Origin of the sequence: Burkholderia sp. 8Y (genome assembly GCF_902506145.1) — a bacterium.
Classification (GTDB): domain Bacteria; phylum Pseudomonadota; class Gammaproteobacteria; order Burkholderiales; family Burkholderiaceae; genus Caballeronia.
In genome coordinates, this window is sequence record NZ_LR733519.1 from 1,437,527 (window position 1) to 1,495,197 (window position 57,671).

Genomic DNA, 57,671 nt, shown 5'->3' on the forward strand with positions numbered 1-57,671 from the left:
TGGCGAGGCTTGACGCCGCGCACGCTCACTACATCGCCCAGCGCGACATGCCGCGCGAGTTGCTTCGACAAATGCGGAGGAAAGTGAACCTGACGTGAGACGATGACGAGGCCGTCGATTTCACCGTAAGAATTCAATAGAAAGCGCGTGACTTGGCCGCGTGTTTCGGGAAGGCTTGCAGGGTCGATCCAATGCATGTTCGTTATCCTTACTAAGTGCGAGTGATAGATGATTGCGACAGCCCGCGTTAAGGCGTGCGCGACGAGCGGTCGTAAAGCGGCGTCAGATTGCCCGGCGTGCCGAATGCCGTCGCCTGAAGCGCGGTGCCGTATTGATTGCGCGTGCCGTAGCCTTGCGCGGATACCCTCGCGCCGGCGCGGACCAGCGCCGGGAACCGTTGAGCCACGGGTGGCGTGAGCTTGATGACCGTGCCATCGGACAGGATCACGCCATCGGGTTCGCCGCGGGGCGCACTCGTGACGCGCGCGACCTGTCCTTGCGCGCTTAGGCGCGAGAGTCCTTCCGCGCGTGCGTCGCGGGGCCACGCCGGTGCGCCGCGCATCGGCGGCTCGTCGATCACTTGCCGACCGCTCGGTGTATCGACGATGCGTTGCGCCGCGAAGCTGCCGTCTCCGTCGCGCCGGCCAATCACTTGTACGCGATCGCCTCGGCGAACGACCGAAGTCAGTTGTGCGCTCATATGCGGAGGAAAGCGCACAAGTGTCCCGTCGTCGGTCATGAAGCCGTCGACATCGCCGTCCGGATTAGTGAGGAAGCGCGCGACGGTGCCCTGCGTGGTCGCCGTCGAAGCGGCGTCGGCAAGCGGTGTCGGCGCTGCGCCCGGACGTGGCGGCGCAGGCGGAGGCATCGGCGCGCCCGCGACGGCAGGCGGCGGAGCGTCGGACGCTACAGGTCGCGGTGGCGGCGTTCCAGCAGACGGCGGTGGAACTTGCGCTGCGCAGCCGGCGCTCGCCGCGAGCAGGACCGCAAGCACGGCGCTTCTCGGGCTGGGATATCGAGTTGATTGCATGATTCACTCCTTACGCTTGACGAGGAGTGATCTGCAAGGGCTATGCCATTCGAAAAACGCCGATAAATCAATACGCCACGCGCGACAAGCAGCTCGATGTGTCAAGGAACCCGACAGCGCATGTCCGGTTCCTTGACGACTTCAAGCGCCTGCCGAAGCCTCTGACATGCCGAGCGCCGAGATGCGCGTATAAAGCGACTGCCGGCTGATGCCGAGCCGCCTTGCCGCCTCGGCGCGATTGCCGCCGGACGCCGATAGCGCGTGGACGATCAGCGCACGCTCCAGTTGCGCGACCGCTTGCGGCAGCGGAAGCTCGAGGAATGCCTGCGGAATCGCGTCGTCCGCGTTGTTTCGCGTCGCGGTCGCGGTCAGAAACGCGAAGTCGTCGCGCGTGAGGACCTGTCCGGCGCCAAGCGCGCTGGCCCGCTCGATCGCATTGGCAAGCTCGCGCACATTGCCCGGCCACGCGAAGGTGGCGAGCAGGCGTTGAGCGTCGGCTGACAGATGCTTGCGCGCCACATCGGTCGATGCCGCCGCGAGGAAGTGTTCAGCCAGCGGCAGGATATCGGCCACGCGCTCGCGCAGCGGCGGCATGTGCAACGGAATCACGTTGAGACGAAACAGCAAGTCCTGCCGGAACGTGCCTGCCTCGACCATCGAAGCGAGGTCGCGATGCGTGGCGGCGACCACGCGTACATCGACCGTGATGACCCGGTTCGTGCCGAGCGGCGTGACCTGCCTTTCCTGCAGCACGCGCAACAGCTTGGCCTGCATGGGCAGCGGCATGTCGCCGACTTCGTCGAGAAAGAGCGTGCCGCCATGCGCCTCCTCGACTCGCCCGCGCCTGTCGCGCTGCGCGCCCGTGAAAGCGCCCTTCCCGTGTCCGAACAGTTCGCTTTCGAGCAGATCTTCGGGAATGGCCGCGCAGTTCACGGCGACGAACAGACCGCTCGCCCGAGCCGACGCGCGATGCAGCACGCGAGCGGCGATTTCCTTTCCGGTTCCTGTTTCGCCGGTGATCAGCACGGTCGAGTTCGTGCCGGCGGCGCGGCCGAGGCGCTTCTGCACCTCATGCATGGCCTCGCTCACGCCGAGCAATTGCGGCTCGTCGGACGTGACTTCGTCCGCGAACGTGCGCGTGGCCGGCGTGTTCATCTGCGCCGACAGAACGCGATCGAGCAGCGCGGCGATCTCTTCGCGTCCGACCGGCTTGGCGAGATGCTCGAACGCGCCGAGGCGCATGGCGCTGATGGTGTTGTCGCTCGTCGCGTGCGCGGTGAGCATCACCACCGGCACGGTCTGCAAGCCTGGCGTCGCGCGCAGCGTCTCCAGCACGGCCACGCCGTCCGCGCCGGGCAAGCGGAAGTCGAGAAAGATGCAGGCAGGCGCCGCGCGCCCGCGCAACAGCTCCAGCGCTTCTTCGCCGGAACGGGCCTCGGCCGTCGAGTGGCCGAGGTCTTGCACGGTTTCCGCGAGGCCTTCGCGAAACGCGTCGTCGTCGTCGATGATCAGGATGGTCGCCATGGCAAGTCGATTACAAAGCGCGTCACGTTGGAATCGTCGGCAAGGTAAGCGCGGCCGCCATGCGCCGACGCTATCTCACGCACGACAGCGAGACCGAGACCCGACCCTTCGGGCCGGCCGGTCACGAACGGCTCGAAGATCCGCTCCCGCTCGGCCAGGGCCACGCCGGCTCCATTATCGATGACTTCCAGCCTGAGCCTTTCGCCCTCTTGCGCTTCGACACCATATGCGCGAACCGTCACATTGCCGCCTGACGGCGCGTGCCTGAGCGCATTCACGAGGAAATTGTCGAGCGCGCGCGCGAGTTGCGCCGGATCGAAGACAGGCTGCGTCTTGCTATCTGCGACTTCCACACTCAGCGCGACATGCCTGGTCTCAGCGCGCGATTCATGCGTATGAACGATATCGTCGAGCCAGGCGCGCAGATCGACTTCGCGCGCGTGCACCGTCACGGATTGCGTCAGCGCGAGCAGGCTCGTCACCTGCGACTCGATGCGTCCCACTTGCTGGATGATCGTCCTCAACGCGGCTTCGCGGCGCGCGCCGTCGCCGGCCAGCGCGTTCTCCGCTTTGAGACGCATCGCGCCCGCCGGGTTGCGGATCTCATGCGCGAACTGCGCGGCCATCTTTCCCAGCATGCTGAACCGTTCCTCCAGTGCGAGCTTCCGGTTCAGCGCGTCGGCGTCGCGCTTGAGCCGCTGGGCGCGGTCGGCGTAACGGTTGAGAGCATCGACGATCTGATCGAGATCGCGCTCGCCGATGCGCTCGAGCCGTTTGCCGCGTTCGAATTCGCCGCCGGGCGCGAGCGCCTGTTCCAGCAGCGTGAGGTTCTGTCGCCAGCGCTTGAGGGTCAAGGCGAGAAACAACGCGAGAACGACGATGACGGCCAGCACACTCACAAGAATGGCGGTGGCGCGCTCGCCGTACGGTCCGAGCGGGGGGCGTGCACGCGTGAGCGTCCATGCGAACAGCGCCGCGTGACGCGGCACGGGGCAGGCCACCGCGAGCACCGCGTCCGTTCCGCTCGACACGGTTTCCGCGTGCAGCGCTCCGGCGCTCGATGCGCTCTTGAGCGTACGAAGAATGAGCGGCGTCTCCGCCTCGGGAATGTCGCGCTTGACGCCGCTGCCTCCATAGGTAGGAAATGCGTATGCGATGAAGCCGTTGGACGCGTTCGACGGCGGCTGGCTGGTCCAGAAGCCGCCTTCGACGCCATCGGTCTGGACGAGTACGAGATCGAGCACCGCGTGCATCAGGTCGAGATTCGTTTCGCCGGAACGCTGCATCGACAGGTCATAGCGCGACGCCACTGCCGTGCACGCAGCCTCCGCTTGCTGCCTCGCGGCCACGACACGCTCGCTGAGCGCCGATGACAACATGAGCCATACCGCGACGCTCAACAGACCGCACAGCACGGCGATCAAAGTCCAGAGCGTGAGAAGCTGCGTGGAAAACGACGGTCTCGGCATGAGAGGATCATGGGGCAAACGGGGGTGGCGGCCTGTGAAGCAAGTCCTTTGCCAAGCGGACCGTGCATGGGCCTAGTGTCCCGAGTTAAAAATTCATTGAATGATGCCGACCACGTACCAAAGTGTTCTGTGTGGCACTTGATGCGAGGAGGCAGGGATGAGCGGACGGCCCAAAGGGGAACTGGTGCTGAGCGAATCGGAGCGCAAAGAACTGCAAGCACTGACATTGCGACGCAAGACCGCACAGGCCCTCGCATTGCGGGCCCGCATCGTGTTGGCCTGTGCCGATGGACTGGACAACAGGAGTGTCGCGGCGAAACAGCGGGTCACTCAGCAAACGGTGTCGAAGTGGCGGGCGCGGTTCGTCATGAATCGTCTGGACGGACTGCTCGATGCGCCTCGGCCCGGCGCGCCGAGAACGATTGATGATGCGCGCGTCGATGCGGTTATTGCAAAGACGCTTGAGTCCGTGCCTGTCGGCGCAACTCACTGGAGCACGCGCACGATGGCTCGTGAGATGAAACTGTCGCAAACGGCGGTCACGCGGATCTGGCGTGCTTTTGGTTTGCAGCCGCATCGGCAGGAAACGTTCAAACTCTCCAGTGATCCGATGTTCGTCGACAAGGTTCGAGATATCGTCGGGCTTTATCCGGATCCGCCGCTTAAGGCCATGGTGTTGTGCGTGGACGAAAAGAGCCAGATTCAGGCGCTCGATCGCACGCAACCCATGTTGCCGTTGGCACCCGGCATCGCTGAACGACGCACGCACGATTACATGCGTCACGGCACGACCACGCTGTTCGCGGCGCTGGACATCGCGACTGGCGAGGTGATCGGCGAGGTACATCGGCGCCATCGCAGCAGCGAATTCGTGCGTTTTCTGCGCACCATCGAAGCCAGCGTGCCGTCGCACCTGGATGTGCATCTGGTGATGGACAACTATGGCACGCACAAAACGCCCTCGATCAAAGCCTGGTTCGCCCGTCATCCCCGCTTCCATGTTCACTTCACGCCCACCTCGGCGTCGTGGCTTAATCAGGTCGAACGATGGTTCGCCTCGCTCACTGAAAAATACCTTCGACGCGGTACGCATCGCTCGACACGTCAACTCGAAGACGCGATCCGTCAATACCTGGAGATCTATAACGCCAATCCACAGCCGTTCTCTTGGAGCAAGTCGGCTGATGAGATTCTGGCCAGTCTCGAACGGTTCTGTATGCGGGTCACGAAGGCCGCGGGCGAAGCATCATGAACATCAACACCGACGCAATTGATGAAGTCGCCTTGGCACTTCTCTACCTGACCCTGCATGCCCGATACCGTGCATGGAAGGGTTTCGACCGGGATGTACTGAACCGGCTCTACGAACGAGGTTTCATCGAAGACCCGGTCAACAAGACGAAGTCCGTGATCTTTACCGAAGAAGGATTGCGCGAGTCCGAGCGGCTCTTTAATCAACATTTCGTCATTCCAGAAAGACCGGGAAATTGATTCAACGAACTTCTAACTCACGACACTAGTTTCGCACAGGGGATCGCGCGCCGAGAAGCTGCAGCCCGAGTTACTCGTCCACGCGATTCGCTGCGGTCAATCACTCGCTATTGAGTCTAGGCGCTCGCCGACTGGTGTTCTTTTCGTCTCGTACATTCGGCGGCAGCAATACACATTGACATCGCGATCTCGACGCACTACACATTGGGCGTCTCGTGCTGTCATCGTCTTTTCGACCAAAGGAGCTGGCCATGCTGCAGATGAGACCGCTTGACCCTTCCTTCCCTATCGAGCGTCAACTTTCCATCGACGCTGCCCCTGTCGTCCTGGTGAATGTCTTCATGCTGGAACCGGCCGACGAGCAGACGTTTCTAAAAGCCTGGCAGGACGACGCGGCATTCATGAAGCAACAGCCGGGCTTCATTTCGACGCAACTTCACCGCGCAGTCGGGGAGAGTCCCACCTATTTGAACTACGCCGTCTGGGAGTCGAATGCCCACTTTCGAGCGGCATTCGGTCATCCGGATTTCAGAGCGAGCCTCGCCGCTTACCCCTCGTCTGCGATGACTTCACCGCATCTCTTTCAGAAGGTCGCAGTGCCGGGCATCTGCGTCGGATAGGATCGATTGGTGGCCTTGGTGAATCTCGACGTGATCGAGATCCACACGGTCAGTGCGCGAATCGGGTTTTGCAGACTGATGCGTGCGTAAGCGGCCGTTGGCGAGCTCAATCAATCGGCCAGTTTCATCCATTGGGTCGCTATAGCTCTTCAACGCGACGTTAGCAGCGTCAGCACGGGCGGAAGGACTGTCAGTCGGCCATTGCTGACGTTTAGATGTAGGCTTGGGTATGTCGGTTCTACAACGCTCTCCGGCCGTTCCCACCAAATCGGCCGTGAGCGACGCGTTTCGCCACCGCCAATGCGTACTTGCGACCCTGAGTTGCCATTCAGGCTCACGCAACGAGGACGGCGGCTTCCGATGGTACAACCGACACTCGCAGACAGATTTAGTGCGGCCAAGTACGCGCCATCGCAGAGCGGCTGGTGGCGCGCTATCGTGAGCATGGACTGCCAGGCGTCGCGTCGGGCAAGCGGGGCCAACCGGGCAATCGCAAGCGCGACGATGCTTTGGCACAGCGCGCCGTGAGCATTATCCGAGAGCGCTACGCCGACTTCGGCCCGACTTTGGCGCGCGAGAAGCTTGACGAATGCCACGGCATCCGGCTTGCCAAGGAAACGGTGCGGGACATTCTGACTCGCCTCCCGGCCCACAAAGCAAGCGACATCGCAACATTGCTGCCTCATAACTGGCAGCCTCTCGCGCCTGTCGAGTAATCCATCGTTCGTCAAGACGGGTTCGCTGGCCGCTTACCGAAGCTACAAAGTCCAAAGCGACTTGCGAATCGGTGTCGTCGCTTGTGGCTACGCCGACGGCTATCCGCGGCATGCACCGACTGGCACACCTATCTCGGTGGAAGGACTTTTGACGCGCACGGTGCGCCGCGTCTCGATGGACATGCTCACCGTAGACCTGACGCCTTGTCCGCACGCGGGGGTTGGTTCCGACGTCGAACTCTGGGGTGAGAAGATAATGATTGATGACATTGCATCATCTTCCGGCACGATTGGATACGAGCTCATGTGCGGATTGGCGCTGCGCGCTCCGGTGACCGCAACGCCATAAGAAGGGATGGGCGCTCGTTCGAGAACACGGAATCCGAATGTAATTAACGCACCGTCGAGACGGTGCCAGGGCCGAGGAGCGTTCTTAGCAAGCGCCGGTGCAGTGCTCCCGGATCCGAGCGGGCGCACACGATCCCATTGTTGAAAACGCCACACGGTGTTGCTTTGAACCGGGCATATTCGATGAAGGCTCAAGAAACGGCGCCTGGCTTTGGTTATGACCGATGTACGAGTGACTGCTTCGAGTTAGCAATGCAGTTCGGCCTGTCGGCCTTGGGGACATCGGTCAGAAAACAGATAGCGGATAGCAGATGACGTTCCTCAGCGGCGACTCGGCCGTGCGGCACAGTCATTCGGCGTGATCCCGTTTACTCGTCTACTGCTCGATTCCCGCTGATTGAGTAGCATATGCGTGAATGGCATCGCCTCCCAAGTGAAACCTCAATAGATGGAAGTTCGTCGGATGACGGTGATGGTGTCACTCCGCAGGGACGAAACCGTCGTGTCCGACGCATCTTCTGCTCTGATGAAGTAGGGAGAGGCTAGCCTCGAGCGTCTCCCCTGCCCACCCGGCAACCCGTGCCCTAGTCAGAGAGTTACTCGAGACAAGGGGGATTTGTCGAAAACGCCACGGCAGTGCCAGGCGCTCCGATTTGTGACGCGCGGCTCAGAGGTCCCGGTCTTCAGTGCTCTGCCAGTGCGCCGTCTCGCGCTTGTCAGTGATGCGCACCTTCGCCAGCATCGGAACATAGCCGCGCAATTTGGCTTCTCTTATCGCCCGCGCTTCAGAGAGGAAAGTCTCATGCGAGACGCGGCTTCCATCATGAAATTCGAGCTTATAGCCATCGATAGGGCCATAACGTCCTTTCGGCACGGGCTCAACGTAGACGTCCTGCATGATTCCTCCGGGTTACAAGAAGATGAGAGAGACGGATCCGATCTCTTATTGAAGAGTATTCACTGTCACCAGCAGGTTCGCCATAGAAAGCCGCCGTATTCTCGGAGAAATATACGCCGTAAATTCAAGCGTCTAACGCGCGCGTTGCTCACTGCGAAATGGATGCGGCCGATGTGGAACGACGCTTTTTTGCGGCGCACCGGAAGTTCCGCTACGTGGCCCGGGATTTCATAAGCCGCGATATTGCGCGTCAAACGGGGGCCGCAATGAAGCACGGCATCGCTCTTTCACTAACGGTGCCTAGGAAACGACGCAAAGTGTATCGAGCTACTTGGCGTCCGCACGGCGGGCGGCGTGACTCTTGCCAACGTGTTTGTTCCTGATGGCATGCTTTGCACTTCGAGACCTACGTCGCGGAGTACTCGCCGACCGCAAGGGTGCATCTGGTCAATCGCTCGACCAGAAGCCGCTGCTGAATAACATCGCGTCTATCGGTCGAGCAGAGCTACGCACAATGTGGACCGACGACCCCGCACTCCTACCCGACGATCCTGACACAGCGTTCTGGTGTGTCAGGGCGTAGATCTTCCGGAATGCGCGCCTTTGCCGCGGTGAGTTCTTGCGGGATGAGACAAGTGGGTTCAGGCAATGTTCTACGCGACCCATCGCGTTCAATGAAAAACGCCAACCTGTAAAGGCTGGCGTTTCGCTTAGGGTACTGCTGGCTTTAGAACTGATTCATGGTGTTGTCTTTCCCCGCCGCTTTCAAAGCCGCTTCACCACTGAAATACTCCTTATGATCATCGCCGATGTCCGAGCCCGACATGTTCTGGTGCTTGACGCAGGCGATGCCCTGACGGATTTCCTTGCGCTGCACGCCAGCCACATAACCCAGCATGCCCTGATCGCCGAAGTATTCCTTGGCGAGATTGTCGGTCGACAATGCGGCGGTGTGATAGGTCGGCAGCGTAATCAGATGGTGGAAAATGCCCGCTTCGCGCGATGCATCCGCCTGGAAGGTGCGGATCTTTTCGTCGGCGAGCGCGGCCAGTTCGGTCTGGTCATATTCCACACTCATCAACTGTGCGCGGTCGTAGGCCGACACATCCTTGCCTGCGGCCTTCATCGTGTCATACGCCTGTTGGCGGAAATTCAGCGTCCAGTTGAACGACGGGCTGTTGTTGTACACCAGCTTGGCGTTCGGGATCACCTTGCGAATCTCGCTGACCATGCCGCCAATCTGCGCGATATGCGGCTTCTCGGTTTCGATCCACAGCAGGTCGGCGCCGTTTTGCAGCGCGGTCACGCAATCCAGCACGCAGCGCGCCTCGCCCGTACCGGCACGAAACTGGAACAGGTTGCTCGGCAGGCGCTTCGGACGCAGCAGCTTGCCGTCACGCTTGATGATGACGTCGCCGTTGCCCAGTTCATCCGCCGACAGTTCCTCGCAATCGAGGAAGGCGTTGTATTGGTCGCCCAGGTCGCCCGGCGTGCGGGTCACGGCGATCTGCTTGGTGAGGCCCGCGCCCAGCGAATCGGTACGCGCCACGATGATGCCGTCGTCCACGCCGAGTTCCAGGAACGCGTAGCGGATCGCGCGAATCTTCGCGAGGAAATCCTCGTGCGGCACAGTGACTTTGCCGTCCTGGTGGCCGCACTGCTTTTCGTCGGACACCTGGTTTTCGATCTGGATGCAGCACGCGCCTGCTTCGATGAACTGCTTGGCGAGCAGATAGGTGGCTTCCGCATTGCCGAAACCGGCATCGATGTCGGCGATGATCGGCACGACGTGCGTCACATGGTTATCGATTTTTTCCTGAATGGCCGACTTGGCTGCGCCTTGAGCAGCATCGAGCTGACGGAACAGGCCACCCAGCTCACGCGCGTCGGCTTGGCGCAGGAACGTATAAAGCTCGCGGATCAGCGCGCTGACCGAGGTCTTTTCGTGCATCGACTGGTCCGGCAACGGGCCGAATTCGGAGCGCAGCGCGGCGACCATCCAGCCGGACAGATAAAGGTAGCGGCGCTCGGTGCTGTTGAAGTGCTTCTTGATGGAGATCATCTTCTGTTGGCCGATAAATCCGTGCCAGCAGCCGAGGGATTGCGTGTACTTCGACGAGTCGGCGTCGTAGGCGGCCATGTCGGCGCGCATGATCTTCGCGGTGTACTTCGCGATGTCGAGCCCGGTCTTGAACTTGTTCTGCGCACGCATGCGGGCGGCATATTCGGGATTGATGGCACTCCACGCGCTGCCGTGATTCTCTTTCAAACCAGCAACTGCCTTGATGTCGTCCTGATACTGAGCCATGTGATTCTCCTGAAAGCCAATGCGGCAAATGAATGAAGTCGTTCAGCGTGTCGCTACGTATGTCGCAGCGGACTGCATGGCTAAATATTAGCGCCGTCTCGTGAGTTTTCGGCGACTCTTATATAAGACATAAGACATATTTTATTGTTATTTTTCAATGTGATAGAGAGCGTTTTCGCAATGCAAAACATAGTTTTAAAGTGTGGGAGAACGGCGCGGTGGCGTCGCAGAGCGTTTTCCGTAATGTGAAACGCGCTTTCGTTTTCAGACGCTGGTTTGTACGTCCATCGCAGTTGCTTGAGCGAGCGCGAACGCGCCCGTGCATACACCGACCAAGTCATCGGTGATTCCGCCGACCGACGAATGAATCGCAAAGCGGCATCACTCACCGTTGAGCCTGAATGCGACAGTCCAGGCGCATCGCACCCGCTTAGTAAAATCGCCGTCGTCGCGCGCGAGTCGCAGAAAAATCTATAGAACCGGAAACCGCATGAGAGTGAAGTCCGGCAACGAGACGACGCCGAACTTCACTTGCTTGCTTCTGCGTTGAAAAGCAGATAAGCGCAATGGCACACTACTTTTTCGCACTCGGAGATCATCAGATAGACCTGGCCCATCTTCCTATCCATCGACAACGTGATGACGCTCAGACTGACGTAGAACCTACCTCCGCCTGCACTCGATCGACAGACGGAGCGCCACGGAAAAGCGGATGCCGGCGCGCTAACAAGAAATACACGAGACCACCTACCAGAAGGGAGCATTCGAAGCTCATATCTCCCCATCGGAGCACATCACGCATGAGTGGACTAACGAATGTAGGCGAGTTGGAGAACGCAAGCGCCGCACCGATGCCGAGCAGCCATGCGATGATTCCCGGCCAGAACACTCCCGCCGTGTACCAGTACGCGCCGCTACCCCACTTCATCCAGTCCTCCGCACGATACCTCCCTCCGCGAAGGAAATAATCCACCACGACGATTGCGGCCCAAGGTGCCGTCCAAAACACCATGTAGTTTAGGAACACCTGATACATCCCGAAGAATTCGCCGTAAAACACAGTGACTATGCGGAATGCCAGCGTGAACAGGGCAATGACTGCGAGCGACGTCACTCGGTTGATTGGAATACGCAGCGCGAGCAGCCCAAGGCCGGCGGTATACCCGTTCGGTACGTTCGCAGCGATTCCACCGAGAATGATCGCGAACAAAAGCGGCACAATAAACCACGTCGGCAGGAAGCGCGATAGCTGACTGACGGGGTCTTCACCGAGCGTGCCACCGAGCGCCGTCGCGAACAGCACGCCAATGATCTCGCAAAACATCAGCGCGACAAACTGGCCGCCCCCTGCGGCAAGCACGATCTTCTTCCAATTGGTCTCTGCGGGGAAATAGCGGCTATAGTCGGATGCGAAGTTGGCCCAGCCGATGGGATACGAAAACACGATGCCCATTGCAATGAGCCATGTACTGAATGAGCCGCCGCCATGATTGATCTTCGACGCGATCTCAAAGCTCGTGTGCGGCAGCACGAACCACGCGAGGCCCGCAAACAGCACAGCGAGCACGAGCGCGATCCACTTCTCCGCCGCGATGATAGTCGCATGGCCGAATATGGCGAGGATGATCTCTGCGGCGAGAATGATGGCAAGCGCCACCCACACGACGACATGGCTGTGAAAGCCGCTCATCTTCAGAAGCGTTTCGAGTGCCTGAGTCGCGACGACAGAGTTAATGGAAAACCAACTGAGCGCCGATATCAGACTTACCACCTTGGGTAAGAGCGAGCCCACCTGTCCGAACGAGCTGCGCGACGTCATGATGCCCGACGTCCCGCTCTTCGGCCCCATGATCGTTGTCAGTCCGAGCACTAGACAGCCGAAGAAATTTCCCACGAGAATGGCCAATAGAGCTTGCCAGAGCGACAACCCTTGCGACAGCGCAAGTGCTCCCGTCACCACGACAACGTAATTAGTATTCGCTCCAATCCACATCTTGAAGAGCTCGCCCGGCGTGCCATGCCGGTCCTCGCGCGGAATCGGATCGATGGCGTGCTGCTCGATGCTCCACGCCTTATCGGCGCTGACTTCGTTTGCTTGCGTGCTCATAGTTGTCTCCCGTTCGATCGCGCGTCGTAGGCCACGCGCAACGCATTGGCGATTCCGTCGACACACACCTCGAATAGCAGCTTGCCTTTATCCGCTGTTGCATTCGCTGCGGACGAAAGGCATCCAGAGGCGGGTGTCCACTCTGGAACAGGCGGAAAGACGTCATAAGGTGGAAAAGTGGCGGCGTCGTGCGTGGGCACGCGCGACATGTCTACGAGGTGCGGATGAAGATGCAGCATCAGCGATGTCTCGAGTACGCCGCCGTGTTCCACGGCCCAGCCCGGGAAACCATCAGGATAGATGCGTGCGATGGTCGCCTCCGTGACGAAGTCCCAGTACGACAACATCACTACCTGGAAATCGTGCACGTTCTCCCAACGTAGCTCGCGCAAGGCGAGGTCAATGCCCTCGACCGCGAACATCGAATTCTCGAAGTGACCGTTGATAAGGCAGATCTTGCGGGCGCCGTGTCGCGCGAACTCCTTCAACACGTCTTTAACGGTCGACGACAAGGTATGTCCATCCAGACTTGTCGTTCCGCACAGGTGATTGCCGCCGCCGCTCTTTTGCTGCGACTTGTATCCGTACGAAATGGGTGGCGCAACGAGCGCACCGATCTTCTTCGCGACCGCGGCGCCGATCGCACTTGGCAGCAGCACGTCGGGGTTCATCGACATGTGCGGACCATGTTGCTCTAATGCGCCTATTGGAATCAACACCGCCTGCCCTTCGCCAATGCGGCGAGCGTACTCGGGCCAGGCAAGTTCGCCTATCATCGGGCTGTCATTCATCGCTCATCTCCCCTCCGGGTTGTATTGCTACAGGCCCTTGTAGACGGGCAAGCGTTTGCAAAGCTGCGCAACCTGGTCGCGTACATGCTGCTCGACCCGCGCATCGCCCAGGTTATCGAGCACGTCGCATACGAGTGACGCCGTGAGTTTCGCCTCGTCCTTATCGAACCCGCGCGTCGTGATTGCCGGCGTCCCGATGCGAATCCCGCTCGTCACGAACGGCGACTGCGGATCGTTCGGGACCGTATTCTTGTTGACCGTGATGTGAGCACGCCCGAGCGCCGCATCCGCGTCTTTGCCCGTGATGCCCTTATTCACGAGGTCGACGAGAAAAAGATGATTGTCCGTTCCCCCCGCCACCACCGCAAAGCCGCGCTCGATGAATACGCTGACCATTGCGCGCGCGTTGTCGATCACGCGCTTTTGATAAGCGACGAATTCATCGCCGAGCGCCTCGCGTAGCGCGACCGCTTTTGCCGCGATCGCATGCATGAGCGGACCGCCTTGCGTGCCTGGAAAGACCATCGCGCTCAATTTCTTCTCGATGGCTTCGTCGGCTCGTGCGAGAATCAAGCCGCCACGCGGACCGCGTAGCGTCTTGTGAGTCGTGGTCGTCACGACATCGGCGAAAGGCACGGGATTCGGGTAGAGCCGCGCCGCGACGAGACCCGCGACATGCGCCATATCGACGAAAAGATATGCGCCCACGCGATCCGCGATGGCGCGAAAGCGCGCGAAGTCGAGCACGCGCGAATAGGCTGAAAAGCCTGCGATAATCATCTTCGGTCGATGTTCCAGCGCCAGTTGCTCAACGACGTCGTAATCGATAAGACCGGTCTTCTCGTTCACGCCGTATTGCACCGCGTTGAACACTTTCCCCGAGAATGACACCTTAGCCCCGTGAGTCAGATGCCCGCCGTGCGCGAGACTCATACCGAGGATCGTGTCACCGGGCGTAAGCAGCGCGAGATAGACGGCGGCATTGGCCTGCGATCCGCTGTGGGGTTGCACGTTCGCATAAGCGGCTCCAAACAGCTTCTTTGCGCGTTCGATGGCCAGTGCTTCCACGACATCGACATGTTCACATCCGCCGTAGTAACGCTTGCCGGGGTAGCCCTCTGCATACTTGTTCGTCAGTACCGAACCCTGTGCTTCCAATACACGAGGGCTCGCATAGTTCTCCGATGCGATAAGCTCGATGTGATCTTCCTGGCGCTGTCGCTCTGCTTGCATGGCCGCATAGAGTTCAGGATCGAAGCCAGCAATCGTTTGTTCCTTTGAATACATGAATTCCTCGATGTCGTCGTGCATCGCGAGGTCCGCGACGTCCGCCGCGGACTGCGCTCAATCGATGAGTTATCCCGCGATGATGTTTCGCTCCGGACCGTAGGGGAAGCCCGTGATGTCCGTCGCGTCCCTTTCACCGACGACCAGAATGTCGTGTTCACGGTAGCCGCCCGCACCCGGCAAACCCTGCGGCAGCATGATCATCGGCTCCATCGAGACAACCATGTTCGGTTCCAGCACCGTGTCGATGTCCTCGCGCAGTTCGAGTCCAGCTTCGCGTCCGTAGTAATGCGAAAGGACACCGAACGAATGGCCGTAGCCGAAGGTGCGGTATTGCAGCACGCCATACTCCGCATAGATCTTGTTAAGCTCATTGGCGATGTCGCAGCAGCGCGCGCCGGGTTTAATGAGCTTCAGTCCCGCTTCATGGACTTCGACATTGATTTTCCACAGACGCAATTGCTCATCGGGGCAGTGATCGAAAAACATCGTGCGCTCGAGCGCCGTATAGTAGCCCGCAATCATCGAGAAGCAATTGAGGCTCAGGATGTCGCCCTTCTGGACTTTGCGCGTCGTGACCGGGTTGTGCGCGCCGTCCGTGTTGATACCCGACTGAGACCACGTCCAGGTGTCCATCAACTCGGAATCGGGAAAGCGATGCGCGATTTCGCGCACCATTGCCTGCGTCGATGCGAGCGCCACCTCGTGTTCGGGCACGCCTTCGCGCACCGCCGCCGCGAGCGCGGCGCCGCCGACGTCGCACACGTTCGCGCCGTGTTTAATGACCTCGATTTCCTCGGCTGATTTGATCATCCGCATGCGCATCGTCGGCGCGCCGACATCGACGAATTCGACGTCCGGCAGGGCCGCCTTGAGCTTCGACAGCATCTCGACCGGCAGTTGATCGAACTCAACGCCTACCCGGCCCCTGTTCTCGATCTCGCCCTGCACAGCACGGAAGAAATTGTCCCGTTGCCAGTCCGTATAGACGACGTTGTAGTCACCGACGGTCCGTCGCCACGGCTGACCGCCGTCGATGTTCGCGGAGATCGACACCACCTTCCTCTGCGTCACGACGAGCCCGTACTTGCGGCCGAACGAGCAATACAGGAAGTCCGCGTAGTAGTTAATGTTGTGATACGACGTGAACAGCACGGCATCGATGTTCTCACGCGCCATCAGGTCGCGCAGTTTGCCTTGGCGGTTTGCGTATTCGGCATCGGAGAACGTGTGCTTGACCTTGTCGCCATTCTCGATCCGGATGAGGTTCTCCATCTTCATTCGCTTTGCTCCTTGGAAAAAACGCCGTTGGTGTGAGCAAATCTTATGAGCCTCAGCGTTCCGAATATTTTCATATCCGACTCAAGGCTTCCTGATTTCGACATCGAGGGTTTACGATCATCAAGCTCGTGAATGCGCGTTCAGTCGCTTGCTACGGGGGGCAGCTACGATCAGAGGACCTTCTGATAGCGGCGTCTGTCAGCGATGGGCGGAAGTCTGAACTTCGCCTTATAGCGGGTCGAGAAGTGAGTAAGCGATGTAAAACCAGTACGTGCGCACACTTCCTCCAGTGGAAGCGCCGTCCGATACAACAGTTGTCGGGCGCGCAGAAGTCGGATCTCCAGATACGCCTGCGCTGGCGTTTTATTCAACCGCTCTCGAAACCATCGCTCGACCTGGCGCTGCGACACACCGACGAACTCAGCGATCTCCTCGATGCTGAGCGGTTCTTCCACGTTGCTCTCCATGACCTGAAGAACCTCATTCAGCTTCTCATGTTCATTGCCGAAGTATTGGCGCAGAGAGGTGACCTGTCGTTCTTCCCCGCGCCTGCGCTCCGCGACGAGCAATTCCAGCACGCGTGCGGCAAGCGATGGCGTACCCGGCGGCAAACCAAGCAAATGCACCATGAGATCAAGAGGTGCGACGCCGCCGCTGCATGTGTAACGGTCGCGATCTACTTCGTAGAGACGATTGGATACCGTGAGGTTGGGAAACTGCCCGAGCAACACATCCTGGTCTTCCCAGTGAATCGTGCAGCGATAACCGTTCAGCAGCCCTGCACGCGCTAGAAATTAGCTCCCGGTGTCCAAACCTCCCAAAGCGATGCCCTGACGCGCCTGCAAGCGCAGCCAATCCATGATGCCGCCGATACCTTTGCGCGGGATGGGATTGGGGCCCACGACAAACACCGCATCGAACTTACTCGCTTCAGCCATCGATTTGTCAGGGACGACGCGGATGCCGTCACTAGAGCGCACGATGTCGCCGCTCGTGCCGATCAACTCGTACTCGTACACGGTGCGCTCGACGAGCATGTTCGCGATTCGCAGCGGATCGACAGCGGTTCCCAATGCGATGAGAGAGAAGTTCTCAAGGAGGAGGAACCCGATACGAAGCACGCGCAGATCATGCAGACTCTCTGTGGCGTGTTCTTCCGCCTCACTCTTTAATTTGGATGACATCATTCCGTTATTCTGATGCGCTCTCCCGGCGGCGAGCCAAACGAAGAGGCGGTGCATTGCAGTTGGCTCTCGACCTCAGCCACGGCGAGAATTGGCGACCTTGAGCTAGTCATCGGCGTAGGCAGAATTCGCAAGCGGCAGCGCCTTCCTGATGCTGACCGCTTTCCTCTAACTAAAAGATTACGCAAAGTACTAGATCATATTTCAATCGTTGCATATTTCAACTACTGACATTCCCTGACATGGACGAATGGCCGCAGAGCTGCGCTATCATCGCGGGAAACGTTACGGCTGCCGGCATGTCTGTGTGTCGGCGAGACGCTTTATCGGACGAAGTCTCCAGACAGGACGGCAGCAGATGCGAGCAGGAAGGCCACCGGCGGTAAAGAAAGCGAGACCAAAACACGACGGCAAGGACGGAGATAAGGCAGAAGACAACATCGTCGGCACCGGCGGGGCGACTCTTTACTTGACTTTCAAGTTGGATCTCATCAAGAGCGAAATGATTAGCCGTGCGAATGCGGGGTATCGGCCGACGTTCGGCCTGGATGTGCGTTCGCTACGTGTGCTGCGGGCGATTTGTGACAGGCCCGGCATCACCGCGAGCGCGCTCAAAGAGCAGACGCTGATCGAGAAGACGCTACTGTCCAAGCTGCTTGCAGACCTTATCGACCGTAAGCTGGTGCGACGCTCGATCCATCCCGACGACGCGCGCCACTTCCAGTTGTGGCCGACTGCGGCTGGCAAGCGAATGCGCGAGTCCAGCGACGAGCTCGGGCAGTCGATGGAGGCGGAGATGCTGTCGATCCTGACCGCCGACGAGCGTCGGCAGTTGAACAGCATCGTTGACAAGCTGGTCGACGGATTTCGCAGAGCAGCCAAGGGGCCGCCAGCCGCCCGCTTTGCGCGTCACCGGCCATCGTAGCCGGTTGGCCTCCTCGCAGGTTAGTTTCCCTACGACGACCTCATGTGTTACCGCGATCGCCGTAACGACGAAGACGATTGCGCAACGCGCCGATCTGATCGAGTAGCTCAAGCGCGAGCGCCACACCGGGCGCGTTGATCTCCAGATCGTTCGTCAGTCTCTGCGCGGTAACGGCGCGGCGCAGGCATGTACCGCTGAATCGCCATCCTTCGATTCGTGCGCCTTTCGGTTCGAAGGCGCCTTCTTCCACCCATCGGACCAGATCGTCCCTCGACGCCCCTGTGATACGGCACAGCTCGACCAGCGTGAACTCAACCTTTTCCTCAACAATTTCGCCTTGTAGACAAGCAGGATCATTCGGACTCATGATGGATCACCCGTAATAATGCGCGCGTGCATCGAAGTGGGACGCCTCGCGCAGCGCAACGTAGGCGGCCTTATTGGCGTCGGTATCCGCTGGCGGCAGCACGATCTCCAGCGTCACGTAAAAGTCGCCGGGTGGATTGCCAGGTATCCCGCGACCCTTGAGCCTCAGGCGTCGGCCGGCTGACGACTGAGCCGGAACGGTCACGGTGACGTCTCCCGATGGCGTCGGCACGAGGACATCAGCGCCGAGCGCCGCTTCCCACGGCGCAAGCGGAAGGTCCGTCGTCACGTCGCGGCCCTCGACCCGGTAACGCCCGTGCTCCTCAAGCTCGATCTCCAGATAGAGATCGCCACGCGGAGCGTTGCCGATGCCCGTTCCGCCCTGCCCCGCGAGCCGCAGCCCCTGGCCATCGAGGATGCCTTTCGGTATTGCAACGTCGAGCGTGCGCGTTTGATATGTCATGCGGCCCTGATCGTCGATCACGGGCATCTGCAGCGAAACAGTACGCTGCGCGCCGTTGTACAGGTCTTCGAGGCTGACGGAAACCCTCGCGTGGAGGTCCTCGCCCGGCCAGTCGGTCGAATATGAACGCGATGCATGTCTTGCGCGTCTGCCGAACAGGTCGCTGAAGAAGTCGTCGTTCACATCGTGCGACTCGTTCCCACCGCCATAGGCGAACTCTTCGCTCATGTCTGGACGCGGGCGTATCTCGTCTCCGTTCTTGTAACCTGTGCCGAGCGCATCGAACGCCGCTCGCTTCTCCGGATCCTTGAGCACGTCCCAGGCTTCGCCGACCTCCTTGAATCTCTCTTCGGCGTTCGGGTCTTTGTTAAGGTCCGGATGAAACTTGCGCGCGAGCTTACGATGAGCAGTCTTGATCTCCGCTTCAGTCGCCGTTCGCGGTACGCCCATGACAGCGTAATAGTCCTTGTATCTCATCGTTTCGCGTATCGTCCAAACAATCGACTCCTGGCGGAGGCGGGCAGTGGCCGGTGCACCAATATCAGTGACTACTATACAAGCTTGTGGCGCAAGCCGTGCGAGGCACAACAAGCTTCGCTTGGCGCGTATGTGTTTCGAATGGCGCTGAGTTTCCTCTTAACGACCGACTCCATTCTCAGACTTCGTATCTTGCGAACGATGTCGAAAGCCTCGTCGTAGCCAGCCCTTCTCATGCACTGCTTCAAAGCAATCGGCAACCGACGGCGATGGGGCGCGATTGCATCGCGCGGATATGTCATTCGCTCGGAATGACATCGTCCTTGCCCTCTTTCGTCCTTTGGCGTTTCGATGCGCCTAACCCACCTCGTTCCCAGTCAACGCGCCGGCTCGATCACGATCTACTATCAGGCGACGTTGTGCTAGCGTCCGCATCGCCCTTCGCGCCTCCGTAGCTGACAACGACGGTGTTGGCGATGCGGTCGTGCAGCGTTTGGTTCCGAGACGTGAAAAGCACCCATAGAAATCCCGCTCCACATGTCGCGAACGTCAGGAAGTAGCCGAACGTCCGCAACGCTGCTTGCCGCGCAGTCATCGGCTGTGCCGTGTCTGCGTCGACTATGCGTAATTTCAGCGCCCGTTTGCCCGGAGATGTTCCCCAAACCGCCCACAACACACCCGTCATGGCTATGGGAGCGCATTGAGCCAATAGCAGCCACATCGCGGTGAACGCCGCCAAGCCCTCGGGCGAAAGAGGCATGTTCTCGGGCGATGGTCCCAACGGAACGAAAAGGACAATAGCAGTCCACCATAGCGAATCCAGGAACAAGGCGCGGGCGCGCTGCGTATAAGTAGCGTAGTGCAATGTGAGCGTCCATCTCGAAGCGTTGGGCTCGCTACGGCGCCGGCGAACATCTGCAATCACTCACAACGGCCTGCGCAGGAAGTTCGTCGACGCCCGTCATTCCATCTTGCAAAGCGTCATCTACATGGACAGACTTCGCTGCTTTAAGCCGAGTAGCTTATCGAACGAGTCGCGAGCGTGTTCAAGCTCAGACGGGCCAGCAGCAGCGCGAACGGAGCGCCTTCTTTCACTTCGTGAAAGTACCCTTTAACAGCGACGAACGCGGCGAGCCGCTTCGGCTACCCGTGCAACGTCGCATCCTCGCCGCCGGTGACGGGCCAACGGGGAATAAGCGGTGACGTTCACGACACATCATCTACTATGCTACAAGATACGGAAAAGGCCGTCTTCGTGGTCGGAAACCGTAGCTCAAGTCCGGCGAATATTAACGGTTGAGCGGTCGATCATCGCAGTTGGGAATGCAGCCGGCCCTTCGAAACTAACACGCCCTGAGGTCAACGTGAGACAAGACAACGAAGCATCGAAACTCGACCGGGGGCAAAGCCCGAAAGAATCGCTGCAAACGCTCGCCAGTTACCTCGAGCGCGCACTCGACAAGGCGACCAGCGTAGTGATGATGCGCCACACTCCCGCTGTCTGCACCGTGTATCTCGGTGATCCATCGGGGCCGCGAGAGGAGTTGCGCCGGGTCGGAACGATTGAGTCTTCGCTAGCCGATGAGATGCTGGAACTGACATCGTCCGGAATGAACCACCTGGCAATCGATGGTCAACCCTATCGGTTCATTCGCAGCTTCACGCAGATTGAGGACACGGCCGCCGTCGTTTTCTCGACGTAGCTATCGATACAGCAGCTCGGGGTGCTTCATTCGGCATTCACCGTTTGACTGCTCGGCTTAACCGTTTCCTGTCAGTCACCTGCGCTGTCTGCCACGTCGGAGCGGGCGTCGAAGGGCGCTCCGTGGCAAGGTCAGAACGCTGCATCGTCCGCGTCGCTCAATAAGAGCGATGAACATCTCAATGAAAAAAGGCCCGCGCGGGGGGCCGGGCGGGCCGAGGTCCACGTCCGAGAGAGAGGGGAAGGACGCGGCGGAGACGACTCCCAATTGCAATCGTCATACCTGAGGCATCGACTGCGTGCTGCGACGCAACGGCGCCTGCTGTCGGCATCGAAAATTGTGTCGGCAGGAGCTCCCTGGATTCAGTGCCGCGCTAATTGAAAAGATTACATCGACGACTGCGGGCCAAAAACGCGTGCGCAAGATCATGTGCAGGCAAGCGACGACTGTTAGAAGCGGCGCTTGACGGGTCGGCGCACACAAAGCAATCCGCTAATAGCGCGCCTAATACTCGCCTACCGCGATGCATTGCTCGAAAGGTATTTGAACACCGCAATGAAACACCGTTGCGCGCAGATCGCGATGGACGGAAGATGCCGCCCCGCATCGTCCCACCCATCAAGCCGCGGCTCGCTGCCGAACGGTTCAAAGCACCTCGCAAGCCGCCGCATGCAGCCCCGCGCAACAAGATCGTCCTATCACTCTCCCGCGTGCGATGCCAAAGTCACGAACAACATCAACGCCGAAGGAGTCCCCGTGTCCTCCGCCCAGCTCGCCTCAACGCTCACCTATCGACCGTTCTCCGCCGGCGACATCCCCGCCGCGCACGGCTTGTCGCTCGAAGTCAAATGGCCGCATCGCGCGGAGGACTGGCGCTTCGGCCTCGACACGGGCGCAGGCTTCGCTGCCGAAGAAAACGGGCGCCTCGTCGGCACGGCGTTGTACTGGGAGTACGGCGAGAACGGCGGTTCGCTCGGCCTCGTGATCGTCGCGCCCGACTGGCAGGGGCGCGGGATCGGCCGCAAGCTCATGGAGCTGCTGCTCGACGCCCTCGGCGAACGCGTGACGGTGCTGCACGCGACGCCCGCCGGCGAGCCGCTCTACGCGAAGCTCGGCTTTGAGCGCATCGGTGAGCTTCTACAGCATCAGTCGGCGGATTTCGTCGTACCCGGCGTGACGTTGCCGCCCGGCGAACGCATTCGCGCGATGCAGGCTGCCGATGCCGTGACCATCGCAGACCTCGCGTCGCGTGCAAGCGGGCTGGACCGGGCGGCGTTGATGTCTTCGCTATCCAGGCTCGCGCGGGGCGTCGTGATCGAACGTGGCGGCGACGTGCTTGGTTTTTCGTTGATGCGCCCGTTCGGGCGCGGGCATGCCATTGGTCCGGTCGTATCGCTAACCGCGGATGGAGCACATATCCAGCGCGCGCAGGCGCTCATCGCGCATTGGCTGGCTGTCAACGATGGCAAGTTCACGCGCATCGACGTACCCGGCGAATGCGGCCTCTCCGCATGGCTCGACGGACTCGGGCTCAAACGCGTCGATACGGTGGTGAGGATGTCGCGCAACGGCACCCCAAAGAGCGATGAGTCCGTCATGCAGTTCGCGATCATCAATCAGGCGCAGGGCTGAGGGCCGCATCATGACCTTCCTCTACAAGGCGGACCCCGAGCGCGGCAAGCAATGGGCGCAGCTCTTCGCGCAAAAGGCGCCGCATATCCCGTTCCGCTTGTGGCCCGATACGGGCGATGCCGCGAGCGTCCGCTATCTCGCCGCATGGCAGCCGCCCGCCGATATCATGCAGGCGCTGCCGAATCTCGAAGTGATCTTCTCGGTGGGCGCGGGCATCGATCAATTCGATCTGTCGAGCGTGCCGCCGGACGTCGCGGTCGTGCGGATGACGGAGCCGGGCATTGTCGAAGGCATGGTCGAATATGTGACGCAGGCCGTGCTCACGCTTCACCGCGATCTCTTCGATTACGCCATTCAGCAGCGCGAGCGCATATGGCGCGACATGCCCGTGCGCCCGGCGGCGACGCGGCGTATCGGCGTGCTGGGACTCGGCATGCTCGGCACGGCCGTGCTGCAACGGCTGCAGCTTTTCGGCTTTGCGTGCGCAGGCTGGAGCCGCTCGCCGCACGAGATCGAAGGCGTCGAATGTCATGCGGGCATGGCTTCGCTCGATGCGTTTCTCGCGCGCAGCGACATCCTCGTTTGCCTGCTTCCACTCACCGACGCGACGCGCGGCCTGCTGGATGCGCACCTCTTTGCGACGCTGCCGCGCGGCGCATCCGTCATCAACGTCGGGCGCGGGCCGCATGTGATCCAGCAGGATTTGCTCAACGCGCTCGACAGCGGGCATCTTCACGCGGCCATTCTCGACGTGACCGATCCCGAGCCGCTGCCGCCGACGCATCCGCTGTGGACGCATCCGCGCGTTCGCATCACGCCGCATATCGCGAGCGCGACGCGGCCCGAAAGCGCCGTCGATGTGGTGCTCGACAATCTGCGCCGGCATCGGAATGGCGAGCCGATGATCGGCGCCATCGACCGCGCGCGCGGCTACTGACCCGCGAAGCGTGCGCCAGCACAAAATGCTGCGCGGCACCCGCAAAACGCCTCATTCGCGCTTTTCCGCGATTTATTTGGCGATGCGGATAGCACGGCCCAACCGATAGTATTGAACGGTCCGCAGCCCATTTTCGAAAAAGAGAGAGCCGCATCATGCCGATCCAGTCGCTAGTCGAAGCCGACCGTGAACACCTGATTCATCCCGTCGTCAGCTATCGCGCGCATGAGGCGCGCGGCGTCACCGTGCTGGATTCCGCGCATGGCGTCTTTCTGCGCGACAGCGAAGGGCACGAGCTGCTCGATGCATTCTCCGGCCTCTGGTGCGTGAACACGGGCTACGGGCACGCGAGCATCGTCGAGGCCGCCGCGAAGCAGATGGCGCGCTTGCCGTACGCGACCGGCTATTTCCACTTCGGCTCGGAGCCCGCCATCGAACTGGCCGCGAAGCTCGTCGAGCTGGCGCCGGCATCGCTGCAACACGTGTACTTCACGCTCGGCGGCTCAGACGCGGTCGATTCCGCGCTGCGCTTCATCACGCACTACTACAACGCGACGGGCCGGCCGTCGAAGAAGCATTTCATCGCGCAGGAACGCGGCTATCACGGGTCGTCGTCCATCGGCGCCGGCCTGACCGCGCTGCCCGCATTCCACCGCAACTTCGATCTGCCGCTCGCGACCCAGCATCACATTCCGTCGCCCTATGCGTACCGCAACGATTACGCCGATGACGCCGCATTGATCGCGGCGTCGGTCGCGGCGCTGCACGCGAAGGTCGACGCGTTGGGCGCGGACAACGTGGCCGCGTTTTTCTGCGAGCCGATTCAGGGATCGGGCGGCGTGATCGTGCCGCCTGTCGGCTGGTTGAAGGCCATGCGCGAAGCGTGCCGCAAGCTCGACATTCTCTTCGTGGCCGATGAAGTGATCACCGGCTTCGGCCGCACCGGTCCGCTTTTCGCGTGCGAGGGCGAAGGCGTCGAGCCGGATTTGATGACGGTCGCGAAGGGACTCACCGCGGGCTATGCGCCGATGGGCGCGGTGCTGATGTCCGACGCGGTGTATCAGGGCATTGCCGACGGCGGCGATATCGGCGCGCCCATCGGTCACGGCCACACGTATTCGGCGCATCCGGTGAGCGCGGCGATCGGCCTCGAAGTGATGCGGCTTTATCATGAAGGCGGGCTGCTTGCGAACGGCCAGGCGCGCGCGCCTCGCTTCGCGGCGGGGCTCGACGCACTGCTTGCGCATCCGCTCGTGGGCGATTCGCGTCATCGCGGGCTGCTCGGCGCGCTGGAACTCGTCTCGGACAAGACGACGAAGCGGGGCTTCGAGACATCGCTGAAACTCCCGGACCGGATTGCGGCTGCGGCGTATCGAAACGGCCTCGTGTTCCGCGCGTTCGGCGACAACATTCTGGGTTTTGCGCCGGCGCTTTGTTATACGGAGAGCGACTTCGACTTGATGTTCGAGCGGCTTGGTAAAACGCTCGACGATGTGCTTGCCGACGACGATGTTCGGGCGGCGCTTAAGGGCACGTCCGAATTTAGTCGCCGCGTGGCTGCGTGATAACATCGATCGACGCCGACATGCGAGACCGAATCACCCACGATGAGCAACGACTGCAAGCTGGACCGAATCGATCTGCGCATTCTCACTCAGTTGCAGAAGCGCGGGCGCATCACGAACGTCGAGCTTGCCGATGCAGTCGGTTTATCGCCCAGCCCTTGCCTGATTCGCGTGAAGCGGCTGGAAAAGGCGGGGTACATCGTGGGGTACGGCGCGCAGATTCAGCTCGAAAAGCTGGGCGACGTGCAGGTGGTTTTCACGGAAGTGACGCTGGCGGATCATCGGCGGGAGGACTTCATCAAGTTCGTCAATGCGGTGAAGGATGTCGACGAGATCGTCGAGTGTCATCTTGCCAGCGGCGGGTATGACTATCTGCTCAAGTTCGTCACGCGTAGCGTGAGTCATTATCAACATATCGTGGAAGGGTTGCTCGAGCGGGATATTGGCATCGAGAAGTACTTCAGTTATGTGATTATCAAGACTTCTTTTGTTAAGACGCATTATCCGTTGGAGGTTTTGTTTTCTAGCGGACATTGAGGACCTTTTGCGCCGGTTCTGGGCGCTTTTGTGTGTTGCACTGCGGTTTCGGGTTTCTTCGTTTCGTGTCGGTCTATTAGCGTTGCCCCTCCCCGGGGCGGGGCAACACTAATAGACCGACACGAAACATAAGAACCGCAAAGAACAGCAAAGAACAGCAAAGAACAGCAAAGAACCGAGTACGATAAAACAAAGCGCAGCAGACAACCCCACGCGCCGCGAGCAAAAAACGCCCACCAGGAGCCAACCCAAAATGCCAGAAAACAAATTCCGCATAGCCGTAATCCCCGGCGATGGAATCGGCAAAGAAGTGATGCCCGAAGCCCTGCGCACGCTGGATGCAGTGAGCAAACGCTTCGACATCGCGCTCGAATACCAGCACATCGAATGGGCAAGCTGCGACTACTACGCCGCCCACGGCCAGATGATGCCCGACGACTGGAAGGCGCAGCTCGAAACCGCCGACGCCATCCTGTTCGGCGCCGTGGGCTGGCCGCAAACCGTGCCCGATCACGTCTCGCTGTGGGGATCGCTCCTCAAGTTCCGCCGCGAGTTCGATCAATACATCAACCTGCGCCCCGCGCGTCTCTTCGACGGCGTGCCGTCGCCGCTCGCGAACCGCAAGGCCGGCGACATCGATTTCATGATCGTGCGCGAGAACACCGAAGGCGAATACTCGTCCGTCGGCGGCGTCAGTTTCGAAGGCACCGACCGCGAGTTCGTATCGCAAACATCTATCTTCACGCGCCAGGGCGCGGAGCGCGTGCTCAAGTTCGCGTTCGATCTCGCGCAGCAACGCGCGAAGAAAATCACGGTCGCGACCAAGAGCAACGGCATCTCCATCAGCATGCCGTGGTGGGACGCCCGCGCCGCCGAAATCGCCACGCAATACCCGGACGTCGCGTGGGACAAGCAGCATATCGACATCCTCTGCGCGCGCTTCGTGCTCAATCCCGATCGCTTCGATGTGGTCGTCGCAACCAATCTCTTCGGCGACATTCTGTCGGACCTCGGCCCGGCGTGCACCGGCACCATCGGGATTGCGCCGTCCGCGAACATGAATCCTGAGCGCACGTTCCCGTCGCTCTTCGAGCCCGTGCACGGGTCCGCGCCGGATATCGCGGGCAAAGGCATCGCCAATCCCATCGCGATGATCTGGTCCGCCGCGATGATGCTCGACTTCCTCGGCCAGCGCGCCGCGCACGATGCGATTCTCTCCGCCATCGAGTCCGTGCTCAAGGAAGGGCCGCACACGGGCGACCTCGGCGGCAAAGCCAACACGAAGGAAGTCGGAGAAGCCATCGCACAGCGGCTCGGCTGACCATCCATCGTTCATTGATACGGACGCCTAAATGAATCAACGATACTCCATCGACCAGCTGATTCGCGCGGACAACTTCATCGCTGGCGAATGGGTTGCGGCCGCGAGCGTCAAACGCTTCGACGTGACGAATCCCGCGACAGGCGAAGTCATCGCGCAAGTCGCCGACAGCGATGCCGCCGACGCCCGCGCCGCCACCGATGCCGCCGCGCGCGCGTTTCCCGCGTGGCGCGACACGCTGCCGAAAGATCGCGCGGCAGTGCTGCATCGCTGGCATGCGCTGATCGTCGATAACGCGGACGCGCTGGGCCAGCTGATCTCGCTCGAACAAGGCAAGCCGCTCGCGGAAGGCCGCGGCGAAGTCATGTACGGCGCGTCGTACGTCGCGTGGTTCGCCGACGAAGCCACGCGCATCTACGGCGACATCATTCCGCAGCAGCAGCGCGGCAAGCGCATGAGCGCGGTGAAGGAACCGGTCGGCGTCGTCGCGGCCATCACGCCGTGGAATTTTCCGCTTGCGATGATCGCGCGCAAGATCGCGCCCGCGCTCGCGGCGGGCTGCACGGTCGTCGGCAAGCCCGCCGAAGATACGCCGCTCACCGCGCTCGCGCTCGTCATGCTCGCGCATGAGGCGGGCGTGCCGGCGGGCGTGCTGAATCTGATCAGCGCGTCGCGCGAACGCGCGGTCCCCGCCGTCGCCGAATGGTTGCAGGACAGCCGCGTGCGCAAGATCACGTTCACGGGCTCCACGCCCGTCGGCAAATATCTCGCGCGTGAATCGGCGGGCACGTTGAAGAAGCTGTCGCTCGAACTGGGTGGCAATGCGCCCTTCATCGTATTCGACGACGCCGACCTCGACGCCGCCGTCACCGGACTCATGGCCGCGAAGTTTCGCAACGGCGGGCAGACGTGCGTGTGCCCGAATCGCGTGTATGTGCAATCGTCGGTGTACGAGCGATTCGCCGACAAGCTCGCCTCGCGCGTCGCGGCATTGAAGGTCGCGCCAGCGACTGATCCCGACGCGCAGATCGGCCCGATGATCAACGCCCGCGCGGTCGAAAAGATCGAGCGTCATGTGAACGACGCCGTGGAACGCGGCGCCCGCGCGCTCGCCGGCGGCAAGCGCCTCTCCGAACTCGGCCCGAACTACTACGCGCCGACGGTGCTCGCCGATGCCACGCCCGACATGCAGTTGAGTTGCGAAGAAACCTTCGGCCCCGTCGTGCCGCTATTCCGATTCGATTCGGAGGCCGAAGCAATCAGCGCCGCGAACGACACGCCGTTCGGTCTCGCATCGTACTTCTACAGTCAGGACGTGCGGCGCATCGACCGTGTGGCGCGCGCGCTGGAAGCGGGCATCGTCGGCATCAACGAGGGCGCGCTCGCGAGCGAAGCGGCGCCGTTCGGCGGCGTGAAGGAGTCGGGCTATGGCCGCGAAGGATCGAAATACGGCCTCGACGACTATCTCTCGATCAAATATCTCTGCGAGGGTGGCCTCGAATGAATGCGCCCGTATATCCGATCCAGGTCACGTTCCCCGACATCGGCCCGCACGAGCACAGCGACACGGGCACCCCCTACGTGCATACGTTCGATTCGGGCGTGCCCGGTCCGCACGTGATGATCAACGCGCTCACGCACGGCAACGAAGTGTGCGGCGCGATCGTCGTCGATGAACTGCTGCGCGCGAAGCTGCGTCCGCGGCGCGGCCGGCTCACGCTCGCGTTCGCGAATGTCGATGCCTACCGGCGCTTCGATGCCGCGCGGCCAGATGCTTCGCGCTTCGTCGATCAGGACTTCAACCGCGTGTGGACCGCGCGCACGCTCGATGACGCGTCGCTCGATTCGAGCGAACTGCGCCGCGCACGCGCGATGCGCCCGGTCATCGACAGCGTGGATCTGCTGCTCGATCTGCATTCGATGCATGAAAAGAGCGCGCCGTTGATCGTCGCGGGGCCGCTCGACAAGGGCATCGCGCTGTCGGCGCAACTCGGCACACCGACGACCGTCATCTGCGATGAAGGCCATCCCGAAGGCCGCCGCATGCGCGACTATGAAGGCTTCGGCGATCCGGCGAGCGAGAAGAACGCGCTGCTGATCGAATGCGGCCAGCATTGGGAAGAAAGCGCGGTGGCCGTCGCGCGCGACGTCACTGCGCGCTTTCTGGCGCACGCGCGCGTCGTGGATGCGGGCGATCTTCCGGCGGACTGGAATCGGCCGCTGCCTGACGAAATGCTCGTCGTGCGCGTGACGGAACCGGTCGTCGCAAAGAGCATGGACTTCCGTTTCGCGGATGCCTATTCCGGCCTCGAAGTGTTCGCCGAAGCGGGCAGCGTGATCGGATGGAACGACGGCGAGCCGGTCACGACGCCCTATGCCGACTGCATGCTCGTCATGCCGTCACTGCGGCAGTTGAGGCCGGGCGTCACGGTGGTCCGGCTCGGCAAAGTGGAACGCCGCATTCCGGCGAAACCGGACGCACGCCGCGTTTAGGCCGCTTGCGCGAAGACGTCCTGCGTCTCGCGCGCCCGCTGCAAGTAGGCGCTCGGCGTCATGCCGCAGCAGCGTTTGAAGTGGCGCGCGAGGTGACTCTGGTCGAAGAACCCGACTTCAGCCGCGACCACGGACCCCGGCACGCCCGCGAGCAGCAACGTCTGCGCGCGCCGCACCCGCACCGTGCACAAGTAGCGGTAAGGCGACAGCCCGAACTGCTCGCGAAAGCGCGTCGCGAAGCGCGACACGCTCAGCGCCGAGACATCCGCGAGTTGCGCGAGGCTCACAGTCTTGTCGAAGTTGGCTTCGATATAAGCGACCGCATCGAGAAGATTCGTCGCGCTCATGATGAAATCTCGGAGGCCGCGGATTCCGCCCGGCCGGGCGCAGGACGCTGGAATCGCGCGATGGAAAACGGCGCGAGATCGATGGGCGTGCTGCCCGTATCGAGCAGTTCGGCCAGCGTTTCGCCGACGCCTGGCCCGATCTGGAATCCCGAGCCGCTGAAGCCGAACGCATAAAAGAGTCCGTCGACTTTCGAACTGCGGCCGATAACCGGCTCCGAATCCGGCAAGTAGCTCTCCACGCCGCTCCACACGCGAATCACGTTGAGCGCGCCGAGCGCGGGCGCCATGCGGCGGAATTGCGCAATCTGCGCGACGGTATTCGCGGGCAGCACCGATGCGCGGCGCGTCGCTGCATCGGCCGGACCGGGCGCGCCGCCGCCCAGCACGATATTGCCGCGCGGAATCTGCCGGAAATACACGCTTTCTTCCTTGACCGACGTGTACACGCCCATCGACCATTTGAAGACATACGGCACCGGCTCGGTCACGGCCATCTGCGGGCCGCGCACCGCGAGCGGCACCGGCTCGCCGAACTGCGTCGAGAGCGCGTTCGCCCATGCGCCCGCGCAGATCAGCACCTGTTCCGCGCGATAGATCCGGCCGCCCGCGCACTCCACGCGAAAGCCGCCCGCCTCCTTCTCCACGCGCAACACGTCCGCGTTCTCGACGATAGTCGCGCCGAGCCGCCCCGCCGCGCGTCCGAACGCGGGCGCGGCAAGGCGCGGGTTCGCGTGGCCGTCGAGCGGCGAACTGGATGCCGCCAGCACCTCGCGCCCGAGAAACGGAAAGCGCCGGAACATGGCCGCGCCTTCGAGCACGTCGAGATCGAGGCCGTAGGCGCGCGCATCGGCGGCATAGCGATGAAAATAGTCGGCGTCGTGCGCGTGATAGCACACGCGCGTGTGCCCGGACGGCAGGAACTCGACGTCCTCGCCGAGCAGTTCGCGCGACTGCCGCCACGTGGCCAACGCGCGGTTCGACATCGCGAGCTGCGACAGCGCGCGTCCCTGGCGACGCACGCCGCCGAAGTTGACGCCGCTCGCCTGCTGTCCCGTCAGACCGCGTTCGAGCAGGATCACCGAGCGAGCGCGACGGCTCAGAAAAAAGGCCGTCGTCGTGCCGATGATCCCACCGCCGATCACGATCACATCGGCGCGCTCGTTCATTCTGTCGTCTCCTGTTCGATGCCTTGCGGCGCGAGCGCCATCGGCAAGGGCTTGACGGGCGCCTGTCCGCGCAGCCGTCCGACTGCTTCGAGCGGAACGCGCGCTTCCGCCGCGATCACTTCCGCGCCCGCGTGCGCGCAAAAACGCCCCTGGCATCGACCCATGCCGACGCGCGAGAACGCCTTCGCGCGGTTCGCTTCCTTCGCGCCCATTTCGTTGACGACGCGCCGCAGTTCGCCCGCCGTGATCGACTCGCAGCGGCACACGACGGTCTCGTCCGGCAACGCGCCCGCGAAGCGCGCGGGCCACGGAAACGCGGCGCGCAAGCCGGCGGCGAAGCGCGTGTAACGATGCAGTTGCGCGCGCAGCTTCGCGGTGTCCGCCTGTTGCGCGACGTGCGCGATGCCCGCGTCCTTCAGCGCCGCCAGCGCGGAGAGCCGTCCCGCGCGCTCGGCGGCATCCGCGCCGCGCACGCGCGCTCCGTCGCCGGCGAGATAGACGCCGCGCACGCTGCTGCGGCCGTCCTGATCGGTGGCGGGCAGCCACTGCCGCAGCGCCGTGTCGAAGTGGAACTCGCAACCGGCGAGATCGGCGAGCTGCGTCTCGGAGCGCACGTGATAGCCGAGCGCCACGGCATCGCAGGCGATGTCGATGACCGCGCCCTTCGCGTCCCTCGCGCGCACACCCGTCACGCCATGCTCAGGCGAGCCGTCGATCGCAATCGGCGTGATCCCGCGATGCACCGGCACGCCCGCGCGCCGCAGCACGTTCATCAGCGCGACGCCCTTTTTCAGCGCCGAAGGCAGCGCGAGCAGCCGGGGCAGCGCGCGCAGACGGTCGCCGAGCGACGAGGTATCGAGCACGGCGCCGACGGTCGCGCCCGCCTTCACGTACTGCGCCGCGACGAGATAAAGCAGCGGTCCGGAGCCCATCATCACGGTGCGCGCGCCGATGGCGCACCCTTGCGACTTCAGCGCGACCTGCGCGCCTCCGAGGCTGAACGCGCCCGCGCGATGCCAGCCGGGAACCGGCATCAGACGGTCGGTGGCGCCGCTACACACGATGAGCGCGTCGAACGCAATGCGGCGGTGGCGCGTGCCGCTCGCGACATGCACCGCGTCAGGCTCGATGTTCCACACGAGCGTGTCCGGCAGATAGTCGATGCGCGCGCGCAGCGCGTCGAACGAACGATGCAGCGCCTGCGCGCGTTCGGCTTCCGTGCCGTACAACGTCTCGTAAGAGCGCGTGAAGCCGTCGGGCTGGCGTCGATAAATCTGGCCGCCGTCGCGCCTTCCTTCGTCGATCACGATGGGATGCACGCCCGCTTCCACGAACGCCTCGGCGGCGCGCACGCCCGCCGGTCCCGCGCCGACGATCACGACAGTCGCGGCCATACGCCCTCCCCGGCCTCACCGATGCGCGTCACGATCGACATGCCTTCGGCCGCCTGCGTCGTGCATGCGCGGATGCGCTCGCCGGCGGCCGTCCACACCCAGCAGTCCTGGCACGCACCCATCACGCAGAAACCCGCGCGTCGGCCATCGCCGAATTCGGAATCGCGCAGGCTGTCCCCGGCGGTCAGCAGCGCGACCATCAGCGTGTCGCCCTCGGCGGCGAGCGAGCGCCTGCCGTCGATCACGATCTCGAAAGTCCTGCGGCCCTTTTCGGCCACGCGCACGAATCGTCCGCTCATGCCGGCACCGTATCGGTCGTCTGCAGGCGAACGAGGTCCGCCGCCGAGTGGTGGCACAAAATCTCCGCGCCGGAAGGCAGCGTCTTCACCGGCGGCGGCACGACATTGCACTTGCCGTCGATGCGCGCCGTGCAGCGCGCGCGGAAGCTGCACAGCTCGGCGGCGTCGCTTTCCGGGCCGAGCGCGGGCAGCGCGGCGAGCGCCGTCGCCCGGCGCGTGTCGAGCCAGCCGGGACGCAACTCCGGCACGCTATCGACGAGCAGCCCCGTGTACGGGTGATACGGCGGCGCGGAAAGCGCCTTGCGCTGACCGGCTTCGACGCAGCGGCCCGCGTACAGCACCATCACGTCGTCGCAGACCGCGCGCACCGTCGAAATGTCGTGGCTGATGAACATGTACGACACGCCGAGTTCGCGACGCAGCTCGGCGAGCAGATCGAGAATGGCCGCGCCGACGACCGTGTCGAGCGCGGACGTGACTTCATCACAGAGAATGAGCGCCGGGTCGGCCGCGAGCGCACGCGCGAGATTCACGCGCTGCTTCTGGCCGCCCGACAAACCGCCCGGCTGGCGTTTGGCGATCGCGGCGGGCAGCTTCACGAGGTCCAGCAGTTCCAGCATGCGCTTCTGGGCCGCCGCGCCGCGCAGGCCGTGATAGAAGTTCATCGGCCGGGCGAGAATGTCCGCGACGGTGCGGCTCGGGTTCAGCGCCGTATCGGCGTTCTGGAACACGATCTGCACGCGCCGGTACTGGTCGAGCGTGCGCTCGGAGAGCTTCGCGGGCAGCGGCTTGCCGTCGAGCAGCACTTCGCCGCGCGCCCGGTCGACGAGGCCCGCGATCACGCGCGCGAGCGTCGTCTTGCCGGAGCCGGATTCGCCGATCACGCCGAGCGTGCTGCCGCGCGCAATGCGCAGGCTCACGTCGTCGAGCACGCGCACGGCGGGCACGCCGTGCGCGTCGACGCGCCCGTAACCCGCGCTCAGGCCGCGGATTTCGAGCACCGGCGTGTCGCGTGCGGTGGCCGGGGCGGCGGCGTCGATTTCCGGGCGGTGCGTGGCCGCGAGAAGCTGGCGCGTGTAGTCGTCGGCGGGGGCGTCGAGCACTTGCGCGGTCGCGCCGTTTTCCCGCACGCGCCCGCCGTTCAGCACGACGATGCGGTCCGCCATCTGCGCGACCACCGCGAGATCGTGCGACACGTACACCGCCGTCGTGCCGAGTTCGCGCACCACGCGCTTGAACGCGGCCAGCACTTCGATCTGCGTCGTCACGTCGAGCGCGGTCGTCGGCTCGTCGAACACGACGACGGCGGGATCGGTGACGAGCGCCATCGCCGCCATCAGACGCTGCAACTGCCCGCCCGACACCTGATGCGGATAGCGGTCGCCGATGGTGTCCGGCTCCGGCAGCGCGAGCGAATGGAACAGCGCCACCGCCTTCGCGCGCGCGGCGGCGGGCGTCATCAGCTTGTGCAGCAGCGCAGGTTCGATCACCTGATCCATGATCGTGCGCGCCGGGTTGAAGCCCGCCGCCGCGCTCTGCGCGACATACGCGACCGTGCGCGAGCGCAGCGCGCGGCGGCCTCGGGCGTCGAGCGAGAGAATGTCCGTGTCGCCGATCCTGACCGAGCCGCCCGCAATCGCGCAGCCGTTGCGCGCATGGCCGAGCAGCGCGAGCGCGATGGTCGTCTTGCCCGAGCCGGATTCGCCGATCAGCGCGAGCACTTCGCCCTTCTTCACCGAGAAGTCGACGCCCTTCACGATCTCGACGACCGCGTCCGGCGCCGCGCCCGCGACCACGCGCAGGCCCTTGACTTCGATCATGTTCATTGATCGCCTCCGTGCGAGCGCGCGCCGTGGCGGCGCAGGCTGTCGATGAGCAGGTTGACGCCGATGGTGAGCGTCGCGATGGCGACGGCCGGCATCAGCACGGCGGGCGCGCCTTCGGCCAGTCCGCCGATGTTCTCGCGCACGAGCGAGCCCCAGTCCGCGTTCGGCGGCTGCACGCCGAGCCCGAGAAAGCTGAGTCCGCTCAACAGCAGCACGATGAACACGAAGCGCAGGCCGAAGTCCGCGAGCATCGGATGAATCATGTTCGGCAGCACTTCCACGCGTGCGATGTAGAAGGGCCGTTCGCCGCGCGCCCGCGCGACCTGCACGTACTCCAGCGTCATCAGGTTGACGGCGAGCGAGCGGGAAATGCGGAACGCGCCGGGAATGTAGGCGAGCGCGGCGACCATCATCAGCATCGGAATGGACGAACCGAACGCCGCGATCACAACGAGCGCGAGCACCTTGCTCGGAATGGAGATGAGCGCGTCGAAGAGACGGCTCAGGATTTCATCGACCCAGCGCCCCGACACCGCCGCGATCAGCCCGAAGAACGTGCCGATGCCGCTCGCGAGCACGGTCGCGGCGAGCGCGAGGCCCACCGTGTACTGCGTGCCGTAGAGAATGCGGCTCAGCATGTCGCGGCCGAGATAGTCGGTGCCGACCCAGTGCGCCGGGCCGAAGCTGCTGAAGATTTCCGTCGACGTCACCGCGCCGCCCTTGTAAGGCGCGACGACCGGCCCGAGAAACGCCACCGCGAGCCAGAACACGACGATGAAAAGGCCGATCAGCCCGAGCACGGAAAAGCGGCCGACCAGACGCCGAAGCGCGCCGCGCTTCACAGCGGCTGCGGCGGCGCACGCCTGCGGTTCGGGCGGCGCATCGGCGGCGGGCGGCGGCTCGTAGATCACGGTCGTGGCATGAGAAGGGGCATGTCGGTTCATCGTTGACGCAGCCTCGGGTTGGATACGATCTGGCACAGGTCCGCAATCAGCACGAGCGCGAGATACGCCACGCAAAACACCATCACGCAGCCCTGCACGAGCGGCATGTCGCGGTTGGTGACGGCATCGACCATCAGGCTCGCGAGGCCGGGATAATTGAAGATGGACTCGACGATCACCACGCCGCCGAAGAGATACGACAGCGACAGCGCCACCGCATTGGCGATCGGACCGATAGTGTTGGGCAGCACGTGCCGCAGCACCACGCGCATCGGCGAGGCGCCCTTGAGCAGCGCCATTTCCACGTACGACGCATTGAGCTGATCGAGCACCGCCGCGCGCGTCATGCGCGCCATCTGCGCGACGATCACGCAGCAGAGCGTCATCACCGGCATCGCGTAGGTCCGCACGAGCGCGCCGAACGAAGACACATCCGACAGATACGAGAGCGCCGGCAGCCAGCGCAGCTTCACCGCGAAAATCAGCACCGCGATGGTCGCGACGAGAAACTCCGGCACCGCGACCGTGGAAAGCGTCAGCACGTTGAGCGCGCGGTCGAGCAGCGAGCCGCGAAACATGGCCGACGCAATGCCGATGACGAGCGCGAGCGGCACGGACACCAGCGCGGTCAGTCCGGCGAGCACGAGCGAGTTCGGCAGGCGCGTGGCGATCAACTGGCTCACCGGCAGGTTATTCGAGAGCGACGTGCCGAAGTTGCCGCTCACCACGTGCACGAGCCATTGCGCATAACGCGTGATGGCCGGTTGATCGAGCCCGAACTGATGCCTGAGCGCGGCCACCTGCTCGGGCGTCGCCGCCTGGCCGAGCGCCTGCTGCGCGGCATCGCCGGGCAAAAGACCCGTGATGCCGAACACCACCGCCGACACGATCAGAAGCGTCAGCAGCGCGAGCCCGAGGCGCGCGGCAATGAGTCGTTGCGCGTGGAGTTTCATCGGATGTCGCCTCCGTTGGAGGTGGAAACCATGCGCCGCCGGTCCCGGCGGCGCGTCGCGTGTCAACTGACGCTCAAGCTTCGAGCCACACGTTCTCCGCGAACATGAAACCCATCAGGCCCGCGAGCGGAATGGAGCCGAGACCCTTGAGCTTCGCGGAATGCGCGTCGAGCGAGCTCTGGAACATCGGAATGCCGACGCCGCCGTCCTTGTGCACGAGTTCCTGCATGTCGCCGTAGATCTTCTTGCGCTTCGCGTCGTCCGGTTCGCCGCGTGCGGCGACGAGCATCTGGTCGAACTGCGGGTTCTTCCAGTTGGCTTCATTCCACGGCGCGTCCGACTTGAAGAACTGCGTGAAGATCACGTCCGCGCTCGGCCGCGCGTTGATGTTGCCGAAGCCGAGCGGATGCTTCATCCAGTGATTCGACCAGTAGCCGTCCGAGGGCACGCGCACGACTTGCAGATTCAGCCCGGCTTGCGGCGCGACCTGCTGCATCAGCACGGCCATTTCGACGGAGCCTTCCGCCGCCGGCGACGCGTACAGCTGCACGGGCGCATTGCCGAGCTTCGCCTTCTGGAAGTGGAATTTGGCTTTCTCGGGATCGAACGTGCGCTGCGGCAGGCCGGCGAGGTAGTACTTGTTGGTCGGATCGATCGGCTGATCGTTGCCGATCGCGCCGTAGCCGCGGAAGATCGTGCGGCGCATCTGCTCGCGATCCATCAGGTACATCATGCCGCGCCGGAAATCCGTCGTGCCGGTGATCCCGCCTACATCGCGCATGATGAGATCGGTGTACTCGCCGGTCTTCGTCTCCAGCACGCCGAAACCGGGCGTGCCCTTGATGCGGTCGGTCGAGCGCGCGCTGACCGCGTTGATGAGCTGCACGTCGCCGGACAAGAGCGCGTTCACGCGCGCCGGTTCGTCGCCGATGCCGATCAGTTCCACTTCGTCCAGATGCGGCAGGCCCGGCTTCCAGTACTTCTCGTTGCGCACGCCGACCGTACGCACGCCCGGCGTGAACTCCTTGACCTTGAACGGGCCGGTGCCGACCGCCGTCTTGAAATCCGTCGTGCCGTCCTTGATGACGAGAAAGTGCGAATCCGCGAGGATCACGGGCAGGTCCGCGTTGGGGCCGGCGAGCGTGATCGTCACTTCGTTCGGGCCCGTGGCCTTCACGTCCTTGAACTGATCCGCGATCGTCTTGACCTTCGAGCCGACGGCCGCGTCCTTGTGGCGCGACAGCGAATAAACGACGTCGGCAGGCGCGAGCGATTTACCGTCGTGGAACTGCACGCCGTTGCGCAGCTTGACGACCCACACGGTGGCGTCTTTCGTGTCGATGGATTCGGCGAGCGCCATCTTCGCGCCGAGGTGCGAATCCAGCTCCGTGAGGCCGTTGTAGAACATGAATCCGCGCGCATAGTCGGTGCTGAGCGAGCCCTTGGCCGGGTCGAGCGTATCCGCGGCCGACGACGACTGCGTCGCCACGCGAATCTTGCCGCCCTGCTTCGGCTTGTCCTGTGCCAGGGCCGCGCCGCTCGCGGTCAACAACCCCGCGCCGGTGACGGACAGGAGTCCGCTCGCGGCCATCGCGCGCAGGACGGTGCGACGCGACGCGCCACGGCGCGTCAGTTCTTCGAGCCGGTTGCCGGCATGTCCCGTTGCTTCGGGCGATTGGTCGATGCTCATGAACTTCTCCGCGTTGAGGGGACTGACTCGATCAGCTCGGCGAACCGGCTGACTCTTTGACTGCGTGCGCTTCTCGCTTCTAGTAAAAAACGTCCTTGATCTGGTAATACGCGCCGACGAGCGGCAGAAACCACGGCTTGCCGGTATGGCCGGGAATCGCGGGCCAGTCGAAGTCGCGCCACGGGTTGGCCGCCGCGTCGCCGCTCATCACTTGCGCCATGATCTGGCCCATGTGCGTCGACATCTGCGTGCCGTGACCGCTGTAGCCCATCGAAAAATACACGCCGTCGTGCTGCCCGGCGCGCGGCAGGCGGTCGGCGGTGATATCGACGAGACCGCCCCAGCAGTAGTCGATGCGCGCTTGCGCAAGGCTCGGGAACACTGACGTGAGATTCGCTTGCAGAATGCGTCCGCTTTTCGCATCCGACGGACGCTCGGATGCGGTGAAACGCGCGCGTCCGCCGAACAGCAGCCGCGCATCCGGCGTCACGCGAAAGTAGTTGTGCATCAGGCGGCTCGTCGTGTACGAACGGCGGTTTGGCAGCAGCCGCGCCTGTTCGTCGGCCGGCAGCGGCTCGGTCACGATGATGAACGAGCCGACCGGCGCCATCCGCCGCCGATACCAGCCGAACGGCCCGTGCCGCGAAGGTCCGGTCGCAATCAGGACCTGCTTCGCATGCAGCACGCCGCGCTTCGATTCCACGCGATACCGGTACGCGCCGTCCTGCTTCGCGATGCCCGTGACTTCAGCGTGCTCGTAAAGACGCGCGCCCTTTCTCGCGGCGGCGCTCGCCAGGCCGACCGCGAACTTGCCCATGTGCATCTGTCCGCCGCGACGCTGCAACAAGCCGCCGTGGAAACGGTCCGACTGGACTTCGCTGCGAATCTGCTCGGCGCCGAGCACGTCGATGTCGGCATCGACTTCGCGCCGGATCAGCTCGGCGGTGTGCTCCAAGTGCGCCAGATGATGCGGCTTCGCGGCGAGCTTCAGCTTGCCGGTGGCGAGATAGTCGCAGTCGATGCCTTCCTCCGCGATCAATCGCTTCACCGTCTGCACCGCCGCCGCATACGCGCGATAGCAGCCCTGCGCGCGCTCGACGCCCAGTTGCGCGCGCAGCGCCGCATAGTCCTGCGCGACGCCCGTGTTGCACTGGCCGCCGTTGCGCCCCGACGCGCCCCCGCCGATGCGCCCCGCGTCCAGCACGGCGACGCTCGCGCCGCGCCGACCCAGCGCGAGCGCCGCCGACAGGCCGGTGAACCCGCCGCCGATCACGGCGACATCCACCATGCCGTCGGCCGGGCCTTCGCTTGCGGCGGTGAAGGCCGGCGCGGTGTCGAGCCAGTAGGAGTCGAGTTTCATCGGCGTTGCCCGCGTGATGGGACGATCAAAGACCGAGCTGCGTCGCGATCTCGCCGATCGTCTTCACTTCGACATACTCGTAGTACGGCGTGCCCGGCTCGTGGCCGCGATTGACGAACGCCTTGTGCTTGATGCCCATGTCGTGCGCGGTCATCAGGTCGTAGCGCAGGCTCGACGACACGTGCAGCACGTCGCCCGGATTGCAGTTCAGTTGATCGAACATGTACTCGAAGCCCTGCATGCGCGGCTTGTACGACTGCGCCTGCTGCGCGGTGAAGACCTTATGGAACGGCGCGCCGAGCTTGTCGACGTTGCTCTGGATCTGGTCGTCCGACGCGTTGGACAGAATCACGAGCTTGTACTTCTTCGCGAGACGCGAGAGGCCTTCGGGCACGTCCGGATGCGGGCCCCACGTGGGCACGGCGAGATAGAACTTCTCGGCTTCCGCTTCGTTGAACTCGACGTTCATGCGCTTGCACGCGCGGCGCACCGAATTGACGATCACATCGCGATACGGCTTCCACGCGCCGAGAACTTCATCGCGACGATAGCCCGCGAAGAACGCGACGAACTGCTCCAGCTCCGCGCCTTGCAGGCGGTCGGCGAACAACTCGCGCGTCATGTCGGCCATACGGAACTTCGTGAGCGTGCCATAGCAGTCGAAGGTGATGTACTTCGGCTCGAAATCGATCATGGTGTCAGTCCTGTCGTGTGATGAAGCCGTTGCCGGCGTTCAGTGGCGAAACCCGGGCTGCGGATCACAAATAACCGCCGCTGGGAGAATTTGAACAAGGCAAAAAACCGCGATGTCGTCGAATGCCGTGCCGCGACGACATAAACCATTCGTTTTGGGCCGCCCGCGCAGCAGACTATGCGGCGGCCCGTGCGCCTCCAGGAACGCACGGACGTTCGTCAGATGCCCACGTCGATCAGCACGCTCTTGAAGCGCAAATTCGCTTCGTACGCTTGCCGCCCGAGATCCTTGCCGATGCCCGAGCGTCCGTAGCCGCCCGTCGGAATCACGAAATCGCTCGTGCGGCCATAGCGGTTCACCCAGACCGTGCCCGCTTCGATACCGCGCACCATGCGCAACGCGCGGCCGATGTCCGCCGTATGCACGCCCGCCGCGAGGCCGTACTCCCGATGCGCGGCGAGTTGCAGGGCTTCGGCTTCGTCGTCGAAGGGCTGCACCGTCAGCACCGGACCGAAGATTTCTTCGCGCACGGCTTCGGCGTCGGGCGTGACATCGGTGAGCAAGGTCGGCGCGTAAAAGGCGCCCGGCGTCGATGCGTCCGCGCGTTGCCCGCCACAGCGCAGCGTCGCGCCCGCCGCCACGCTGCGCCGCACGATCCCGTCGATACGCGCGGCCTGCGGCTCGCAGATGATCGGCGGCAGCGTCGCGGATGCGGACCACGTCGGACCCGCGCGCAGTTCGGCGAACGCCACTTCGATGCGCGCGGTCAGTTCCTCCGCGATTGGCCGCTCGACCAGCAAACGCGATCCGGCCACGCACACTTGGCCCGCATTCGCCGTGATCGCGCCGGCAATGCGCCGCGCGACCTCGTCGATGCGCGGCGCATCCGCAAAGACGATCTGCGGACTCTTGCCGCCCAGCTCCAGCGTGACGGGCTTCGTGCCGGTCTGCGCGCAGGCGGCCATGATCGCCGCGCCCGTGCGCGTCGAGCCGGTAAACGTCACCTTCGCGATGCGCGGATGGCGCACGAGCGTGTCGCCGGTCGTGCGGCCATCGCCCTGAACGACGTTGAAGACGCCAGCCGGCACGCCCGCCTGGATTGCCAGTTCCGCCAGCCGCAGCACGGAAAACGGCGTCATTTCGGAGGGCTTCAGCACGACCGCATTGCCCGCCGCGAGCGCGGGGGCGATCTTCCACGACGCCATCACGAGCGGAAAATTCCACGGCGCGATGGCGCCGATCACGCCGTACGGCTCGGCGAGCGTCATGCCCAGATGCCGATGGTCTGTCGCCGCGACCTCGCCGCCAATCTTGTCGGCGAGTTCCGCGTAGAAGCGGATGCCTTCGGCGGTGAACGGCACGTCCCAGTTGAACGCATCGCGCACGGGACGCGTCGAGCCGACGGCTTCGAGCGGCGCGAGAATCTGCGCGTCCGCGGCGACCAGATCCGCGAGACAGCGCAGCACGCGCGCCCGTTCGCGCGGCGCGCAGCTGGCCCACCCGCTCGTGCGCTGCGCGCGCCATGCGTTCTCCACGGCGTAGTCGATCATCGCGTCGTCGGCGAGCGGCACCGATGCGTACGGCACGCCGTCCGACGGGCGCGCGACCTCGATGCGCGACGGCCCGGCATCGATATACTCGCCGCCGATGAAATGCCCCCGTCGGACAGCGACGGCGGCGGGATCGAACCGGTCCATGTGACGACTCCTTCGCGGTGCGTTGACTGACATCCATCGTAGGGGCGCAGCGCCGGCATATTTCGCCGACAAAATTGCCGATTCAGCAGATTGCGCGCGTTCTCGCGACCCGATCTTGCGCTTTTGCGTTGCACCACGGCGCGCGCTGCGCGGACCGTGCGCGCAACAGGATCGTCCTAGCCGCGCGGCGCACGCGGTGTCACAGTCACCGTGACTGTCATTAGAACGAGGAGGCCCGCGTGCCCGACTCAGAACGCAACACGGCGACGAGCGCCGCCGTCCGGTACCGCGCCTTCACGCCCGATGACCTGCCCGCCGCGCTCGCGCTGTCGGGAGCCGTGCGATGGCGGCACCGCGCCGACGACTGGCGCTTCGCCGCGCGCATCGGCAAGGGCTTCGCCGCGTTCGACGGCGACGGGCTCGTCGGCACCGCGCTCGCCTTCGAGTTCGGCGCCGATGCCGCGACGCTCGGCATGTTCATCGTCGCGCCGAGCCATCAGCGGCGTGGTATCGGGCGCGCGCTCATCGAGCGGCTCATGGGGACGCTCGGCTCGCGCACGCTTCTGATCCACGCCTCCCCCGAAGGCCGGCCGACCTGCGAGTCGCTCGGCTTCGCGTCCATCGGCACGATCAATCAACATCAGGGCGCCGCGTTCCAGCCGCCGCTCGTGTCGCTGCCGCCGGGCGAACGGCTGCGTCCGATCGGCGCGAAAGACACGCCGCGCCTCGTCGAACTCGCATCGCGGGCGAGCGGCCTCGATCGCGCGTCGCTGCTGCCGCAATTGCTCGACGCATCGAGCGGCATCGCACTCGACCGCGACGGCGAATTGCTCGGCTTCGCGCTCTTCCGGCGCTTCGGCGATGGCCATGTGATCGGTCCGGTCGTCGCGCCGGTGTCCGACGACGAACGCCGGGCGAAGGCGCTCATCAGCTACTGGCTCGCGCTCAACGCGGGCATGTTCGTGCGCGTGGATACGCCCGTTTCGTTCGGACTCAGCCATTGGCTCGAAGGGCTGGGCTTGCCGCAAGTGGACGACATCGAGCAGATGGCGCTCAATGGCCGGCCCCGCCTCGACGACACGCTGCGGCAATACGCGCTGGCAAGTCAGGCGGTCTGGTGAACGCGCACGCGCCGCTCACGCCTGATCCAGCCACGCGAACTCCGCGAAGCGGTAGCCCATCAGCCGGCCCGACGGACTGCCCTTCAGGCCGCGCAGCTTCGCGCTCTGTCCGTCGATGAAGTTGATGAACGCCGGAATCACGAGGCTGTTCTTCTCATAGATGATGGTCTGCATGTCGCCGTAAAGCTGCTTGCGCTTCGCGTCGTCGCGTTCGCGGCGCGCCTGCACGAGCAGTTGATCGAACTGCGGATTCTTCCAGCCCGATTCGTTCCACGTCGCGTTCGACTGAAAGAACTGCGTGTACAGCAAGTCGAGCGTCGGGCGCGGCAGGATGGAGCCGTAGGTCATCGGATACTTCATCCAGTAGGTGGACCAGTAGCCGTCCGCCGGCACGCGGCGCACGGTGATGTCCGCGCCCGCCTGCTTCGCGGCCTGCTGCACCATGAGCGCGGAATCGATGGCCGTTTCCACCGATGGCGGCGCGATGATCTCGCCCCGCGCCCCGCTCGCGCCGAGCTTCTTGAAGCAGGACTGCGCGCGGTCCGGATCGAAGGCGCGCTGCGGCAGGCCCTTCATGAAGTACGGATGCCACTCGGGCACCGGATGATCGTTCGCAATGGTGCCGTGTCCGCGCAGCATCACGCGCACGATCTGCTGACGGTCATGCAGGAACTTGATGCCTTCGACGAAATCCGGGCTCTTCGTCGGAATCATGTCCTGACGCAGCGCGAGGTCGGAATACAACTGCGACGGGCTTTCGAGAATGGTCATGGTGCCCGTCTGCTTCAGGCGTTCGACGTCGCGTGCGGGCAGCGGCGAGATGAGCTGCACGTCGCCGGACAACAGCGCGTTGGTGCGCGCGGCGTCGTCGGCCACGCCGATGATTTCCACTTCGTCGAGATACGGACGGCCCGGCTTCCAGAAGTTCGGATTGCGCGCGCCGATGCATTGCTGCGCGGGCGTGAACGCCTTGCAGACGAACGGACCCGTGCCGTTGCCCTTCGAGAAGTCCGTCGTGTTCGCCGCGACGATCACGAAGTGCGGAATCGCGAGCAGCGTCGGCAGATCGACGTTCGGCTCGTTCAGCGTGATCTCGAGCGTCAGCGAGCCGGTGGCCTTCATCGCGCTAAAGTTGTCGGCGATCGACTTCGCCTTCGATGCCGTCGCCGGATTCTTGTGCCGCATCAGCGAGAAGACGACATCGTCGGCGGTGAGCGGCTTGCCGTCGTGAAAGTGCACGTTCGGCTTGAGCGCCAGTCGCCACTTCGTGAAGTCGTCCGATTCGAACTTGTCGGCGAGCGCGTTCTGCGTATGGAAGTCGGCGTCCAGTTCGGTCAGGCCGCTGTAGAACATGTACATGCGCGAGTAGTCGCCGGTGTGCGTGCCGCGCGCGGGATCGAGCGAATCGGCGAGCGACTGGTTCGCCATCGCCACGCGCAGCCATCCGCCGCGCTTCGGCGCAGGCTCGGTCGCGGCGAACGCGAGTTCGGGCACGCGGGTAAGGATCAGGCTCGTGGCGCCCGCCGCCAGCAGCGTCTTGACCGCCTTGCGGCGAGAGGGGTCGGCAATCGGCAACTCGTTCGGGTCTTTCATGGTCTCAGCCTCGCTCGTTCATCTCATATAGGGCGCACGCGGCGCTTGCTCACAGCGCCAGGCACAGCCGGTAGGCATCGTAGATCGCGGTGTGGATGTCGCGCGACGCGCTCGCATCGCCGATCCGGTACAGATGAAACTGCCCGCCTTCGCCTTCCATCTCCGGCTGCGCCTTCGCGCTCGCGAACGCGGCAAGGTCCGTGTAGCCGTCGTTCGCGGAATACATGCGCGCGCCTTCGAAGAGATCGTCCACGGCGAGCATGCCGCGCTCGGCCACGACGTGATCCGCTTCGACCTCGATCCGCTCGTCCGTCAGATGATGATGAAACACCGCGCGCCGCTTGCCCGATGCCGTCGCAGTCACTTCGATCAGCTCGACGTTCGTGCTGACCGGCACTTTCCATCGCGCGATGTTGCGCATCCAGACCTGATCGTCGCCGCGCCCGCCCGTTTCCTGCGCCGGGGTACTGTCGATTAGCGCGAGCGACACATCCAGCCCCGCTTCGACGAATCGCTCGGCGCACAGATACGCGTTGTGCCGGCCCGTGCCGTCGTAGACGAGCACGCTGCCCTCGCGCGGCGGCGTATCCGAGAGCGCGTCGAAGACGGATTTGCACAGCTCGCCGCCCGGCAGTGCGTCGAGGTCCGGCAGGCCGCCCGTCGCGATGATGACGACATCGGCCTGGTGATCCAGCACGTCGTTCAGTTCGGCGTAGTGGTTGTAGCGGATGTCGACGCCAAGACGATCCAGCGCCGCGACGCGCCAGTCCACGATGCCGATCAGGTCGCGCCGCCAGCTTCCCGTGGCCGCGAGCTGCAACTGTCCGCCCGCCGACGCGTTCGCTTCAAGCACGGTCACGTGATGCCCGCGCGTCGCGCACACGCGCGCCGCTTCGAGCCCCGCCGGACCCGCGCCGACAATCAGCACGCGCTTCTTGCGCGCCGCCTGCGGTATGTCATGCGTGAGCATCGTCTCCCGCGAAGTCGCCGGGTTATGGATGCACGTCGCGCGGAAATTGCGGCAGAACGAAGCCCCGACGCACGGCCGCGCTTCGTCTTCCTTGCCGGCTTCCACGAGCTTCACGAGATGCGGCTCGGCGATATGCGCGCGCGTCATGCCGACCATGTCGAGCAGCCCTTCGCGGATCGCATAGCGCGCGGTGGCGAGGTCCGCGATCTTCGCGGCGTGGAACACGGGCAGATCGACGGCGCGCTTGAACGCGGCGGCCTTGTCGAGGAACGGCGACGAGCGCACGAACATGCCCGGCATCGAATACGACGCGAGCGCCATCTTCGTGTCCATGCGCCCGAACACGACGTTGAAGAAGTCGAAGAGGCCGGTGCGCTGAAGAATGCGCGACATTTCCAGACCTTCCTCGAAGCTGCATCCGTCTTCGAGCGCGAAGCGAAAGCCCACGATGAAGTCGTCGCCGACCTGCTTGCGGATCTCCTCATGAACCTCGATCACGAAGCGGCAGCGATTGGCCGTCGATCCACCGTATTTGTCGGTGCGCAGGTTCACGGTCGGGTCCATGAACTGCCCGAGCAGATGACCGCCCGCGTGCGTTTCGAGGCCGTCCAGTCCGCCGTCGCGGCAACGCTTCGCGGCAAGCCCGAAGTCGCGCACGATGCGCTTGATATCGCGGTCGTGAATGACCTGCGGAATCGCGCGATGCAGCGTCTCGCGCACCGGCGAAGGCGCGAGCATGGGCAGCCACGGTTCCGCATAGGCATCGCCGCGGCGCCCGAGATGCGTGATCTGACACATGAGCGCCGCGCCGTGCGCGTGAATGCGCTCGGAGAATGCGCGCAAATGCGGCACGACGGCATCGGTGCCGACGTTGATCTGCTGGAACGTTTGGGGACTGTCGAGGCTGACATTCGACGAGCCGCCGAACATCGTCAGCGCGATGCCGCCCTTGGCCTTTTCCTCGTGATACCTTTGATACACCTCTTGCGGGAATTCATCGCGCGTCAGCCGGCTCGCGTGCGCAGTACTCATGACGCGGTTCTTGAGCACGAGCGACTTCAGCGTGAACGGTTGCAGCAGCGGGTCCGATGAAGAACCGTCGATGTGTGTGGTCATGGCCTGCGGGCGGCGTTTGAAGTTGGAGACAAAGTAAAGAGGCCACAAATCACGGTCAATTTACAAATGCGTCCCTGCCCTATTACATGGTGTTAATGCGGGTTTTCGATGAGTTTGAGACTTCCTTCACTTCAGGCGCTGCTGGTGTTCGAGACATCCGGGCGTCTTCTGAGCTTTACGAAAGCAGCAGGCGAACTCAACGTGACGCCGGTGGCCGTGAGCCGGATGGTGTCCCGTCTCGAAGATGCGCTCGGCTTCAGGCTCTTCGAGCGCACGAAAGTCGGCCTTGCATTGACCGAGCGCGGCGCGACGCTACAGCGCGCGGTGGCGTCGGGGTTCGGCCAGATCGGCAGCACCATCGACGAACTGAAGCGCGACCATGCGCAAGGCGAGATCGTGACGCTATCGCTGGCGAGCGGCTTCGCGGCGTTATGGCTCTTGCCGCGTTACGCCGAATTTCAGAAGGCGTTTCCATCGGTCAATCTGCGCTTGCAGGTCATGGCCGGACGCCTCTATGGACCGCTCGAAGATGCGGACCTCGGCATCCGGCTGCACGGCGCAGGCTCCGAGCGGCATCCGCATTGTCTGTGTCCCGAGATCATCGTGCCCGTGTGCAGCCCGGCTTATCGCGCACAGTTCGGGCCGCTCGACGCGCCTTCGCAAACGCCACGACATACGCTCATTCATCTCGATCCGACGACGCATTCGTGGGCCGATTTCTATCGCCTGATCGGACTCGGCGATGCAGTCGATGGCAAGGCAGTGCATCACAGCGATCCCGGGCTCGCGGTTCAATGCGCGATGCTTGGACAAGGCGTGGTGCTCGGCTGGCTGCTCGCGATTGCGGCGCCGCTCAACGAAGGCAAGGTCGTGCCGGCCTGCGAACGGTATGTGGCGACCGGCGGACACTACGTGCTCCAATGTCGATCGGCGGAGCCTTCGGAAAGCGTCAGGCAAGTGGCGCAATGGCTGGTGGACGAGATGAAAGCCGAAGTGGAAGGCGCAATGCGGACGCTTGAAGGCTTGCGGGCGATCGGGCGCGAGCCCCGTGTTCGGTGATGTGCGTGGCTTTCGTGGAAGTTCGGTCGTGCCGCTCCCGGCGAACGAGCGCCTTTGTCGACCAAGCTGCGATGAGACTTCAAAACCGCTTGGACAGCCCAACGGCGAAACCGCGCGGAAGGATCATCACGGATATCGGCGTTTCCCATGTGGTCGTCAGGTAGCCGACGGCTGTGCCAAGCGCCCAACCGCCGAGAACGTCCGTCTGCCAATGGGCGTGTGATTTCATCCGAGCAATGCCGTCGTAGAGCGGCAAAAGTTCAAGCGCCCATACCGCCGGATAGCGCCGTCCGTAGTGAACGATGAAAGGCGTCACGAAGCTCGCCTGCAAGGTCACTTCACCACTCGGAAAACTTTGCCCGCCCTGAAACCAGGCATTCGGCCCTTTCCCGCTCGATGGTCGCTGCCGCCCGAACGCGTACTTCATTCCCTGCGCCGCAACGGCAGAAATGGCTTCTGAATCGACGGTCTGCCAGAAAGTATGACCGAGCTCGCTATCGTTGCCAAGCCACAGCGCCCCTCCGAACGCGACTGCAATAGCCGAGTACTCGACCGCCAGCTGCACGTTGCGATTCCAGATGCCGCTATTGTCATAGGCGAGTTCGTGATCGAGTCCGGCCAACGCGCTATGGCTGGTTATCACCAAGACGGTACAAACAAGCAGATGTCTGACTGAAGATGTAGCAGACCGAACGAAATGGGTCGACATTCACGCGCTCCAGAAGGGGCCAATAAGACCTGCTTCTGGAAAGCCTAGCCAGGCCGCCTTATGGAATGCTTAAGGAACGCTTTGGACCGTTTATCTTTCTGTCAGTGTTACAGAACAGCAACGGCGGTAAGAACGGCAGGCGCGGCTTCGGTGACGGCGAGCGCGTCGGCACAACGCTTCGTTCTGCGACGAGACTTAAACCGCTCGCCGTATCGTGAACGCTTCGCCAAACTAGTCATACTTGAGCGAGCGCGGATGCTTTCTTCACGGCTTACATGAACCGCGGCTGCATGAATGTCCAAGACGATGAGTAGAACGATAGGCCTAACGACTTGCTCACGACTGTGGCTGCCCCAGTGGGGAGCGGCGCATAAGAGCACCATGAAGTACTCGGGTGCGCCCGCCTGCATCGATTCGTTGAACTGCGGGTTCGTCGCCCCGCGTTCCGACGATAAGCTGAAGCCGCGCCTCGCTCGCCCACGGGTGGCGGCAGGCGCACGACGGCTGTCCCCGGTCACTGCGCTACGACAAGCCTCAACGACTCCGGCCTGACCGGCTTCACGAGATGATCATCGAAGCCCGACGCCAGCGCCCGCTCGCGGTCCTCCTTCTGTCCATAGCCGGTTACAGCGACCAGACGTATCGACCCGTTTTCGGGCTGCGTGCGCAGCCGCCGCGCGACTTCATACCCATCCATCGCTGGCAGGCCGATATCGAGAAACAGAATGTCGGGCTTCGACTGCTCGACCGCCTCCAGAGCTTCGAGCGCACCGTACGCGGTCCTGACGCTGTGACCGTCAAGTTCCAGCAGCATCGCGAGGGAATCGGCGGCGTCGACGTTGTCATCGACGATGAGGATGCGTTGCCCCGGCGAACCGGAATCGGATAATGCGCTGTCCGACGCCGCCTGCGGCGCAGCGACGCGAGGCAGACGGATCGTGAACGTGGCGCCCTGGCCGATGCCGCTGCTCGCCGCCTGCACCGAACCGTGATGCATGTCGATCAGGCGTTTGACCACCGACAAGCCGATGCCGAGCCCGCCTTGCGAGCGGTCGAGCGTGCGTTCGCTTTGCACGAACATGTCGAAGAGCGCGGGGATGATGTCCGCCGGAATCCCCACGCCGCTGTCGCGTACCTTGATCCCGATCTCCTGTTCCGAGTCGATGATTTCGAGGTAGATCTCCCCGCCCCTGTCCGTGTACTTGGCGGCGTTGTGAAGGACATTCGAAATGGCCTGCACCAGCCGCGTCTTGTCACCGTGCACGTAGAGGCCATACGTAGGCTTTGCCACCAGCAGGCGATGCGCCTTCTCCTGCACGAAACTTTGCACGGTCTCGACGGCTTGCTGCACGAGCTCGCCGACTTCGAGCGTGGTCTCTTCGAGCGTGATGCGGCCTCTCGAAATGCGCGACAGGTCGAGTAAATCGTCGACCAGCCGGGATAGCTGCCGGGTTTGCCGCTTCAACAACGCGGACAGCGCGTCCACACGCGTGCCGCCAGCGTGAGTGGTGCGAGCCAGCAATTCGCTTGCATTGCTGATCGACGCAAGTGGATTGCGCAGTTCGTGCGCCAGCATCGCCAGAAAGTCGTCTTTCTGACGGTCGGCCTGGCGCAGCGCCGCTTCCGCACGCGCGCGCTCACAGGCAACCGAGGTACGTGCGGCTACCTCGCGCATCAGGTCCGCGTCGTCGGCGCTCCATGCGTGGGGCCGCGTGTCATGCGCGCCGATGCCCATGACGGCGCCCGCTTCGCTCGCGGCAGGCACCAGCATCAAGGCGGCGACACCGAGTCCACGGTAAGAAGCGCGTTGCGCTTCGCCGATACGCGGCGAGGTCTCGATGTCTGCGATCGCGATCAGTTCACCACGCGCCAGTGCGCGCATCCATTCGTCATCGGCGTCATCGAGCGCATATGCGCGATTGATTTCGACACGCGCCGGATCGCTCGAATAGCCATGCTCGGTGACCTGCGCAAGCTGCCCGTCGGCATCGCGCTCGGCCTTGAAGTGAAACGTGTGCGCCCAACCGGAATGTTCGCCCAACAGCCGCATGGCGGCCTGCCGCATGGCGTCGGGGTCGTCAAGCGAACGCAGCGCATCGCTGAGCCGAAGCAGCAGGGCCTGACGGCCTTCGGCTATCTTGACGGCGGTCTCGGCTTTATCGCGCGCGGCGATTTCGTCCGTCAACTGGCGCGTCCGAACGGCGACGCGCTCTTCCAGATCGCCGGTCAGTTCCTGCATCTTCTTCAGCAGACTGCAGTTCTCGAGCGAGATGACCGCCTGAGCCGCCAGCACCTTGCCGACCTCGACCAGTTCTTCGGCGAACGCACCGGCCATCGCGTTGTTTTCCAGATAGATGAGCCCGACCAGCGACGACCGCTTCATGAGCGGCACGCACAACACCGAGCGGATCTGCCGCCGTTGCACTACTGGATCGCGCACGAACAGGCCGCTGGCACGAGCGTCGGAAAGCAGCAAGAAATCGCTGGTCCGGTGCACGTAATGAAGCATTGCCGACGACACCTGGGCACACTGCTCAAGCGGTACCTCGACAAGCGACAGCGAGACCTCACCGGCGATTTCGATTTGCGCGTGGACGGTGAGCGCGCCATGCCTGACCAGCGCCAATACGCCTCGCTGCGCACCTGCCACCTCGATCACGACGCGCAGGATCTGCTCGAACAAACGCTCGGGCGTCGTCTCGCTCGATATCGCTTGCGACGCCTTGATCAACGCCATCTGGTCGAGCGAATTGGGCAGGCGAGCGGTCAGCGGTTCGCCGCCGCTCGCCTCCGGGAAGGCTGCCTCGAGCGCGCGGACTTTCTCCGTCGCGCCCCATCGACGATAGCGGTCGAGCGCGAGGCGCGCATGCACGGCCGCGAAGGCCGGCTCGTCCTCGCTCAGCAGAAACTTCGCGCGCAGTTCGTGCGCCAATGCTTCATCCTGGACGAAGCACTGGCGTCCAGCCTCCGCGATCGCGCGCCGATACAGCGTCGATGCCTCGTCGCGCCGGCGCTCTACCCGCGCGATTTCCGCGCCGACCAATGTAGCCTTGTGAGCGAAGTTCTGCGGACAGTATCGCGCCCAGTTGGCGAGCTTCGCGTGCAGACCGCGCAATGAGGTGAGCGACGGCGCGCCTTCATCGACCGGCGCGCTCGCCGTGGCCGCCAGCGTGAGCGCGGTATAGAACACGTGCTCGGCCGATGTGATCATGCCGAGGATGCCGGTGGCGATACGCATCTCGGCTTCGACCGAACACCTCGACGCGTGGCGATAATCGCCCATCAGGTAGGCCAGTTGGAGGCGCATGACCCAGAAGTGGCCGAGCGCGGTCGCGTGGCCGGCAGCGTCGGTTAGGAACCGCGCTTCGTCGAACGTCGCGTCGTCGAAACTGTCGGGGCGGGCAGTCGCGCCAGTCAACGCCCGTGCGATCTGCCGGTACGGCACCGCTATCTCGAAACTGGTGCGGTTGTTCTGGGTGGCCGCGAAATCCAGAGCAACGTCGGCCTCCTCCAGCAGCTCCCTCAGTGGCAGCGCAGCGGGCAGGCCGTTGATCAGCACCGAGTTCAGATTGAACGCGGCGAACGCGAGTTCGCCGGATTCTGCCCCGGCCTGAAAGCCCTGCTTCAATAGCGGCAGGCCATCGCGCAGCGGTGCTTTCCAGTGATGCACCAGCACCCCGTACACCTCTTGCGTGCGGCATTGCTCGGCGCGATCGCCAAAGCGCATGGCCATCGCCAGCGCCAGTTTGCCGAACGCATATCCGACGTCGTATTGACCGGTCAGCGTGTTGTAGATGCCGCCATAGAACACATAGGCGAAGGCAGAATAAATAGACGGGCCATGCATCAACGACAGATTTACCGCGCGGCTGACGAGAAACGTCAAGACCGGCGCGCCGCTGAAGTAGGCCGGCGCACCGAGCAGCGACAACAGACGCATGCTGGCGCGAATATCCGCGTCCTCCACGTCGGATTCGCTGACCAGCCCCTCGATGTCGCGGCCGCCCAGGTTGCGCATGACCGCGGCCACCTCGGCCTCGATTGCTTCGGCCTGCCCCTCCAGCGGCCATTCGAGCCCGAATACCGATAAACCCTCGCGCCCCCAATGCAGCGCGCGCTGCCAGTCACTGGCAACGGTTGCTGCCAGCACGCGCAACCCATACAACTCCGCCTTGGCTGCGCGGGAAGGCGCATGGTGCAAAGCCGTTTCGACCAGTGCTTCCGCGGTGGCGTGCTCGCCCACGAGGTAGGCGCTTTCGGCCAGTTCCCGGTAAATCGTGAATGTCAGAGCCGATTCACTGGCCCAGGTCTTCTCATCGAGCAGGCGTCTCGCAACCGACAAATACTCAAAAGCCGCGCGATAAGCGGCCGACTCCTTGGCCTTGCGGCCTGCGGCAAGATTGAGCCCGACCAGCCGGGCGCGCTCGGCGGCGTCGACAACGCGCGATTCGCCCAGGTTGAACTGATCGACGATCTCGAACAGGTTGGCGTCGAGGTGATCGCCCGCACGGTCGAGCAGCCGCCGGCCGATCGAATGGTGCAGGGTCTGACGGTCGGCCTCGCTGAGCAAGCCATAAGCCGCTTGCTGCACTCGGTCGTGCGAGAACCGCAGCGCGGCGGGTGCCAACGGAGTCTGGTTATCCGGCGCACGCGGCGGCAATGCGGCACGCTCCTGAACCAGCAGCCCATCTTCGATCGCCGGCCAGAGCTGCACGTCCAATGCGGTGCGGGACAGGTCGGTCAGCTCGCCGAGCGTGCCGAGATCGAAGCGATGCCCGATGCACGCTGCGGTTTCCAGTAGGCGCTTGGCGTGCGGCGGCAGCCGGCCGATCGCGAGCACCATCACGTCGAGCACGTTGTCCGACAACGGCGCGTGCTCGATTTCCGCTTCATTCCAGCGCCAGCGGCGCGCGTCGGCGTCGAAGCGGATCAGGCCCTGCGCATGCATCAGATGCAGCAGTTGCCGCACGAAAAAGGGATTGCCCGCCGACTTGCTGATGAGCACATCGACCAGGCTGCCCAGTCGCGCCGGGTCTTCCGCCACGGTGTCGGCAACCAGTTGCGCGATGGCGTTCGCGCGCAGCGGCTCGAGATGGACCGTATGGATGTCGGAATTGGCGTCGCGCAATGCGTCGAGCGAAAGCGTCAACGGATGCGAGCGGCCCACCTCGCCATCACGGTAGGCGCCGATGATCAGCAGATAGTGGCTCGCCACGTCGCTGGCGCACTGGACGATCAGTTGGAGTGAGGCGGCATCGACCCACTGCAAGTCGTCGAGGAACAGCACCAACGGATGATCGGCTTGCGCGAACACGCGCAGAAACCGCCGAATCAGCAATTGGAAGCGATTGATCGACTCGACCGGGCCGACATCCGGCACCTCGGGCTGCGGCCCCAGCACGCGCTCGAGTTCCGGCACGAGCAGGACCAGCAGTTGCCCATTGGGCGCTACCGCTTCTGCGATGCGCGCTCGCCATGCGTCGAGCATCGCGTCGGATTCGGTGAGCAGCTGCCGCACGAGGCTTCTGAACGCCTGCGCCAAGCCCGAGAACGGCACGCTGCGCTGCAACTGGTCGAATTTGCCGGCGGCGTAGTAGCCATGCACATCCTCGACCGACGCGCCCAGCCGATCCACCAGCGCAGACTTGCCGATCCCCGGCGCGCCGGTGACGAGCATCAGCTCGCGGCCTCCCGCGCAGGTTCGCGAAAGCGCGGCGCTCAGCGATCGCAGCTCGTCGTCACGACCGTAGAGCTGATCGCGAATCGTCAGCGCACGCGGCACCTCATGCACGGCGAGTTGAAACGGCTCGATCGAGCCGGCGCTCGCCCATTGCCGGTTTGCTTCAAGCAAATCCGCGGCCAGCGCCTCGGCGGTTTGATATCGATCGCTCGGCTCCTTTTCGAGCAGGCGCATCGCGATGCGCGACAGCGCGATCGGCACTTCGGGGCTCACCTCGTGAGGAGGACGCGCCAGGCGTGCGATCTGCGCGTGCGCCAGCGCGACCGGGTCGCGTTCGATGAAGGGCGGTGAGCCCGTCAACATTTCATAGAACGTGGCGCCCAGCGAGTAGAGGTCTGCGCGGATATCGACCGATCGCCCCGTGCGACCCGTCTGCTCCGGCGACATGTACGCAAGGGTGCCTGCCAACTCGCTCGGGTTAACGCTGTCCGGCGCCAGCGGCAGCGTCGGCAAGCTCGTCGCCAGCGTGAAATCGCATAGCGTAGCCAGCCCGGTGAGCGGGTTCCACACGATGTTTCCGGGATGGATGTCGCCGTGAAGAATGCGAAGGCCGTGCAGAAGCGATACTGCTTCGGCGAGCTGCGCCGCGATGGTCAGAAACAGGGTGATCGAGCACGGCGTCGTTCGAAGCGCGTGGGCAAGGCTGGTGCCGCCGAGGTCCTCCATCACGAGGCCGATGCCCGATCCGGTTTCGACACGCGCGAGTAATCTGACGACGCCCGGCAGATGGAGACCGCGCAACATCTCGTGCTCATGGTCCAGCGGGTCGGCTGCCCGCGCGCTGGGCGTCGCATTCACCTTGACGACCACGGCCTGACCGGGGCGATTGTCGCGATACAACGCGTGCCGTGTGCCGGAATGAATGAGCTCGAATTGCGACAGGTCTGCGTAGCGGCCTGGCGTCGCGATGAAGCCACCAGCGTTTTGCATTGCGGTCCCTCTGATGCGGCGCTCTGCGAGCCCTCGGCGCGGCGAGTGAATAAACCCTACAGCTTGGGGCGAGCCATCGTTTTGGCGGCCTGCCGACGGGCGGGAGCCTCTTAGATCGATGGCATTTTTGGCCGGCAGGCCATTTTGCAGCCGGGATTGTACCGCCTGCGCATGTCACGCACTCGATGATAAGACGCTCGGAAAGGGTGAGCGAAGGGGCGTGCGCGATGATGTTGGTTCCGGCTCGAACGGCTGGTTTCCCGCAGATTCAACAGAGCCGGACGCTATCGAAAAGGCCCTCTCGACGGAGGTGGCTTGGGCGGCGAAGAACATTACGCCGAGCACGATGTACGGACGGTCGCCAAACCTGCGAACACCGGACTCGGCGAGTGCATCCTGCTCGAAGCGTCCGGAGCACAACGCAAGCGTCGGCAGCACGATCAGATTCAGCGCCGAGGGGCTAACGCGCGAACGGGCTATGTTCGCGAGATCGCGGCGTTGTCGTGCTGTTTCGGGAAGAAGCTGGACGTCGGAGGCGAGCACGCTGACATAGCTTTTCGACGTCGGTTCGCGCGGGCTCGTGGTCACGAAGGGCTGATCGGCGCGGAGTCGTGTTTGCACTGTCCGGAATGCGTAGGTTCGCCGCGACAGGCAGACGAGTTGCCTCGCCTCGTGTCGCTCGTCCGGCCTGAACCTCGGTGCCTAGTGTACGGACTCGCCGCCGTGCGGAGGACCGCCATGTTGAGGCGGCGGGCCTTGTCGCTGCGGCAGTGCGCCGCCGGCCTGCGGAGGCGGTTCGACATGCATCGGCACGGCGGCGGCTTGCGGCGGAGGACTTCCGTGCGTCGGCATTCCGCCGGGCTGCGGCGGAGGCACGACATGCATCGGCGCGTCGCCGGCTTGCGGCGGAGGACTTCCCTGCATCGGTGCGGCGCCCGCTTGAGGCGGCGGTCCACCACGCATCGGCGCACCGCCGGCCTGCTGCGGCGGACTTCCCTGCATCGGCACAGCGCCCGGCTGCGGATGCGGTTCACGAGCCGCCTGCGGCGGCCTGCCCTGTATGTGCCCCGGTCCCGCGCCTCTGGAAGGCGGCAGCTCGCCGCGCGGCGGGCGGCCATCCTGCGGCGGCGGCGCACCATACGTCGGCGGCGGATGGTGCGCCCAATGCGGCTCGTCCCGATACCACGAGCGATTCCGGTAGTAGCTTCCCCAGTAATTGCCTATTGCGAACGTGACGATCGGCACGCCGATCACGGTGCCATAGGTCAAGACCGGGACGCTGCTGCCCTGATAGGGGAACGCGAGGCTGCCGCCATCGGCCCAGCCGCGCAAGTCGGGCGCTGCCACGTCGCACCAGGTGTATCCGTCGACACAGCCAACGACAGTGACCGTCACGCCCGCCGGCACTTCCGCGACGGTCGGGTAATCGTCGCCGGGCCCCGCGTAGATCACCACGGGCGCGCTGGTATAAGCGACCGACTGCGCGATCGCCGTCGCAGGCACGGCCGATACCGCAACCGCGCCCAACAGTGCAGCATGAAAGAACCGTTCGGCCATCGCATCCCCGCAAAAGATTCCGTAAGCATCTGCCGCGAGCCGCCGTCTTGCGAAGAGGCCGCAGCGTTGCATGGAACGCTACCGCAATTTGAATGCCGTCCTCCCTTGCGGGCCGCCCGTCACTCGCCGTCAGCCCTGCTTCTGCTCCGTCATGAACTTACCCGCCGGCGCAGTCGCGTTCTTCTGACGTCGCGCCACGCCGTCGATGCCGCCATCGACCGCCCATTCGGCGAACACGGTCGGACCGGGTTCAAAATCGCGCGGCTGCCAGTCGGGCGTCAGTTGATCTTCGTCCGCGTAGTATTCGATCAGACCGCCCGCCGGATTCTTGAAGTACCAGAAATACGCCGACGACACCGGATGCCGTCCCGGCCCGAGTTGCGTTTCCCAGCCACATCGGCTGATAAGCAGGCCGCCGCCGAAGACTTCATGGATATCGCGCACGGTAAAGGCGACGTGGTTCAGGCCGCGTTTGCCCGTGGGCAATTGCAGCAGGAACACATCGTGATGGCCGCCGTGCGGGGCGCATCGCATGAAAGCGCCGCGTTCCGGGTACCGGTCGGACATCTCGAAGCCGAGACGCTCCTCGTAGAAGCGTTGGTGCTCCGCGAGACAGTTCGTGAAGAACACGACAAGCCCCACTTCCACCGGCTCCGCATGGTCGTACACGGGACTCGGCGTGTCGACGGGCAGCGTCTGCCCCCACACGTTGGAGGGCGAGCCCTTCACGTCGATGGCGCGCTTGCCGCGCCGATCGTGTCCGCCGATGGCCGCGTGCTCGCGGCGTTGAGCGTCGCCGGGCCATCGCAGATGTTCTCGCACGAGTCGCAACGCTCGCGAATCGTGGCGGATCAGGCGATCTCCGCTGCGCAACAGATATCGAGGCTCGTGATGTGACGGCTCGCGGCGACGCTTGGACACCGCACGTCGATTAGCGTCGTGACCAGGCTGCGGCGAACGAACGTCGATTCTGGCTCCGTCGAGTCGCAGGGTCCCGCTGCGCCGCGCGCCGAACCTCGTCATCGGTGCGAAG

At 63.6% G+C, this 57,671-nt stretch carries 45 protein-coding genes and 3 pseudogenes (1 of these 48 cut by a window edge); 16 read left to right on the forward strand and 32 right to left on the reverse strand.

Annotated elements, in window-relative coordinates:
* The 4 genes from GV035_RS06290 to GV035_RS06305 form a co-directional block, all read right to left on the reverse strand.
* A protein-coding gene (locus tag GV035_RS06290; RefSeq protein ID WP_159834122.1) for a hypothetical protein crosses the window boundary here: on the reverse strand, positions 1–197 show its beginning. The gene continues 355 nt to the left of window position 1, outside the view; the window shows 197 of its 552 coding nt (coding positions 1–197); it begins with the start codon at positions 195–197; its stop codon lies off the left edge, out of view.
* A gap of 50 nt (positions 198–247) precedes the next feature.
* On the reverse strand, positions 248–1,030 hold the full coding sequence (locus tag GV035_RS06295) for a hypothetical protein (RefSeq protein WP_159834123.1): 783 nt from the start codon (positions 1,028–1,030) through the stop codon (positions 248–250).
* Positions 1,031–1,171: 141 nt separating this feature from the next.
* The gene (locus tag GV035_RS06300) at positions 1,172–2,554 is read right to left on the reverse strand and encodes a sigma-54-dependent transcriptional regulator (RefSeq protein WP_159834124.1); all 1,383 of its coding nucleotides are present in this window, start codon (positions 2,552–2,554) and stop codon (positions 1,172–1,174) included.
* Positions 2,539–4,023, reverse strand: coding sequence for a sensor histidine kinase (locus GV035_RS06305; RefSeq protein WP_159834125.1), 1,485 nt, complete (start codon positions 4,021–4,023; stop codon positions 2,539–2,541). Before GV035_RS06305 ends, GV035_RS06300 begins: the two co-directional genes overlap by 16 nt.
* 157 nt (positions 4,024–4,180) lie before the next feature.
* Here GV035_RS06305 and GV035_RS06310 point away from each other — a divergent pair, with 157 nt between their 5' ends.
* The 5 genes and pseudogenes from GV035_RS06310 to GV035_RS06330 all read left to right on the forward strand — a co-directional run bounded on the left by GV035_RS06310 (position 4,181) and on the right by GV035_RS06330 (position 7,199).
* Positions 4,181–5,275 carry an IS630 family transposase gene (locus GV035_RS06310; RefSeq protein WP_159834126.1) on the forward strand — a complete coding sequence of 365 codons (1,095 nt, stop codon included), beginning with the start codon at positions 4,181–4,183 and terminating at the stop codon, positions 5,273–5,275.
* A complete protein-coding gene (locus GV035_RS06315) occupies positions 5,272–5,514 on the forward strand; it encodes a DUF6429 family protein (protein WP_159834127.1) in 243 nt (80 codons plus the stop codon). The genes GV035_RS06310 and GV035_RS06315 overlap by 4 nt, the downstream gene beginning before the upstream one ends.
* Before the next feature lie 251 nt (positions 5,515–5,765).
* Positions 5,766–6,134: an antibiotic biosynthesis monooxygenase family protein gene (locus GV035_RS06320; protein ID WP_201303918.1), complete on the forward strand. Its 369-nt coding sequence runs from the start codon at positions 5,766–5,768 to the stop codon at positions 6,132–6,134.
* 419 nt (positions 6,135–6,553) lie between these two features.
* Positions 6,554–6,772, forward strand: a pseudogene (locus GV035_RS06325) (helix-turn-helix domain-containing protein); the annotation flags it as partial.
* A 46-nt stretch (positions 6,773–6,818) separates the two neighbouring features.
* Positions 6,819–7,199, forward strand: coding sequence for an alanine racemase C-terminal domain-containing protein (locus tag GV035_RS06330; RefSeq protein WP_159834993.1), 381 nt, complete (start codon positions 6,819–6,821; stop codon positions 7,197–7,199).
* A gap of 666 nt (positions 7,200–7,865) precedes the next feature.
* Here GV035_RS06330 and GV035_RS06335 read toward each other — a convergent pair.
* The 7 genes and pseudogenes from GV035_RS06335 to GV035_RS06365 all read right to left on the reverse strand — a co-directional run bounded on the left by GV035_RS06335 (position 7,866) and on the right by GV035_RS06365 (position 17,054).
* On the reverse strand, positions 7,866–8,096 hold the full coding sequence (locus GV035_RS06335; RefSeq protein ID WP_159834128.1) for a hypothetical protein: 231 nt from the start codon (positions 8,094–8,096) through the stop codon (positions 7,866–7,868).
* A gap of 727 nt (positions 8,097–8,823) precedes the next feature.
* Entirely contained in the window at positions 8,824–10,404 is a 1,581-nt protein-coding gene (locus GV035_RS06340; RefSeq protein ID WP_159834129.1) for an isocitrate lyase, read from the reverse strand.
* Positions 10,405–11,050: 646 nt separating this feature from the next.
* Entirely contained in the window at positions 11,051–12,511 is a 1,461-nt protein-coding gene (locus GV035_RS06345) for a purine-cytosine permease family protein (RefSeq protein WP_159834130.1), read from the reverse strand.
* Positions 12,508–13,302, reverse strand: coding sequence for a creatininase (locus tag GV035_RS06350; protein ID WP_159834131.1), 795 nt, complete (start codon positions 13,300–13,302; stop codon positions 12,508–12,510). Before GV035_RS06350 ends, GV035_RS06345 begins: the two co-directional genes overlap by 4 nt.
* A 27-nt stretch (positions 13,303–13,329) precedes the next feature.
* Complete coding sequence (gene glyA / locus GV035_RS06355; RefSeq protein ID WP_159834994.1) at positions 13,330–14,589, reverse strand: serine hydroxymethyltransferase; 1,260 nt, start codon at positions 14,587–14,589, stop codon at positions 13,330–13,332.
* A gap of 69 nt (positions 14,590–14,658) precedes the next feature.
* A complete protein-coding gene (locus GV035_RS06360) occupies positions 14,659–15,870 on the reverse strand; it encodes an aminopeptidase P family protein (RefSeq protein ID WP_159834132.1) in 1,212 nt (403 codons plus the stop codon).
* A gap of 170 nt (positions 15,871–16,040) precedes the next feature.
* A pseudogene (locus GV035_RS06365) lies at positions 16,041–17,054 on the reverse strand (GlxA family transcriptional regulator).
* A gap of 250 nt (positions 17,055–17,304) precedes the next feature.
* Here GV035_RS06365 and GV035_RS06370 point away from each other — a divergent pair.
* Positions 17,305–17,979, forward strand: coding sequence for a MarR family winged helix-turn-helix transcriptional regulator (locus GV035_RS06370; RefSeq protein WP_236572459.1), 675 nt, complete (start codon positions 17,305–17,307; stop codon positions 17,977–17,979).
* A gap of 40 nt (positions 17,980–18,019) precedes the next feature.
* Here GV035_RS06370 and GV035_RS06375 read toward each other — a convergent pair whose 3' ends face one another.
* From GV035_RS06375 to GV035_RS06385, 3 genes are all read right to left on the reverse strand, one after another.
* Positions 18,020–18,346, reverse strand: coding sequence for a chaperone modulator CbpM (locus tag GV035_RS06375; protein ID WP_159834133.1), 327 nt, complete (start codon positions 18,344–18,346; stop codon positions 18,020–18,022).
* Between the two features lie 6 nt (positions 18,347–18,352).
* Positions 18,353–19,285, reverse strand: coding sequence for a DnaJ C-terminal domain-containing protein (locus tag GV035_RS06380; RefSeq protein WP_159834996.1), 933 nt, complete (start codon positions 19,283–19,285; stop codon positions 18,353–18,355).
* Between the two features lie 394 nt (positions 19,286–19,679).
* Positions 19,680–20,210 carry an RDD family protein gene (locus GV035_RS06385; protein WP_236572460.1) on the reverse strand — a complete coding sequence of 177 codons (531 nt, stop codon included), beginning with the start codon at positions 20,208–20,210 and terminating at the stop codon, positions 19,680–19,682.
* Between the two features lie 439 nt (positions 20,211–20,649).
* Here GV035_RS06385 and GV035_RS06390 point away from each other — a divergent pair, with 439 nt between their 5' ends.
* The 8 genes from GV035_RS06390 to GV035_RS06425 all read left to right on the forward strand — a co-directional run bounded on the left by GV035_RS06390 (position 20,650) and on the right by GV035_RS06425 (position 29,473).
* Positions 20,650–20,988 carry a hypothetical protein gene (locus GV035_RS06390; protein ID WP_159834135.1) on the forward strand — a complete coding sequence of 113 codons (339 nt, stop codon included), beginning with the start codon at positions 20,650–20,652 and terminating at the stop codon, positions 20,986–20,988.
* Between the two features lie 756 nt (positions 20,989–21,744).
* Complete coding sequence (locus tag GV035_RS06395) at positions 21,745–22,620, forward strand: GNAT family N-acetyltransferase (RefSeq protein ID WP_236572461.1); 876 nt, start codon at positions 21,745–21,747, stop codon at positions 22,618–22,620.
* A gap of 10 nt (positions 22,621–22,630) precedes the next feature.
* Complete coding sequence (locus tag GV035_RS06400) at positions 22,631–23,557, forward strand: 2-hydroxyacid dehydrogenase (protein WP_159834137.1); 927 nt, start codon at positions 22,631–22,633, stop codon at positions 23,555–23,557.
* 155 nt (positions 23,558–23,712) lie between these two features.
* Positions 23,713–25,122, forward strand: coding sequence for an aspartate aminotransferase family protein (locus tag GV035_RS06405; protein ID WP_159834138.1), 1,410 nt, complete (start codon positions 23,713–23,715; stop codon positions 25,120–25,122).
* 42 nt (positions 25,123–25,164) lie between these two features.
* Positions 25,165–25,659 (forward strand): Lrp/AsnC family transcriptional regulator, encoded by a 495-nt coding sequence (locus tag GV035_RS06410; RefSeq protein WP_159834139.1) that lies wholly within the window; start codon positions 25,165–25,167, stop codon positions 25,657–25,659.
* A 253-nt stretch (positions 25,660–25,912) separates the two neighbouring features.
* Entirely contained in the window at positions 25,913–26,980 is a 1,068-nt protein-coding gene (locus GV035_RS06415; RefSeq protein ID WP_159834140.1) for a tartrate dehydrogenase, read from the forward strand.
* Between the two features lie 31 nt (positions 26,981–27,011).
* Positions 27,012–28,484, forward strand: a complete 1,473-nt coding sequence (locus GV035_RS06420) for an NAD-dependent succinate-semialdehyde dehydrogenase (protein ID WP_159834141.1) — start codon at positions 27,012–27,014, stop codon at positions 28,482–28,484.
* Positions 28,481–29,473: a M14 family metallopeptidase gene (locus GV035_RS06425; protein WP_159834142.1), complete on the forward strand. Its 993-nt coding sequence runs from the start codon at positions 28,481–28,483 to the stop codon at positions 29,471–29,473. Before GV035_RS06420 ends, GV035_RS06425 begins: the two co-directional genes overlap by 4 nt.
* Here GV035_RS06425 and GV035_RS06430 read toward each other — a convergent pair.
* From GV035_RS06430 to GV035_RS06480, 11 genes are all read right to left on the reverse strand, one after another.
* On the reverse strand, positions 29,470–29,820 hold the full coding sequence (locus GV035_RS06430; protein ID WP_159834143.1) for a helix-turn-helix domain-containing protein: 351 nt from the start codon (positions 29,818–29,820) through the stop codon (positions 29,470–29,472). The genes GV035_RS06425 and GV035_RS06430 overlap by 4 nt on opposite strands.
* Positions 29,817–30,986: an NAD(P)/FAD-dependent oxidoreductase gene (locus GV035_RS06435; protein ID WP_159834144.1), complete on the reverse strand. Its 1,170-nt coding sequence runs from the start codon at positions 30,984–30,986 to the stop codon at positions 29,817–29,819. Before GV035_RS06435 ends, GV035_RS06430 begins: the two co-directional genes overlap by 4 nt.
* Positions 30,983–32,380: an FAD/NAD(P)-dependent oxidoreductase gene (locus GV035_RS06440; RefSeq protein ID WP_159834145.1), complete on the reverse strand. Its 1,398-nt coding sequence runs from the start codon at positions 32,378–32,380 to the stop codon at positions 30,983–30,985. Before GV035_RS06440 ends, GV035_RS06435 begins: the two co-directional genes overlap by 4 nt.
* Positions 32,362–32,679 carry a (2Fe-2S)-binding protein gene (locus GV035_RS06445; protein WP_159834146.1) on the reverse strand — a complete coding sequence of 106 codons (318 nt, stop codon included), beginning with the start codon at positions 32,677–32,679 and terminating at the stop codon, positions 32,362–32,364. The genes GV035_RS06440 and GV035_RS06445 overlap by 19 nt, the downstream gene beginning before the upstream one ends.
* A complete protein-coding gene (locus tag GV035_RS06450) occupies positions 32,676–34,505 on the reverse strand; it encodes an ABC transporter ATP-binding protein (RefSeq protein WP_159834147.1) in 1,830 nt (609 codons plus the stop codon). Before GV035_RS06450 ends, GV035_RS06445 begins: the two co-directional genes overlap by 4 nt.
* Positions 34,502–35,449, reverse strand: a complete 948-nt coding sequence (locus tag GV035_RS06455; protein ID WP_159834148.1) for an ABC transporter permease — start codon at positions 35,447–35,449, stop codon at positions 34,502–34,504. Before GV035_RS06455 ends, GV035_RS06450 begins: the two co-directional genes overlap by 4 nt.
* Positions 35,446–36,402 carry an ABC transporter permease gene (locus tag GV035_RS06460; RefSeq protein ID WP_159834149.1) on the reverse strand — a complete coding sequence of 319 codons (957 nt, stop codon included), beginning with the start codon at positions 36,400–36,402 and terminating at the stop codon, positions 35,446–35,448. Before GV035_RS06460 ends, GV035_RS06455 begins: the two co-directional genes overlap by 4 nt.
* 73 nt (positions 36,403–36,475) lie before the next feature.
* Positions 36,476–38,092 carry an ABC transporter substrate-binding protein gene (locus tag GV035_RS06465; protein ID WP_159834150.1) on the reverse strand — a complete coding sequence of 539 codons (1,617 nt, stop codon included), beginning with the start codon at positions 38,090–38,092 and terminating at the stop codon, positions 36,476–36,478.
* Positions 38,093–38,171: 79 nt separating this feature from the next.
* Positions 38,172–39,452, reverse strand: a complete 1,281-nt coding sequence (locus GV035_RS06470; RefSeq protein WP_159834151.1) for an NAD(P)/FAD-dependent oxidoreductase — start codon at positions 39,450–39,452, stop codon at positions 38,172–38,174.
* 25 nt (positions 39,453–39,477) lie between these two features.
* Positions 39,478–40,146 carry a haloacid dehalogenase type II gene (locus tag GV035_RS06475; RefSeq protein WP_159834152.1) on the reverse strand — a complete coding sequence of 223 codons (669 nt, stop codon included), beginning with the start codon at positions 40,144–40,146 and terminating at the stop codon, positions 39,478–39,480.
* 218 nt (positions 40,147–40,364) lie between these two features.
* A complete protein-coding gene (locus GV035_RS06480) occupies positions 40,365–41,843 on the reverse strand; it encodes an aldehyde dehydrogenase family protein (protein ID WP_159834153.1) in 1,479 nt (492 codons plus the stop codon).
* Positions 41,844–42,082: 239 nt separating this feature from the next.
* Here GV035_RS06480 and GV035_RS06485 point away from each other — a divergent pair, with 239 nt between their 5' ends.
* On the forward strand, positions 42,083–42,964 hold the full coding sequence (locus GV035_RS06485; RefSeq protein ID WP_159834154.1) for a GNAT family N-acetyltransferase: 882 nt from the start codon (positions 42,083–42,085) through the stop codon (positions 42,962–42,964).
* Positions 42,965–42,979: 15 nt separating this feature from the next.
* On the opposite strand, the gene GV035_RS06490 is transcribed toward GV035_RS06485, so the two are convergent.
* Together GV035_RS06490 and GV035_RS06495 are read right to left on the reverse strand one after the other, a co-directional pair.
* Positions 42,980–44,557 carry an ABC transporter substrate-binding protein gene (locus GV035_RS06490; RefSeq protein WP_159834155.1) on the reverse strand — a complete coding sequence of 526 codons (1,578 nt, stop codon included), beginning with the start codon at positions 44,555–44,557 and terminating at the stop codon, positions 42,980–42,982.
* A gap of 49 nt (positions 44,558–44,606) precedes the next feature.
* Entirely contained in the window at positions 44,607–46,643 is a 2,037-nt protein-coding gene (locus GV035_RS06495) for an oxidoreductase (protein WP_159834156.1), read from the reverse strand.
* Between the two features lie 108 nt (positions 46,644–46,751).
* Between GV035_RS06495 and GV035_RS06500 the strand changes: the two genes are divergently transcribed.
* Positions 46,752–47,702: a LysR substrate-binding domain-containing protein gene (locus GV035_RS06500; protein WP_159834157.1), complete on the forward strand. Its 951-nt coding sequence runs from the start codon at positions 46,752–46,754 to the stop codon at positions 47,700–47,702.
* A gap of 79 nt (positions 47,703–47,781) precedes the next feature.
* Here GV035_RS06500 and GV035_RS06505 read toward each other — a convergent pair whose 3' ends face one another.
* From GV035_RS06505 to GV035_RS06525, 5 genes and pseudogenes are all read right to left on the reverse strand, one after another.
* Positions 47,782–48,411, reverse strand: coding sequence for a phosphatase PAP2 family protein (locus tag GV035_RS06505; RefSeq protein WP_159834158.1), 630 nt, complete (start codon positions 48,409–48,411; stop codon positions 47,782–47,784).
* Between the two features lie 514 nt (positions 48,412–48,925).
* Positions 48,926–55,081, reverse strand: coding sequence for an AAA family ATPase (locus tag GV035_RS06510; protein ID WP_159834159.1), 6,156 nt, complete (start codon positions 55,079–55,081; stop codon positions 48,926–48,928).
* Between the two features lie 174 nt (positions 55,082–55,255).
* Positions 55,256–55,669 carry a hypothetical protein gene (locus GV035_RS06515; RefSeq protein WP_159834160.1) on the reverse strand — a complete coding sequence of 138 codons (414 nt, stop codon included), beginning with the start codon at positions 55,667–55,669 and terminating at the stop codon, positions 55,256–55,258.
* 114 nt (positions 55,670–55,783) lie between these two features.
* A complete protein-coding gene (locus GV035_RS06520; RefSeq protein ID WP_159834161.1) occupies positions 55,784–56,638 on the reverse strand; it encodes an SH3 domain-containing protein in 855 nt (284 codons plus the stop codon).
* A gap of 129 nt (positions 56,639–56,767) precedes the next feature.
* Positions 56,768–57,382 (reverse strand): annotated as a pseudogene (locus GV035_RS06525) (VOC family protein); the annotation flags it as partial.
* Positions 57,383–57,671: the final 289 nt, after the last annotated feature.

Bases quoted from the DNA above. Each gene is read 5' to 3' on its own strand.
- GV035_RS06295 (WP_159834123.1), bottom strand. From the start codon at position 1,030: ATGCAATCAACTCGATATCCCAGCCCGAGAAGCGCCGTGCTTGCGGTC.
- GV035_RS06300 (WP_159834124.1), bottom strand. From the start codon at position 2,554: ATGGCGACCATCCTGATCATCGACGACGACGACGCGTTTCGCGAAGGC.
- GV035_RS06305 (WP_159834125.1), bottom strand. From the start codon at position 4,023: ATGCCGAGACCGTCGTTTTCCACGCAGCTTCTCACGCTCTGGACTTTG.
- GV035_RS06310 (WP_159834126.1), top strand. From the start codon at position 4,181: ATGAGCGGACGGCCCAAAGGGGAACTGGTGCTGAGCGAATCGGAGCGC.
- GV035_RS06315 (WP_159834127.1), top strand. From the start codon at position 5,272: ATGAACATCAACACCGACGCAATTGATGAAGTCGCCTTGGCACTTCTC.
- GV035_RS06320 (WP_201303918.1), top strand. From the start codon at position 5,766: ATGCTGCAGATGAGACCGCTTGACCCTTCCTTCCCTATCGAGCGTCAA.
- GV035_RS06335 (WP_159834128.1), bottom strand. From the start codon at position 8,096: ATGCAGGACGTCTACGTTGAGCCCGTGCCGAAAGGACGTTATGGCCCT.
- GV035_RS06340 (WP_159834129.1), bottom strand. From the start codon at position 10,404: ATGGCTCAGTATCAGGACGACATCAAGGCAGTTGCTGGTTTGAAAGAG.
- GV035_RS06345 (WP_159834130.1), bottom strand. From the start codon at position 12,511: ATGAGCACGCAAGCAAACGAAGTCAGCGCCGATAAGGCGTGGAGCATC.
- GV035_RS06350 (WP_159834131.1), bottom strand. From the start codon at position 13,302: ATGAATGACAGCCCGATGATAGGCGAACTTGCCTGGCCCGAGTACGCT.
- glyA (WP_159834994.1), bottom strand. From the start codon at position 14,589: ATGTATTCAAAGGAACAAACGATTGCTGGCTTCGATCCTGAACTCTAT.
- GV035_RS06360 (WP_159834132.1), bottom strand. From the start codon at position 15,870: ATGAAGATGGAGAACCTCATCCGGATCGAGAATGGCGACAAGGTCAAG.
- GV035_RS06370 (WP_236572459.1), top strand. From the start codon at position 17,305: ATGGCCGCAGAGCTGCGCTATCATCGCGGGAAACGTTACGGCTGCCGG.
- GV035_RS06375 (WP_159834133.1), bottom strand. From the start codon at position 18,346: ATGAGTCCGAATGATCCTGCTTGTCTACAAGGCGAAATTGTTGAGGAA.
- GV035_RS06380 (WP_159834996.1), bottom strand. From the start codon at position 19,285: ATGAGATACAAGGACTATTACGCTGTCATGGGCGTACCGCGAACGGCG.
- GV035_RS06400 (WP_159834137.1), top strand. From the start codon at position 22,631: ATGACCTTCCTCTACAAGGCGGACCCCGAGCGCGGCAAGCAATGGGCG.
- GV035_RS06405 (WP_159834138.1), top strand. From the start codon at position 23,713: ATGCCGATCCAGTCGCTAGTCGAAGCCGACCGTGAACACCTGATTCAT.
- GV035_RS06410 (WP_159834139.1), top strand. From the start codon at position 25,165: ATGAGCAACGACTGCAAGCTGGACCGAATCGATCTGCGCATTCTCACT.
- GV035_RS06415 (WP_159834140.1), top strand. From the start codon at position 25,913: ATGCCAGAAAACAAATTCCGCATAGCCGTAATCCCCGGCGATGGAATC.
- GV035_RS06420 (WP_159834141.1), top strand. From the start codon at position 27,012: ATGAATCAACGATACTCCATCGACCAGCTGATTCGCGCGGACAACTTC.
- GV035_RS06425 (WP_159834142.1), top strand. From the start codon at position 28,481: ATGAATGCGCCCGTATATCCGATCCAGGTCACGTTCCCCGACATCGGC.
- GV035_RS06430 (WP_159834143.1), bottom strand. From the start codon at position 29,820: ATGAGCGCGACGAATCTTCTCGATGCGGTCGCTTATATCGAAGCCAAC.
- GV035_RS06435 (WP_159834144.1), bottom strand. From the start codon at position 30,986: ATGAACGAGCGCGCCGATGTGATCGTGATCGGCGGTGGGATCATCGGC.
- GV035_RS06440 (WP_159834145.1), bottom strand. From the start codon at position 32,380: ATGGCCGCGACTGTCGTGATCGTCGGCGCGGGACCGGCGGGCGTGCGC.
- GV035_RS06445 (WP_159834146.1), bottom strand. From the start codon at position 32,679: ATGAGCGGACGATTCGTGCGCGTGGCCGAAAAGGGCCGCAGGACTTTC.
- GV035_RS06450 (WP_159834147.1), bottom strand. From the start codon at position 34,505: ATGAACATGATCGAAGTCAAGGGCCTGCGCGTGGTCGCGGGCGCGGCG.
- GV035_RS06455 (WP_159834148.1), bottom strand. From the start codon at position 35,449: ATGAACCGACATGCCCCTTCTCATGCCACGACCGTGATCTACGAGCCG.
- GV035_RS06460 (WP_159834149.1), bottom strand. From the start codon at position 36,402: ATGAAACTCCACGCGCAACGACTCATTGCCGCGCGCCTCGGGCTCGCG.
- GV035_RS06465 (WP_159834150.1), bottom strand. From the start codon at position 38,092: ATGAGCATCGACCAATCGCCCGAAGCAACGGGACATGCCGGCAACCGG.
- GV035_RS06470 (WP_159834151.1), bottom strand. From the start codon at position 39,452: ATGAAACTCGACTCCTACTGGCTCGACACCGCGCCGGCCTTCACCGCC.
- GV035_RS06475 (WP_159834152.1), bottom strand. From the start codon at position 40,146: ATGATCGATTTCGAGCCGAAGTACATCACCTTCGACTGCTATGGCACG.
- GV035_RS06480 (WP_159834153.1), bottom strand. From the start codon at position 41,843: ATGGACCGGTTCGATCCCGCCGCCGTCGCTGTCCGACGGGGGCATTTC.
- GV035_RS06490 (WP_159834155.1), bottom strand. From the start codon at position 44,557: ATGAAAGACCCGAACGAGTTGCCGATTGCCGACCCCTCTCGCCGCAAG.
- GV035_RS06495 (WP_159834156.1), bottom strand. From the start codon at position 46,643: ATGACCACACACATCGACGGTTCTTCATCGGACCCGCTGCTGCAACCG.
- GV035_RS06500 (WP_159834157.1), top strand. From the start codon at position 46,752: ATGAGTTTGAGACTTCCTTCACTTCAGGCGCTGCTGGTGTTCGAGACA.
- GV035_RS06505 (WP_159834158.1), bottom strand. From the start codon at position 48,411: ATGTCGACCCATTTCGTTCGGTCTGCTACATCTTCAGTCAGACATCTG.
- GV035_RS06510 (WP_159834159.1), bottom strand. From the start codon at position 55,081: ATGCAAAACGCTGGTGGCTTCATCGCGACGCCAGGCCGCTACGCAGAC.
- GV035_RS06520 (WP_159834161.1), bottom strand. From the start codon at position 56,638: ATGGCCGAACGGTTCTTTCATGCTGCACTGTTGGGCGCGGTTGCGGTA.